General features: G+C 72.2%; 56 protein-coding genes and 1 riboswitch (2 of these 57 running past the window's edge). Of the genes, 33 read left to right on the top strand and 23 right to left on the bottom strand.

Annotated features, from left to right (window positions below; all coding sequences use genetic code 11):
* Together ASD48_RS14440 and ASD48_RS14435 are read right to left on the bottom strand one after the other, a co-directional pair.
* Positions 1–415: the 5' end (the start) of an NADPH:quinone oxidoreductase family protein gene (locus tag ASD48_RS14440; RefSeq protein ID WP_057601983.1), read on the bottom strand. It extends 557 nt beyond the left edge of the window; 415 of the gene's 972 nt are visible here — the first part of the coding sequence; the start codon lies at positions 413–415; its stop codon lies off the left edge, out of view.
* Between the two features lie 189 nt (positions 416–604).
* On the bottom strand, positions 605–1,177 hold the full coding sequence (locus ASD48_RS14435; RefSeq protein ID WP_057601982.1) for an XRE family transcriptional regulator: 573 nt from the start codon (positions 1,175–1,177) through the stop codon (positions 605–607).
* Positions 1,178–1,247: 70 nt separating this feature from the next.
* Here ASD48_RS14435 and ASD48_RS14430 point away from each other — a divergent pair, with 70 nt between their 5' ends.
* From ASD48_RS14430 to ASD48_RS14410, 5 genes are all read left to right on the top strand, one after another.
* Entirely contained in the window at positions 1,248–2,213 is a 966-nt protein-coding gene (locus ASD48_RS14430; protein WP_107104318.1) for an NAD(P)/FAD-dependent oxidoreductase, read from the top strand.
* 143 nt (positions 2,214–2,356) lie between these two features.
* The gene (locus ASD48_RS14425) at positions 2,357–3,895 is read left to right on the top strand and encodes an ATP-dependent DNA ligase (protein WP_057601981.1); all 1,539 of its coding nucleotides are present in this window, start codon (positions 2,357–2,359) and stop codon (positions 3,893–3,895) included.
* Positions 3,892–4,365: an NUDIX domain-containing protein gene (locus ASD48_RS14420; protein WP_057601980.1), complete on the top strand. Its 474-nt coding sequence runs from the start codon at positions 3,892–3,894 to the stop codon at positions 4,363–4,365. Before ASD48_RS14425 ends, ASD48_RS14420 begins: the two co-directional genes overlap by 4 nt.
* A gap of 184 nt (positions 4,366–4,549) precedes the next feature.
* The gene (locus tag ASD48_RS14415; protein WP_057601979.1) at positions 4,550–5,935 is read left to right on the top strand and encodes an NADP-dependent succinic semialdehyde dehydrogenase; all 1,386 of its coding nucleotides are present in this window, start codon (positions 4,550–4,552) and stop codon (positions 5,933–5,935) included.
* A 25-nt stretch (positions 5,936–5,960) separates the two neighbouring features.
* Entirely contained in the window at positions 5,961–6,197 is a 237-nt protein-coding gene (locus ASD48_RS14410; protein ID WP_028807142.1) for a DUF6213 family protein, read from the top strand.
* An 81-nt stretch (positions 6,198–6,278) separates the two neighbouring features.
* Here ASD48_RS14410 and ASD48_RS14405 read toward each other — a convergent pair whose 3' ends face one another.
* Positions 6,279–7,505 carry an acyl-CoA dehydrogenase family protein gene (locus ASD48_RS14405; protein ID WP_057601978.1) on the bottom strand — a complete coding sequence of 409 codons (1,227 nt, stop codon included), beginning with the start codon at positions 7,503–7,505 and terminating at the stop codon, positions 6,279–6,281.
* 177 nt (positions 7,506–7,682) lie between these two features.
* On the opposite strand from ASD48_RS14405, the gene ASD48_RS14400 reads away from it, so the two are divergent.
* Complete coding sequence (locus tag ASD48_RS14400; protein WP_020131608.1) at positions 7,683–8,324, top strand: TetR family transcriptional regulator; 642 nt, start codon at positions 7,683–7,685, stop codon at positions 8,322–8,324.
* Positions 8,325–8,417: 93 nt separating this feature from the next.
* Here the strand turns inward: ASD48_RS14400 and def are convergent, their stop codons facing one another.
* Positions 8,418–8,969 carry a peptide deformylase gene (gene def, locus ASD48_RS14395; protein ID WP_057601977.1) on the bottom strand — a complete coding sequence of 184 codons (552 nt, stop codon included), beginning with the start codon at positions 8,967–8,969 and terminating at the stop codon, positions 8,418–8,420.
* 158 nt (positions 8,970–9,127) lie between these two features.
* On the opposite strand from def, the gene ASD48_RS14390 reads away from it, so the two are divergent.
* The 5 genes from ASD48_RS14390 to ASD48_RS14370 all read left to right on the top strand — a co-directional run bounded on the left by ASD48_RS14390 (position 9,128) and on the right by ASD48_RS14370 (position 13,829).
* Positions 9,128–10,366, top strand: a complete 1,239-nt coding sequence (locus ASD48_RS14390; RefSeq protein WP_057601976.1) for a MurT ligase domain-containing protein — start codon at positions 9,128–9,130, stop codon at positions 10,364–10,366.
* Between the two features lie 17 nt (positions 10,367–10,383).
* Positions 10,384–11,112, top strand: a complete 729-nt coding sequence (locus ASD48_RS14385; protein WP_057601975.1) for a glutamine amidotransferase — start codon at positions 10,384–10,386, stop codon at positions 11,110–11,112.
* A gap of 349 nt (positions 11,113–11,461) precedes the next feature.
* Entirely contained in the window at positions 11,462–12,487 is a 1,026-nt protein-coding gene (locus ASD48_RS14380; RefSeq protein WP_057601974.1) for a 6-phosphofructokinase, read from the top strand.
* Between the two features lie 148 nt (positions 12,488–12,635).
* Positions 12,636–13,586, top strand: a complete 951-nt coding sequence (locus ASD48_RS14375) for a cytochrome c oxidase assembly protein (RefSeq protein WP_057601973.1) — start codon at positions 12,636–12,638, stop codon at positions 13,584–13,586.
* A 60-nt stretch (positions 13,587–13,646) separates the two neighbouring features.
* Positions 13,647–13,829 carry a hypothetical protein gene (locus ASD48_RS14370; protein ID WP_020131614.1) on the top strand — a complete coding sequence of 61 codons (183 nt, stop codon included), beginning with the start codon at positions 13,647–13,649 and terminating at the stop codon, positions 13,827–13,829.
* On the opposite strand, the gene ASD48_RS14365 is transcribed toward ASD48_RS14370, so the two are convergent.
* Genes ASD48_RS14365 through ASD48_RS14350 form a run of 4 tightly spaced genes read right to left on the bottom strand, consistent with a single transcriptional unit; the run spans position 13,798 to position 17,876 of the window.
* Positions 13,798–15,021, bottom strand: coding sequence for a histidine kinase (locus ASD48_RS14365; protein WP_057601972.1), 1,224 nt, complete (start codon positions 15,019–15,021; stop codon positions 13,798–13,800). The two genes, ASD48_RS14370 and ASD48_RS14365, sit on opposite strands and share 32 nt — an antisense overlap.
* Positions 15,018–16,748, bottom strand: a complete 1,731-nt coding sequence (locus tag ASD48_RS14360; protein WP_057601971.1) for a cation acetate symporter — start codon at positions 16,746–16,748, stop codon at positions 15,018–15,020. The genes ASD48_RS14365 and ASD48_RS14360 overlap by 4 nt, the downstream gene beginning before the upstream one ends.
* The gene (locus ASD48_RS14355; protein ID WP_057601970.1) at positions 16,745–17,107 is read right to left on the bottom strand and encodes a hypothetical protein; all 363 of its coding nucleotides are present in this window, start codon (positions 17,105–17,107) and stop codon (positions 16,745–16,747) included. The genes ASD48_RS14360 and ASD48_RS14355 overlap by 4 nt, the downstream gene beginning before the upstream one ends.
* Before the next feature lie 4 nt (positions 17,108–17,111).
* Complete coding sequence (locus tag ASD48_RS14350) at positions 17,112–17,876, bottom strand: LytTR family transcriptional regulator DNA-binding domain-containing protein (RefSeq protein WP_057601969.1); 765 nt, start codon at positions 17,874–17,876, stop codon at positions 17,112–17,114.
* A 78-nt stretch (positions 17,877–17,954) separates the two neighbouring features.
* Between ASD48_RS14350 and ASD48_RS14345 the strand changes: the two genes are divergently transcribed.
* From ASD48_RS14345 to ASD48_RS14325, 5 genes are all read left to right on the top strand, one after another.
* Positions 17,955–18,440 (top strand): Lrp/AsnC family transcriptional regulator, encoded by a 486-nt coding sequence (locus ASD48_RS14345; protein ID WP_057601968.1) that lies wholly within the window; start codon positions 17,955–17,957, stop codon positions 18,438–18,440.
* 163 nt (positions 18,441–18,603) lie between these two features.
* Positions 18,604–19,416 (top strand): dimethylargininase, encoded by an 813-nt coding sequence (gene ddaH, locus ASD48_RS14340; RefSeq protein WP_057601967.1) that lies wholly within the window; start codon positions 18,604–18,606, stop codon positions 19,414–19,416.
* Positions 19,413–20,636, top strand: a complete 1,224-nt coding sequence (gene rocD / locus ASD48_RS14335; protein ID WP_057601966.1) for an ornithine--oxo-acid transaminase — start codon at positions 19,413–19,415, stop codon at positions 20,634–20,636. Before ddaH ends, rocD begins: the two co-directional genes overlap by 4 nt.
* A gap of 151 nt (positions 20,637–20,787) precedes the next feature.
* Positions 20,788–23,253 carry a SpoIIE family protein phosphatase gene (locus ASD48_RS14330; protein WP_057601965.1) on the top strand — a complete coding sequence of 822 codons (2,466 nt, stop codon included), beginning with the start codon at positions 20,788–20,790 and terminating at the stop codon, positions 23,251–23,253.
* A gap of 82 nt (positions 23,254–23,335) precedes the next feature.
* Positions 23,336–24,586, top strand: coding sequence for a SpoIIE family protein phosphatase (locus ASD48_RS14325; RefSeq protein ID WP_057601964.1), 1,251 nt, complete (start codon positions 23,336–23,338; stop codon positions 24,584–24,586).
* Between the two features lie 23 nt (positions 24,587–24,609).
* Here the strand turns inward: ASD48_RS14325 and ASD48_RS14320 are convergent, their stop codons facing one another.
* Positions 24,610–25,827, bottom strand: coding sequence for a hypothetical protein (locus ASD48_RS14320; protein ID WP_057601963.1), 1,218 nt, complete (start codon positions 25,825–25,827; stop codon positions 24,610–24,612).
* A 249-nt stretch (positions 25,828–26,076) separates the two neighbouring features.
* Here ASD48_RS14320 and ASD48_RS14315 point away from each other — a divergent pair, with 249 nt between their 5' ends.
* On the top strand, positions 26,077–26,811 hold the full coding sequence (locus tag ASD48_RS14315) for a lysophospholipid acyltransferase family protein (RefSeq protein ID WP_054240449.1): 735 nt from the start codon (positions 26,077–26,079) through the stop codon (positions 26,809–26,811).
* Between the two features lie 219 nt (positions 26,812–27,030).
* Here the strand turns inward: ASD48_RS14315 and ASD48_RS14310 are convergent, their stop codons facing one another.
* The 8 genes from ASD48_RS14310 to ASD48_RS14275 all read right to left on the bottom strand — a co-directional run bounded on the left by ASD48_RS14310 (position 27,031) and on the right by ASD48_RS14275 (position 34,122).
* On the bottom strand, positions 27,031–28,632 hold the full coding sequence (locus ASD48_RS14310) for an alpha/beta hydrolase (RefSeq protein WP_057601962.1): 1,602 nt from the start codon (positions 28,630–28,632) through the stop codon (positions 27,031–27,033).
* 117 nt (positions 28,633–28,749) lie between these two features.
* Positions 28,750–29,508, bottom strand: a complete 759-nt coding sequence (locus ASD48_RS14305) for an urease accessory protein UreD (RefSeq protein WP_057601961.1) — start codon at positions 29,506–29,508, stop codon at positions 28,750–28,752.
* Between the two features lies 1 nt (position 29,509).
* Entirely contained in the window at positions 29,510–30,187 is a 678-nt protein-coding gene (gene ureG, locus ASD48_RS14300; protein ID WP_057601960.1) for an urease accessory protein UreG, read from the bottom strand.
* 138 nt (positions 30,188–30,325) lie between these two features.
* Positions 30,326–31,000 carry an urease accessory UreF family protein gene (locus ASD48_RS14295; RefSeq protein ID WP_057601959.1) on the bottom strand — a complete coding sequence of 225 codons (675 nt, stop codon included), beginning with the start codon at positions 30,998–31,000 and terminating at the stop codon, positions 30,326–30,328.
* 21 nt (positions 31,001–31,021) lie between these two features.
* Positions 31,022–32,743 (bottom strand): urease subunit alpha, encoded by a 1,722-nt coding sequence (locus ASD48_RS14290; RefSeq protein WP_057601958.1) that lies wholly within the window; start codon positions 32,741–32,743, stop codon positions 31,022–31,024.
* Positions 32,736–33,047, bottom strand: coding sequence for an urease subunit beta (locus tag ASD48_RS14285; protein ID WP_020131633.1), 312 nt, complete (start codon positions 33,045–33,047; stop codon positions 32,736–32,738). Before ASD48_RS14285 ends, ASD48_RS14290 begins: the two co-directional genes overlap by 8 nt.
* A gap of 10 nt (positions 33,048–33,057) precedes the next feature.
* Positions 33,058–33,360, bottom strand: a complete 303-nt coding sequence (locus tag ASD48_RS14280) for an urease subunit gamma (protein WP_028807144.1) — start codon at positions 33,358–33,360, stop codon at positions 33,058–33,060.
* A gap of 132 nt (positions 33,361–33,492) precedes the next feature.
* Positions 33,493–34,122, bottom strand: coding sequence for a TetR/AcrR family transcriptional regulator (locus ASD48_RS14275; RefSeq protein ID WP_057601957.1), 630 nt, complete (start codon positions 34,120–34,122; stop codon positions 33,493–33,495).
* Between the two features lie 280 nt (positions 34,123–34,402).
* Here ASD48_RS14275 and ASD48_RS14270 point away from each other — a divergent pair, with 280 nt between their 5' ends.
* Entirely contained in the window at positions 34,403–35,392 is a 990-nt protein-coding gene (locus ASD48_RS14270) for a hypothetical protein (protein WP_057601956.1), read from the top strand.
* Positions 35,393–35,497: 105 nt separating this feature from the next.
* Here ASD48_RS14270 and ASD48_RS14265 read toward each other — a convergent pair whose 3' ends face one another.
* Positions 35,498–35,776 carry a type II toxin-antitoxin system Phd/YefM family antitoxin gene (locus ASD48_RS14265; protein ID WP_057601955.1) on the bottom strand — a complete coding sequence of 93 codons (279 nt, stop codon included), beginning with the start codon at positions 35,774–35,776 and terminating at the stop codon, positions 35,498–35,500.
* A gap of 90 nt (positions 35,777–35,866) precedes the next feature.
* Here ASD48_RS14265 and ASD48_RS14260 point away from each other — a divergent pair, with 90 nt between their 5' ends.
* The 3 genes from ASD48_RS14260 (at position 35,867) to ASD48_RS14250 (ending at position 37,846) form a co-directional block, all read left to right on the top strand.
* Complete coding sequence (locus ASD48_RS14260) at positions 35,867–36,502, top strand: ATP-dependent Clp protease proteolytic subunit (RefSeq protein ID WP_057601954.1); 636 nt, start codon at positions 35,867–35,869, stop codon at positions 36,500–36,502.
* A gap of 7 nt (positions 36,503–36,509) precedes the next feature.
* The gene (locus tag ASD48_RS14255; RefSeq protein ID WP_057601953.1) at positions 36,510–36,815 is read left to right on the top strand and encodes a hypothetical protein; all 306 of its coding nucleotides are present in this window, start codon (positions 36,510–36,512) and stop codon (positions 36,813–36,815) included.
* A gap of 342 nt (positions 36,816–37,157) precedes the next feature.
* Positions 37,158–37,369, top strand: a riboswitch (cyclic di-AMP (ydaO/yuaA leader).
* Between the two features lie 3 nt (positions 37,370–37,372).
* Positions 37,373–37,846 (top strand): C40 family peptidase, encoded by a 474-nt coding sequence (locus tag ASD48_RS14250; protein ID WP_057601952.1) that lies wholly within the window; start codon positions 37,373–37,375, stop codon positions 37,844–37,846.
* A 63-nt stretch (positions 37,847–37,909) separates the two neighbouring features.
* On the opposite strand, the gene ASD48_RS14245 is transcribed toward ASD48_RS14250, so the two are convergent.
* On the bottom strand, positions 37,910–38,392 hold the full coding sequence (locus ASD48_RS14245) for an ATP-binding protein (RefSeq protein ID WP_057601951.1): 483 nt from the start codon (positions 38,390–38,392) through the stop codon (positions 37,910–37,912).
* A gap of 213 nt (positions 38,393–38,605) precedes the next feature.
* Here ASD48_RS14245 and ASD48_RS14240 point away from each other — a divergent pair, with 213 nt between their 5' ends.
* Together ASD48_RS14240 and ASD48_RS14235 are read left to right on the top strand one after the other, a co-directional pair.
* A complete protein-coding gene (locus ASD48_RS14240) occupies positions 38,606–39,466 on the top strand; it encodes a helix-turn-helix transcriptional regulator (RefSeq protein ID WP_057601950.1) in 861 nt (286 codons plus the stop codon).
* 9 nt (positions 39,467–39,475) lie between these two features.
* Entirely contained in the window at positions 39,476–39,718 is a 243-nt protein-coding gene (locus ASD48_RS14235; RefSeq protein WP_057601949.1) for a DUF397 domain-containing protein, read from the top strand.
* Positions 39,719–39,764: 46 nt separating this feature from the next.
* Here ASD48_RS14235 and ASD48_RS14230 read toward each other — a convergent pair whose 3' ends face one another.
* Positions 39,765–40,892, bottom strand: a complete 1,128-nt coding sequence (locus ASD48_RS14230; protein ID WP_057601948.1) for an 8-amino-7-oxononanoate synthase — start codon at positions 40,890–40,892, stop codon at positions 39,765–39,767.
* A 147-nt stretch (positions 40,893–41,039) separates the two neighbouring features.
* Between ASD48_RS14230 and bioB the strand changes: the two genes are divergently transcribed.
* The 3 genes from bioB to bioD are packed head-to-tail and all read left to right on the top strand — an operon-like array spanning position 41,040 to position 44,306.
* On the top strand, positions 41,040–42,299 hold the full coding sequence (gene bioB / locus ASD48_RS14225; protein ID WP_057601947.1) for a biotin synthase BioB: 1,260 nt from the start codon (positions 41,040–41,042) through the stop codon (positions 42,297–42,299).
* A complete protein-coding gene (locus ASD48_RS14220) occupies positions 42,292–43,581 on the top strand; it encodes an adenosylmethionine--8-amino-7-oxononanoate transaminase (RefSeq protein ID WP_057601946.1) in 1,290 nt (429 codons plus the stop codon). The genes bioB and ASD48_RS14220 overlap by 8 nt, the downstream gene beginning before the upstream one ends.
* 2 nt (positions 43,582–43,583) lie before the next feature.
* Positions 43,584–44,306, top strand: coding sequence for a dethiobiotin synthase (gene bioD, locus ASD48_RS14215; RefSeq protein ID WP_057601945.1), 723 nt, complete (start codon positions 43,584–43,586; stop codon positions 44,304–44,306).
* Here bioD and ASD48_RS14210 read toward each other — a convergent pair.
* Positions 44,303–46,531 carry a helix-turn-helix transcriptional regulator gene (locus tag ASD48_RS14210; protein ID WP_242432589.1) on the bottom strand — a complete coding sequence of 743 codons (2,229 nt, stop codon included), beginning with the start codon at positions 46,529–46,531 and terminating at the stop codon, positions 44,303–44,305. The genes bioD and ASD48_RS14210 overlap by 4 nt on opposite strands.
* 216 nt (positions 46,532–46,747) lie before the next feature.
* Here ASD48_RS14210 and ASD48_RS14205 point away from each other — a divergent pair, with 216 nt between their 5' ends.
* Both ASD48_RS14205 and ASD48_RS14200 read left to right on the top strand, forming a co-directional pair.
* On the top strand, positions 46,748–47,434 hold the full coding sequence (locus ASD48_RS14205) for an alpha/beta fold hydrolase (RefSeq protein WP_057601944.1): 687 nt from the start codon (positions 46,748–46,750) through the stop codon (positions 47,432–47,434).
* A gap of 127 nt (positions 47,435–47,561) precedes the next feature.
* Positions 47,562–48,236: a class I SAM-dependent methyltransferase gene (locus tag ASD48_RS14200; RefSeq protein ID WP_057601943.1), complete on the top strand. Its 675-nt coding sequence runs from the start codon at positions 47,562–47,564 to the stop codon at positions 48,234–48,236.
* On the opposite strand, the gene ASD48_RS14195 is transcribed toward ASD48_RS14200, so the two are convergent.
* On the bottom strand, positions 48,231–48,605 hold the full coding sequence (locus tag ASD48_RS14195) for a hypothetical protein (RefSeq protein ID WP_057601942.1): 375 nt from the start codon (positions 48,603–48,605) through the stop codon (positions 48,231–48,233). The genes ASD48_RS14200 and ASD48_RS14195 overlap by 6 nt on opposite strands.
* Before the next feature lie 4 nt (positions 48,606–48,609).
* Positions 48,610–48,852, bottom strand: a complete 243-nt coding sequence (locus ASD48_RS14190) for a hypothetical protein (protein WP_020131652.1) — start codon at positions 48,850–48,852, stop codon at positions 48,610–48,612.
* Between the two features lie 148 nt (positions 48,853–49,000).
* Here ASD48_RS14190 and ASD48_RS14185 point away from each other — a divergent pair, with 148 nt between their 5' ends.
* The 5 genes from ASD48_RS14185 to ASD48_RS14165 form a co-directional block, all read left to right on the top strand.
* Positions 49,001–49,861 carry an ABC transporter ATP-binding protein gene (locus ASD48_RS14185; protein WP_057601941.1) on the top strand — a complete coding sequence of 287 codons (861 nt, stop codon included), beginning with the start codon at positions 49,001–49,003 and terminating at the stop codon, positions 49,859–49,861.
* A 4-nt stretch (positions 49,862–49,865) separates the two neighbouring features.
* Entirely contained in the window at positions 49,866–52,433 is a 2,568-nt protein-coding gene (locus tag ASD48_RS14180; RefSeq protein ID WP_057601940.1) for an ABC transporter permease, read from the top strand.
* Positions 52,434–52,782: 349 nt separating this feature from the next.
* Positions 52,783–53,208, top strand: a complete 426-nt coding sequence (locus ASD48_RS14175; protein WP_057601939.1) for a GNAT family N-acetyltransferase — start codon at positions 52,783–52,785, stop codon at positions 53,206–53,208.
* A 185-nt stretch (positions 53,209–53,393) separates the two neighbouring features.
* Positions 53,394–54,734, top strand: coding sequence for a hemolysin family protein (locus ASD48_RS14170; protein ID WP_057601938.1), 1,341 nt, complete (start codon positions 53,394–53,396; stop codon positions 54,732–54,734).
* A protein-coding gene (locus ASD48_RS14165; protein WP_057601937.1) for a hemolysin family protein crosses the window boundary here: on the top strand, positions 54,731–55,448 show its 5' portion. It continues 314 nt past the right edge of the window; 718 of the gene's 1,032 nt are visible here — the first part of the coding sequence; its start codon is at positions 54,731–54,733; its stop codon lies beyond the right edge, outside the window. The genes ASD48_RS14170 and ASD48_RS14165 overlap by 4 nt, the downstream gene beginning before the upstream one ends.

Below are 55,448 nucleotides of genomic sequence, written 5' to 3'. Positions count from 1 at the left end.
GGACGAGCAGCGTCTCGCCGGCCTCCAGGTGCGCCCTGCGGTGCAGGCCGAACCAGCCCGTCTGGTAGCCGATGTGCAGCGCGGCGGCCTCGGCGTCGTCGAGCGACTCGGGCGCCGGCAGCAGGGCGGCCGCGTCGGCGACGGCGTACTCGGCGAAGCCGCCGTACGGCAGCGCCGGGTTGGCGATCACGCGGCGGCCGTCCTCGGTCTCGCCGCAGATCTCCACGCCGGGCGTGAACGGCAGCGGGGGCCGCACCTGGTAGTGCCCCCGGACCATCAGCACGTCCGGGAAGTTGATGTTCGCGGCACGCACCCTGAGCAGGACCTGGCCGTCACCGGGCGTGGGCCGCTCCACGTCCTCGAGCCGCATCACCTCGCTCGGCTCGCCGTTCTCGTGCACCTGCCATGCCTGCATGCGGAGCCTCCACGGGACTGCGTCGTCCGACCGGCGTTCCGACCGGTTCGCTTCGCATACTAAGCGGTCGCTTGCCCGGAGGGAACAGACGACGGCCGAAGAGTCGTCCGCGTCACCCCTGCCTCCGTCACGCTGCCTCCGTCACCACCCTGTCTCCGTCACCCGGCCTCCGTCACCACCCCGCCACCGTCACCCCTGCCGAGGCCTCGCCCGCACATGCATCCGCTCACCCTGCGGGCCGAACAGGCTCAGGAACTCGGCCGGCCCCTCCCCCGTCGACCCGAACCAGTGCGGCACGCGCGTGTCGAACTCCGCGGCCTCGCCCGCCGTCATCACCACGTCGTGCTCCGCGAGGACCACCCGCAGCCGCCCGGACATCACGTACAGCCATTCGTAGCCCTCGTGGACGCGCAGCTCGGGCTCCTCCTCGCGCTGGGGCACCAGGACCTTGAAGGCCTGCAGTCCGCCGGGCTGCCGGGACAGCGGCCAGAAGGTCCGCCCGTGCCGCACGATCGGCTCGGCCCGCACCCGCGGATCGCCCACCGGCGGCGCCCCGACCAGCTCGTCCAGCGGCACCTGGTGGGCCTGGGCGATCGGCAGCAGCAGCTCCAGGCTGGGTTTGCGCAGCCCGGACTCCAGCCGCGAGAGCGTGCTGACGGAGATGCCGGTCGCCTCCGACAGCGCCGCGAGCGTCACCTCCCGCTCCTTGCGCAGCCGCCGCAGCCTCGGGCCGACCTCCGCGAGTACCTCGTCCGTCGTCATGCCTCCATCTTGCCGAACCGGCAAATATGTTTGTCAATCCCGCGCGCGCCCGGCGACCGTGGTCGCGGAGGTGGTCACCGTGACCGAGAAGACCGAGCAGTACGAAGTGATCGTCGTCGGCGGGGGCGCCGCCGGTCTGTCCGCCGCGCTCGTCCTGGGCCGGGCCCGGCGCCGCACCCTGGTCGTCGACGCGGGTGAGCCGCGCAACGCGCCCGCCGCCCACATGCAGGGCTATCTGTCGCGGGACGGCATGTCCCCCGCCGAGTTCCTGGCCGTCGGGCGCGAGGAGATCGCCCGGTACGGCGTGGAACTGGTCCGCGACCGGGTGGTGGACGTCACCCGGGGTGACGGCTTCGCCGTACGGCTCGCCGGTGCCGGCGCCGCCGGGGGAGGCCGGACCGTGCGGGCCCGGCAGCTCGTCGTCGCGACCGGCCTGAAGGACGAGCTGCCGCCGGTCCCGGGCGTCGCCGAGCGCTTCGGCCGGGACGTGATCCACTGCCCGTACTGCCACGGCTGGGAGGTCCGCGACCAGGCCTTCGGCGTGCTCGCCGGCACCCCGATGAGCGTCCACCAGGCGCTGATGGTGTCCCAGTGGTCCAAGGACGTGACCCTCTTCCTGCACACGGTCGCCGAGGCGGAGCTGACCGACGAGGACCTGCGCAGGCTGGCCGCGGCCGGCGTGCGGGTCGTCCCCGGCACGGTGGCCGGGCTGGTCGTCGAGGAGGACCGGCTCACCGGGGTCCGGCTCGCGGACGGGCAGGTGCACGACCGTGAGGTGGTGTTCGTGGCCCCCCGCGCGGTGCCGCGAACGGACCTGCTCGCCCGGCTGGGCGCCGAGATGAGCGAGACCCCCTTCGGCACCTACCCGGTGGTCGACGGACGGGGCCTGACGACGGTGCCCGGCCTGTGGGCGGCCGGCAACGCGTCGGGGTTCGCCGAGCAGGTCGTGAACGCGGCCAGCCGCGGCTACCGGGCCGGGGCGGCGATCAACGGGGAGCTGCTGATGGAAGACCTCGACGCGGCGGTCGCCCGCTGAGCGGTCCAGGCGAATCAGGCTGCGGTTCGGCAGCGCCTCCGAGGGGCGCGGGGAACTGCGCGACCAGCCACAACGCGCCCGCAGACGAAGAGCGGCCTGTTCCTCGACGTGTAAATCAGCGGAGCGCGCCGCACCATGGCTGCATGCTGCTGACCCGGCTCGCCGACGTGTCCCGGGAGGTCGCCGCCACCTCGGCGCGCTCCCGCAAGATCGCCCTGCTCGCCGAACTCTTCCGGGACGCGGAGGCGGACGACGTGCCGATCGTCATCCCCTATCTGGCCGGCCGGCTCCCCCAGGGCCGGCTGGGTGTCGGCTGGAAGGTGCTGAGCCGGCCGGTCACCCCGGCCGAAGGCCCGGCGCTCACCGTGCGGGAGGTGGACGCCCGGCTCACCGAGCTCGGCAAGGTGTCGGGCCCCGGCTCACAGGCCGAACGCACCCGCCTGGTCGGCGAGTTGATGGGCGCGGCCACCGCGGACGAACAGCGCTTCCTGCTCGGCCTCATCACCGGCGAGGTCCGGCAGGGCGCGCTGGACGCCGTCGCCGTGGAGGGTCTGGCGCAGGCGACCGGGGCGCCCGCCACGGACGTACGCCGGGCGGTGATGCTGGCCGGGTCGCTGCGGACGGTGGCGCAGGCGCTGCTCGCGGACGGACCGGCGGCGCTGGAGGCGTTCCGCCTCACCGTCGGACGGCCGGTCCAGCCGATGCTCGCGCACACCGCGTCCGCCGTGGCCGAGGCGGTCGGCAAGCTCGGCGTCTGCGCGGTGGAGGAGAAGCTGGACGGGATCCGCGTCCAGGTGCACCGTGACGGCGACGACGTCCGCCTCTACACCCGCACCCTCGACGACATCACCGACCGGCTGCCCGAAGTGACGGACGCGGCGCGGCGGTTGACGGGCTCAAGGTTCATCCTCGACGGCGAGGTCATCGCCTTCGACGGGACCGGCCGCCCTCGCTCCTTCCAGGAGACCGCCGGCCGGGTCGGCTCCCGGGTGGATGTGACGGCGGCGGCCGAGGCGGTCCCCGTCGCACCCGTCTTCTTCGACGCGCTGTCCGTGGACGGCCGGGACCTGCTCGATCTGCCCTTCGCCGAACGGCACGCGGAGCTGGCCCGGCTGGTGCCCGAGCCGATGCGGGTGCGCCGCGCGGTCGTGTCCGGCCCCGAGGAGGTCGAAGCCGCGGAGGAGTTCGCGAGGGAGACCCTGCTGCGCGGTCACGAGGGAGTCGTGGTGAAGGCGCTCGACGCGCCCTACAGCGCGGGCCGGCGCGGCGCCTCCTGGCTGAAGGTCAAGCCCGTGCACACGCTCGACCTGGTGGTGCTGGCCGCCGAGTGGGGCCACGGACGGCGCACCGGCAAGCTCTCCAACCTGCACCTCGGCGCCCGCACCGCGGACGGCGGGTTCGCCATGCTCGGCAAGACCTTCAAGGGCCTGACCGACGCGTTGCTCACCTGGCAGACGGAACGCCTGCGGGAACTGGCCGTCGACGAGAGCGGATACGTGGTGACCGTACGCCCCGAACTCGTCGTGGAGATCGCCTACGACGGCCTTCAGCGCTCCACCCGCTACCCGGCCGGCGTCACGCTCCGCTTCGCCCGCGTCCTGCGCTACCGCGAGGACAAGCGCCCGGAGGAGGCGGACACGGTGGAGACCCTGCTCGCCGCCCACCCGGAGGTGCGCCCTTGACCCCCGCCACGCCGAAGCGCAGCGCGGGCCTGCTGTTGTTCCGGCACACCGACGACGGACCGCAGGTGTTGCTGGGCCATATGGGCGGTCCGTACTTCGCGAAGAAGGACGCCGGGGCGTGGAGCGTCCCCAAGGGCGAGTACGAGCCCGACGAACCGGCCTGGGAGGCCGCCCGCCGCGAGTTCCGGGAGGAGCTGGGCCTGCCGCCGCCCGACGGCGAGGCGATCGACCTCGGTGAGGTCCGGCAGAAGAACGGCAAGATCGTCACCGCGTGGGCGATCGAGGCGGACCTCGACCCGGCGGCGATCGCACCCGGCACGTTCACCATGGAGTGGCCGCCGCGGTCCGGCCTGACCGAGGAGTTCCCGGAGCTGGACCGGGTGGCCTGGTTCGGGCTCGACCGGGCCCGCGAGGTGATCGTCACGGCGCAGGCCGCGTTTCTCGACCGGCTGGCGGAGCACTCGGGCTAGGGCGGGTCCGACCATTCGCGTCGGATCAGCGCGCGGCGTCCGGCCCCGGGCCTCGGCGTCGCACCGGTGCCGGAGCTCCGGGCCGGGCCGATCGGCAAGACCCGCCCCGCGGATGCGCACGCGTTGCGGCCCCGGGTCCGGCGCGGCAAGGTCGAAGCACAGTCAGCTCTTCAGGAGGTCGGTCATGCCCATCGCGACGGTGAACCCGGCGAACGGCGAGACGCTTCGGACGTACGAGGCCATGGGCGAGGAGGAGCTGGAGCGCCGGCTCCAGCTCGCGGAGGCCACCTTCCGTACGTACCGGACGACGACGTACGCCGAACGCGCCCGCCTGCTGAACCGGGCCGCCGACCTCCTCGACGAGGACCAGGCGGAGATCGGCCGGGTGATGACCACCGAGATGGGCAAGCCGGTGAAGCAGGCGCGCGCGGAGGCGGCGAAGTGCGCCAGGGCGATGCGCTGGTACGCCGAACACGCGGCGGAACTGCTCGCCGACGAGGAGCCGTCCGCCGCCGACGTGAAGGACTCCGGCGCCGCGCGCGCCCTGGTCCGCTACCGGCCGCTGGGCCCGGTGCTCGCGGTGATGCCGTGGAACTTCCCGCTGTGGCAGGTGGTCCGGTTCGCCGCGCCGGCGCTGATGGCGGGCAATGTCGGCCTGCTCAAGCACGCCTCGAACGTGCCGCAGACCGCCCTGTACCTGGAGGACCTGTTCCACCGGGCCGGCTTCACCGAGGGCTGCTTCCAGACGCTGCTCATCGGCTCGGGCGCGGTCGACGAGATCCTGCGCGACGACCGGGTGAAGGCGGCGACCCTGACCGGGAGCGAGCCGGCCGGCCGGGCGGTGGCCGCCACCGCCGGGGAGATGGTCAAGAAGACGGTGCTGGAGCTGGGCGGCAGCGACCCGTACGTGGTCATGCCGTCGGCGGACGTCGACCGGGCCGCGCAGGTGGCGGTGACCGCGCGCGTGCAGAACAACGGGCAGTCGTGCATCGCCGCCAAGCGGTTCATCGTTCACACGGACGTGTACGACGCGTTCACCGAGCGGTTCGTGGCGGGCATGGCGGCACTGAGGGTCGGCGACCCGCTGGAGGAGGAGACGGACGTCGGGCCGCTGGCGAGCGAGCGGGGGCGGTCGGACCTGGAGGAGCTGGTGGACGACGCGCGGCGCTCCGGCGCCACCGCGCTGTGCGGGGGCGAGCGGCCGGACGGACCCGGCTGGTACTACCCGCCGACCGTGCTCTCCGGGATCACCCGGGAGATGCGCATCCACCGGGAGGAGGCGTTCGGGCCGGTCGCGACGCTCTACCGGGCGGCGGACCTGGACGAGGCGGTGCTCATCGCCAACGACTCGCCGTTCGGCCTGAGTTCCAACGTGTGGACACGGGACGAGGCGGAGGTGGACCGTTTTGTACGGGATCTGGAGGCCGGTGGCGTGTACGTCAACGGGATGACCGCGTCCCATCCGGGGTTCCCCTTCGGCGGGGTGAAGCGGTCCGGGTACGGCCGTGAGCTGTCCGGGCACGGAATCCGGGAGTTCTGCAACATCACCACGGTTTGGCACGGTGCGTGAGCGCCGCGCGGCTACGATCCCGGATGTGAACCGCGAAGTGACTCTGCCTCTGATCGTCGATGACCGCGGGACCTTGCAGGTGGCCGCGGCCGACGTGAGCAAGCTGCTCCGCACGCTGGGCGGTCGTTGGCTGCATCTCGTCGAGGCCGGGGCGGACGGGCTGGACGAGGACACCGTCGCCGCGTTGACCATCGAGCTCGCGAAGCTGGCCGACCGGATCGATGTGGCGTGCATCGCGCACAGCAGCGGGGGTGCGCCGTAGTCCGTCGCCGCTGATCGCGCAGGCCCCGGGGGGCGTCCCCGGGGCCGTGCCACGTCGTGCCGCGGTGTGCGGGGACCCGTCCTAGCGGATCGGCATCCCCGACAGCGTGCGGGCGATCACCAGGCGCTGGATCTCGCTCGTGCCTTCGAAGATCGTGTAGATGGCCGCGTCGCGGTGCATCCGCTCGACCGGGTACTCCCGGGTGTAGCCGTTGCCGCCGAGAATCTGGATCGCCTGCGCGGTGACCTGCTTGGCCGTCTCGCTGGCGTACAGCTTCGACATCGAGCCCTCGGCGGCGGTGAACGGCTTGCCGTTGATCGCCATCCAGGACGCGCGCCAGACCAGCAACCGCGCGGCGTCGATCTGGGTGCGCATGTCCGCGAGCTGGAAGGCGACGCCCTGGTTGTCGATGATCGGGCGGCCGAACTGCTCACGGGTCTTGGCGTAGTCGAGGGCCACCTCGTACGCGGCGCGGGCCGTGCCGACGGCCATGGCTCCGACCGCCGGCCGGGAGGCCTCGAAGGTCGCCATCGCCGCGTTCTTGACGCGTTCGCCGCCCGACTTCGCCCGCTCGCGGGCCCGCGCCAGCCGCTCGTCCAGCTTCTCCTTGCCGCCGAGGAGGCAGGAGCCGGGGACCCGCACGTTGTCGAGAATCACCTCGGCGGTGTGCGAGGCGCGGATGCCGTGCTTCTTGAACTTCTGGCCCTGGGCGAGGCCCGGGGTGCCCGGCGGGACGATGAAGGAGGCGTGCCCCTTGGAGCCCAGTTCGGTGTCCACGGCCGCGACGACGACATGGACGTTGGCGATGCCACCGTTGGTCGCCCAGGTCTTGGTGCCGTTGAGCACCCACTCGTCCTTGGCCTCGTCGTACACGGCCCGCGTGCGCAGGGAGGCGACATCGGAGCCGGCGTCGGGCTCGGAGGAGCAGAAGGCGGCCACCTTGACGTCGCCGGCGTCGCCGTACATCTGCGGGATCCAGGTGCCGATCTGCTCCTCGGTCCCGTTGGCGAGCACGCCCACGGCGGCGAGGCCGGTGCCGACGATCGACAGGGCGATGCCCGCGTCGCCCCAGAACAGCTCCTCCATGGCCATCGGGATACCGAGGCCGGTGGGGTCGAAGTACTGCTGCGCGTAGAAGTCGAGGGAGTAGATCCCGACCTTGGCGGCCTCCTGGATGACCGGCCAGGGAGTCTCCTCACGCTCGTCCCATTCGGCGGCCGCGGGGCGGATGACGTCGGCCGCGAAGCCGTGCAGCCAGTCCCGGACCTCCTTCTGTTCGTCGTTGAGCTCCATGGTGAACTCGGCCATGTCCCCTCCAGGGCGGAACGTGCGTGTTACTAGCGGTAACGCGAGTCTGTTACCGGTCGGTAGGAAAAGTCAACTCCTGCTGACGGCCCGGGAGCCCCCCGGCCCGTTCGATGTCAGGCTGCCGGTAGGTGTTAGTTTGCGCAGGCGTCACCGAATCAGCACGGGTGGGGAGAGCTCATGGACACCACGCAGCGGACCGAGCAGCAACGGTCCGCCGACCGCCGAAGGCGCGAGCTGCTGGAGGCCGCCGACCGGGTGGTGCTGCGCGACGGCCCGCAGGCCTCGATGAACGCGATCGCGGCGGAGGCGGGCATCACCAAACCGATCCTCTACCGGCACTTCGGCGACAAGGGCGGACTCTACGCCGCGCTCGCCAAACGGCACACGGACGCGCTGCTGGACTCGCTGCGGGCCGCCCTGGACGCGCCCGCCGAGCGGCGCGAACGGGTGGAGGCCACGCTGGACACCTACCTCGCGGCGATCGAGGCCCGGCCCCAGGTCTACCGGTTCCTGATGCATCCGTCGGACGGGTCGCCGGGCGAGCAGGGTTTCGACGTGGGCAAGCACTCGGCGCCGCTGCTCCGGCGGATGGGCGAGGAGCTTGCCCAGGTCATCGAGGACCGGGTGGACCTCGGACCCGGCAGCCAGCAGCTGGCCCGGGTGTGGGGCCACGGGATCGTCGGGATGATGCACGCGGCCGGGGACTGGTGGCTGGGTGAGCGCCCCTGCACCCGTGCCGAGCTGGTGCGGAGTCTGGCCGATCTGCTGTGGGGCCGCCTCGCGGCGGCCGGCGACAAGCTCGGCGGGCCCGGATTCTGACGCCCGCCGCCGGACGCGGATCGCGTGGGGGCGCTCACGCCCCCACGGGCCCGGCCGTCCGCCCACGCCGTGGACGGACACGGCCGCGCGGCCCTAGGCGGGACCGCCCCGGCTCCAGGCGGCCCGTGCGACCTGACGCGCCAGCCTCCTCCTGCGCCACCCCGTCACGCGGTCCGCGTACACCGTGCCGTCCAGGTGGTCCGCCTCGTGCTGCAAGCATCTGGCAAAGAATCCGGTGCCGTGCACGGTGATCGGCTCGCCCGTCATCGTGAACCCCTCGACCACCGCGTGGTCGCGCCGCTCCGTGCCCGCCTCCAGCCCCGGCAGGGACAGACAGCCCTCCGGGCCGCGCAGGACGATGCCGTCGGCCTCCACCAGCCGGGGGTTCACCACATGCCCCAGGTGGCGGACGTCCTCGTCGTCGGGACAGTCGTAGACGAAGACCCTCAGCGGCTCGCCCACCTGGTTCGCGGCGAGGCCCACGCCCTGGGCCGCGTACATCGTGGCGAACATGTCCTCGACCAGGCGGGCGAGTTCGGGGCCGAAGTCGGTGACCTCCTCGCAGCGGGTGTGCAGGACGGGGTCACCGAGCAGGGAGAGGGGCCGGACGCGCCCGTGGGCGCCCGGGATGGAGCCGTGTCGCATGGCGGCAAGGGTACGGTCCTTTCTGACACGCGCATGCCGCTCACGGGCGTGAGGTGGTGCCGGGATTCGGGAGTGCGAATGGATCTCGATAGGCTGACCACCCACCACGTTGCCGTACGGCAGAGGCGCGGCGCGTACGCAAGGAGGATCGAGAACTGATGGCAGGCAACTCGGACCCGCTCACGCCGCGGGCCAAGATCGCCGTGACCGCCGGCAAAGCGGTCGCGGCGGCGTCGCGCGCCGCGGGGCGCGGCAGTGGTTCGGTGATCGGCGGCCGGGTGGCGCTCAAACTCGACCCCGACCTTCTCGCCCGGCTCGCCCAGAACCTGGACGTCATCCTCGTCTCGGCGACCAACGGCAAGACCACCACCACGCGGCTGATCGCCGAGGCACTGCGCGCCGCCGGGCCGGTCGTGTCCAACGCGCTCGGCGCCAACATGCCGGCCGGCATCACCTCGGCCCTGGCGGGCGGCTCCGAGGCCCGCTACGGCGTGATCGAGGTCGACGAGAAGTACCTCGCGGGCGTGGCCCGGGACACCGCCCCCAAGTGCATCGCACTGCTCAACCTCTCCCGCGACCAGCTGGACCGCGCCGCCGAGACCCGCATGCTCGCGGAGAACTGGCGTGAGGGGCTTGCCGGTTCGAAGGCCGTCGTGGTCGCCAACGCCGACGACCCGCTGGTGGTGTGGGCCGCCTCCTCCTCCCCCAACGTGATCTGGGTCGCCGCCGGGCAGATGTGGAAGGACGACGCCTGGTCGTGCCCGTCCTGCGGCGGTGTCATGCAGCGGCCCGGTGACGACTGGTTCTGCGGCGAGTGCGGGTTCCGGCGTCCGACGCCGAGCTGGGCACTGTCCGGGGACCACGTGCTCGACCCGCACGGGTCCGCCTGGCCGATCCACCTCCAGCTGCCGGGGCGCGCCAACAAGGCCAACGCCGCCTCCTCGGCCGCCGTGGCCGCCGTCTTCGGGGTGCCGCCGCAGGTGGCGCTGGAGCGGATGTACCAGGTTCAGGCCGTCGCCGGACGCTACGACGTCGTCCAGTTCCAGGGTCGTGACCTGCGACTGCTGCTCGCGAAGAACCCGGCGGGCTGGCTCGAGACGTTCAGCCTGATCGATCCGCCGCCCACCCCGGTGATCCTCTCGGTGAACGCGCGCGGCGCCGACGGCACCGACACCTCCTGGCTGTGGGACGTCGACTACACGCGGCTGACCGGCCACCCGATCTTCGTCGTCGGTGACCGGAAGCTGGACCTCGCGGTGCGTCTGGAGGTCGCCAACCAGCACTTCCAGGTGTGCGAGAACCTCGACCAGGCCGTGCAGCAGGCACCGCCGGGCCGGATCGAGGTCATCGCGAACTACACCGCGTTCCAGGACCTGCGCCGCCGCGTCGGCAACTGACCACTAAGGACGTTTCCATGAGCGACAACCAACTGCGGCTGGTGTGGATCTACCCGGACCTGCTGAGCACCTACGGCGACCAGGGCAACGCCCTCGTCGTCGAGCGCCGCGCCCGGCAGCGCGGCCTGGACGTGGCGCGTCTCGACGTGCGCAGCGACCAGCCGATCCCGACCTCCGGCGACATCTACCTCATCGGGGGCGGCGAGGACCGGCCGCAGCGACTGGCGGCGGAGCGGCTGCGCCGGGACGGGCACCTGTACCAGGCGGTGCAGAACGGCGCGATCGTCTTCGCGGTGTGTGCCGGGTACCAGATCCTGGGCCACGAGTTCGTCAACGACCTCGGCCAGCGTGAGCCCGGTCTCGGTCTCCTGGACGTGACGACGACGCGCGGCGAGGGCGAGCGGTGTGTCGGTGACGTCCTCGGCGACATCGACCCGCGGCTCGGTCTGCCCCCGCTGACCGGCTTCGAGAACCACCAGGGCGTCACCCATCTCGGCAAGACCGCCCGTCCGCTCGCCCGCGTCTCGCTCGGCAAGGGCAACGGCACCGGCGACGGCACCGAGGGCGCGTACAACGACACCGTGTTCGGCACGTACATGCACGGCCCGGTGCTCGCCCGCAACCCGCTGATCGCGGACCTGCTGCTGAAGCTGGCGCTCGACGTGAACGCGCTGCCGCCGATCGACGACCGCTGGTACGAGGCGCTCCGCAGCGAGCGCATCGCTGCCGCGCAGCAGCCGGCGTAGGAACAGCCGCGCGGGAGCCGGCGGAGGAACAGCTGTCCGGCGGCCCGCGCGGGAGCTGTCGCGCGGCTGCCCTGCGCAGACGGCCGGGGCGCGTGGCCGTCTGCGCAGGCACGGCCGTGCGGCAGCCTGCGCGGACGCCGTAGCAGGGACTCCCTCGTGACCGTCTGTTCACCTGATTTTCGGGGTGTCGTCAGCAGCCCGTCTGACGGTGCATCCGCACAGGTGAGCAGGCACGTCCAGCAGGCGGACGCGTTCTTCGGCCCCGCCCCCTCCTGCCGCTAGGGTGGCGGGGATTCGAGCCGGACAGTGTGGTCCGGACCGGCCCACGTGGAGAAGGTTGTTTCGGGCTATGCGCATTGGTGTCCTCACGTCCGGCGGCGACTGCCCCGGCCTGAACGCCGTCATCCGGTCCGTCGTGCACCGTGCCGTCGCCGACCACGGCGACGAGGTCATCGGCTTCCGGGACGGCTGGAAGGGCCTCCTGGAGTGCGACTACCTCAAGCTCGACCTCGACGCGGTGGGCGGCATCCTCGCCCGCGGCGGCACGATCCTCGGCTCCTCCCGGGTCCAGCCCTCGCATCTGCGGGACGGCGTGGAGCGGGCCCGGGGCCATGTCGCGGAGCTCGGCCTCGACGCGATCATCCCCATCGGGGGTGAGGGCACGCTCAAGGCGGCGAAGCTGATGTACGACAGCGGGCTGCCCATCGTGGGCGTGCCGAAGACCATCGACAACGACATCGCCGTCACCGACGTCACCTTCGGTTTCGACACGGCGGTCGGGGTCGCGACCGAGGCGCTGGACCGGCTGAAGACCACCGCCGAGTCCCACCAGCGGGTGCTCGTCGTCGAGGTCATGGGACGCCACACCGGCTGGATAGCGCTTCAGTCCGGCATGGCGGCCGGCGCCCACGCCATCGTCGTACCGGAACGGCCCTTCGACATCGACGAACTGGCCCGCCGGGTCGGCGAGCGGTTCGAGGCGGGCAAGCGGTTCGCGATCGTCGTCGCGGCCGAGGGCGCGAAGCCGAGGGCCGGCAGCATGGCCTTCGACGAGGGCGCGAAGGACATCTACGGGCACGAGCGGTTCGCCGGGATCGCCCGGCAGCTCTCCATCGAGCTGGAGTCCCGCCTCGGCAAGGAGGCCCGGCCGGTCATCCTGGGGCATGTGCAGCGGGGCGGCACCCCGACCGCGTACGACCGGGTGCTCGCCACGCGGTTCGGCTGGCACGCGGTGGAGGCGGTGCACCGGGGCGAGTTCGGGAAGATGACGGCCCTGCGCGGGACGGACATCGTGATGGCGCCGCTGGCGGACGCGGTCGCGACGCTCAAGACCGTTCCCGAGGACCGGTACGCGGAGGCGGAGACCGTGCTCTAGCCCGTCCGGCCGGGTGCGGGGCCGCCGTCACGGTCCCGCACCCCCGGAACGGGGCCGTTCGCCCCCGGTGACAGAGGTCGCCGGGGGCTTCTCTACTCTTGTGGGCGGCAGGAAACGTACAACCCCCCACGAATCAGGAGCCGGCGGCATGGGACACAGCGGGCACGGCATGACCATGGATCTGCCGCCGTTCACGCTGGGGCGGGGCCTTCAGTGGTCGGCGGACCCGTTCTTCCTCGTCGGCTGTCTGGTGGGGCTGGGGCTCTACGGCTGGGGCGTCCTGCGGCTGCGCAGGCGCGGGGACGCGTGGCCGGTGGGGCGGACCGTGTCGTTCGCCGCCGGGGTGCTGACCATCGGGCTCGTCATGTGCACCAGGCTGAACGACTACGGCATGGTGATGTTCAGCGTGCACATGGTGCAGCACATGGTGATCAGCATGCTGTCGCCGATCCTGATCCTGCTGGGCGCGCCGATGACGCTGGCACTGCGCGCGCTGCCGGCCGCCGGCCGGGGGCGCAAGGGGCCGCGTGAGCTGCTGCTGATGCTGCTGCACAGCCGGTACATGCGGATCGTCACCCATCCCGCGTTCACGATCCCGCTGTTCATCGCGAGCCTGTACGCGCTGTACTTCACGCCGATCTTCGACTTCCTGATGGGCTCCAGGGCGGGGCACCTCGCGATGATGGTGCACTTCCTCGCCGTCGGTGTGGTGTTCTTCTGGCCGATCATCGGCGTCGACCCGGGGCCGAACCGGCCGGGCTATCTGATGCGGATGCTGGAGCTGTTCGCGGGCATGCCGTTCCACGCGTTCTTCGGCATCGCGCTGATGATGGCCTCCCAGCCGATGGTCGAGACGTTCGAGAACCCGCCCGCCTCGCTCGGCATCGACGCGCTCTCCGACCAGAACGCGGCGGGCGGGATCGCCTGGGCCTTCAGCGAGATCCCGTCCGTGCTGGTGCTGATCGCGCTGCTCTTCCAGTGGTACGGCTCCGAGCAGCGGCAGGCCAAGCGCAAGGACCGGGCCGCGGACCGCGACGGCGACCAGGAGCTGGAGGCGTACAACGCCTATCTTGCGTCGCTCAACACACAGGGGCGCTGAACCCGGGGCACCATGGAGGGGACGCGCCCTGCGGAGGGCGGCCCCGAGGAAGGTGTCGCGATGGCAGGTACCACGGACAGTTCCACGAAGACCATGGGGGTGCTCACCGTCGGCGGTCTCGTCGCGGTGACCGCCTACACGGTGGCGCTCGGCAGCAACGGCTGGCTGTGGTTCGGCTGGGTCGTGCTGGGGCTGATCACGCTCGCCATGATCATGACGCGGCCCGGCCCTGGCCACCGCTGAGGCGGGCCGCCGAGTGGACGCCCGGCTGGTACTTCGGCAGCCGGGCGGTGATCTTCATCCCTGCCCCCGGCGCCGTCTCGATGACCAGGCCGTAGTCGTCGCCGTACACCTGGCGGAGCCGGTCGTCCACATTGGACAGCCCGATGCCTCCCGAGGGGCTCACCTCGCCGGCCAGGATGCGGCGCAGCGCGACCGGGTCCATGCCGGCGCCGTCGTCCTCGATGACGACCAGGGCCTCGGCGCCGGCGTCCTGCGCGGTGATCTGGATGTGGCACCGGTCGGCCTTGCCCTCCAGGCCGTGCTTGACGGCGTTCTCCACGAGCGGCTGGAGGCAGAGGAAGGGCAGCGCCACCGGGAGGACCTCGGGGGCTATCTGGAGGGTGACGGCGAGGCGGTCGCCGAAGCGCGCCCGCACCAGCGCCAGGTAGTGGTCGATGGCGTGCAGCTCGTCGGCGAGGGTGGTGAAGTCGCCGTGCCTGCGGAACGAGTAGCGGGTGAAGTCGGCGAACTCCAGGAGCAGCTCGCGGGCGCGTTCGGGGTCGGTGCGCACGAACGACGCGATCACCGCGAGCGAGTTGAAGACGAAGTGCGGGGAGATCTGGGCGCGCAGGGCCTTGATCTCCGCCTCGATCAGTTTCGTACGGGACTGGTCGAGGTCCGCCAGCTCCAGCTGGACGCTCACCCAGCGGGCCACCTCGCCGGCCGCCCGGACCAGGACGGCGGACTCGCGGGGCGCGCAGGCCACCAGGACGCCGTGCACCCGGTCGTCGACGGTGAGCGGGGCGAGGACGGCCCAGCGGACGGGGCAGTCGGCGTGCTCGCAGGTGAGCCCGAAGGCCTCGCCGCGCCCGCTCTCCAGGGGGCCGGCCAGCCGTTCCATGATCTCGGTGCGGTGATGTGACCCCACGCCGTCCCAGACCAGCACCTGCGTCTCGTCGGTCAGGCACAGCGCGTCCGTGCCGAGCAGGGTGCGCAGTCTGCGGGCCGATCTGCGGGCCGTCTCCTCCGTGAGGCCCGCACGGAGCGGGGGCGCGGCGAGCGAGGCGGTGTGCAGGGTCTCGAAGGTGGCGTGCTCGACCGGGGTGCCCAGCCCGCCGAGGTTCTCGGGGCGGGCGGTGCGGCGGCCCAGCCAGAAGCCCGCGGCGAGGAAGGGGAGGATCGCGATGCAGACGCCCGCCAGGAAGCCGCTCATGCCTTCGCCTCCGTCGCCCGCAGCTCTTCCGTGCGCAGTTCCTCGGGCAGGTGGAACCGGGCCAGGATCGCCGCCGTGCCGGCCGGGACCCGTCCCGGGGTGGCCAGGGACACCAGGATCATGGTGAGGAAGCCGAGCGGTACGGACCACAGCGCGGGCCAGGCGAGCAGCGCGTGCAGGCCGCCCGTGCCGGGGAAGCCCGCCATGGTCGCGGCGACGGCGGCGAACGCCGAACCGCCGCCCACCAGCATCCCGGCGGCCGCGCCGGGCGGGGTCAGCCGTCGCCACCAGATGCCGAGGACGAGGAGCGGGCAGAAGGAGGACGCGGACACCGCGAAGGCCAGCCCGACCGCGTCGGCCACAGGCAGCCCGCCCACCAGCAGACTCGCGGCGAGGGGCACGGCCATGGCGAGCCCGGTGCCCAGCCGGAAGTGCCGGACGCCCCGGGCCGGCAGGACGTCCTGGGTGAGCACGCCGGCGACGGCCATCGTCAGCCCGGAGGCGGTGGACAGGAACGCGGCGAAGGCTCCCCCGGCGACCAGCGCGCCCAGCAGGTCGCCGCCGAGGCCGCCGATCACCCGGTCGGGCAGCAGCAGCACGGCCGCGTCGGCGTCGCCGCCGAGGGCCAGCTCGGGGGCGTAGAGACGGCCCAGGGCGCCGTAGACGGGCGGCAGCAGGTAGAAGGCGCCGATCAGGGCGAGGACGGCGACCGTGGTGCGGCGGGCGGCCACTCCGTGCGGGCTGGTGTAGAAGCGGACGACGACGTGCGGCAGGCCCATGGTGCCGAGGAAGGTCGCGAGGATCAGGCCGTAGGTGGCGTACAGGGGGCGTTCCTCGCGGCCGGCGGCGAGGGAGGTGGACATGCCGCCGTTGCTGCCGCGCTCGGCGACGGGGACGGCGGTGCCCTCGGCGAAGGTGAGGCGGGTGCCCCGCTCGATGTGGTGGGTGCCGGCGGGGAGCCGGAGCACGGCGTCCCGGTGCGGGCGGCCGTCGACGCGGCCGTCCACCGTCACGGTCAGGGGGCGGTCCAGTCTGAGGTCGAGGGTGTCGTCGACCCGGACGACCCGCTGGTCGCGGAAGGTGGCCGGTTCCCCGAAGGCGTCGCGTGGTGCGCCGTCGCCCTGCCAGGCGAGCACGAGGAAGAGGGCCGGGACGAGGAGGGCGGTGAGCTTGAGCCAGTACTGGAAGGCCTGCACGAAGGTGATGCTGCGCATGCCGCCCGCGGCGACGATGGCGGTGACGACGACCGCGACGATCAGCCCGCCGAGCGAGTCGGGGGCGCCGGTCAGGACGGTCAGCGTCAGCCCGGCGCCCTGGAGTTGGGGCAGCAGGTAGAGCCATCCGACGCCGACCACGAAGGCGCCCGCGAGCCGCCGGGAGGTCTGCGAGCCGAGGCGGGCCTCGGCGAAGTCGGGCAGGGTGTAGGCGCCGGAGCGGCGCAGCGGGGCCGCGACGAAGAGCAGCAGCACCAGATAGCCGGCGGTGTAACCGACCGGGTACCAGAGCATGTCCGGTCCCTGGACCAGGACCAGCCCCGCGATGCCGAGGAAGGAGGCGGCCGAGAGGTACTCACCGCTGATGGCGGCAGCGTTGAGGCGCGGGCCCACGGTGCGGGAGGCGACGTAGAAGTCGGAGGTGGTGCGGGAGATGCGCAGGCCGAAGGCGCCGACGAGGACGGTCGCGACGACGACGAGCGCGACGGCGGGGACGGCGAAGGCCGAGTTCACCGGTCTTCGACCAGACGTATGAAGTCCCGCTCGTTGCGTTCGGCGCGGCGCACGTACCAGCGGGCGAGCAGCACGAGCGGGGCGTAGAGGCAGAAGCCGAGGACCGCCCATTCGAGGCGGTGGGCGTCGGGCATCGCCGCGAAGAGCAGCGGCAGCGGGCCCACGAGCAGGGTGAGGACGGCGAACACCACGAGTGCGGCCCGCAGTTGGGAGCGCATCAGGGAGCGGACGTAGGTGTGACCGAGGGTGGTCTGCTCGTCGATCTCGGTACGCGGCCGGTAGTAGCCGGAGGCGCGCAGGGTACGACGGGCGGGTCCGGTGACCACGACACGCCGTTCGGCGGGGTCCTGGTGGGGCACGGGGTCAGGGCCTCCTCATCAGCAGGTCCCGCAGCTCTCGGGCGTGGCGTCGGCTGACCTGGAGTTCCTCGCCGCCGACCAGGACGCTCACCGTGCCCGCGTCCAGGCGGAGTTCGCCTATGTGGCGCAGGGCGACGAGATGGCGGCGGTGGATGCGGACGAAGCCGCGGGCCCGCCAGCGCTCCTCCAGCGTGGACAGCGGGATCCGGACCAGGTGGCTGCCGCGGTCGGTGTGCAGCCGGGCGTAGTCGCCGCGGGCCTCGACGTGGGTGATGTCGTCGACGGCGACGAAGCGGGTCACACCGCCGAGTTCGACGGGTATCTGGTCCGGGTCGGGCTCGTGCACGGGGATGCGCGGAGCGGCGCCGCGCCGTTCGGCTGCCCTGAGTTCCACGGCGCGGCGGACCGCCTCGGCGAGCCGTTCCTTGCGGACGGGTTTGAGCACGTAGTCGACGGCCTTGAGGTCGAAGGCCTGGACGGCGAAGTCCTCGTGGGCGGTGACGAACACGACCAGGGGCGGCCGCGCGAAGCCGGTCAGGAGCCGGGCGAGGTCGAGACCGTCGAGGCCGGGCATCTGGATGTCCAGGAAGACCACGTCGATCGCCTCGGGGCCGTCGGGTCCCGACTCCAGGGCACGGTTGATGCGGCGCAGCGCCTCGGTCGCGTCGCCCGCGCCCTCCACGGTGCCGATCCGGGGGTCCGCGGTGAGCAGGTACAGCAGCTCCTCCAGCGAGGGGCGTTCGTCGTCGACGGCGAGGGCGCGCAGCATGAAGGTGGAGTGTAGGGGTGATCGGCGCGGCTGGACATGCACCGGGGTGTGGACGTACGCGCTGGATACAGTGCCCGCATGAACAGCGCGCCCGCCCCATTCGACGAACTCGACCGGAAGATCGTCACCGCTCTGATGGCGAACGCCAGGACGAGCTTCGCCGAGATCGGGACGGCCGTCGGTCTGTCCTCGACGGCCGTCAAACGCCGGGTGGACCGGCTGCGGGACACCGGGGTGATCACGGGGTTCACGGCCACCGTGCAGCCGTCGGCGCTGGGCTGGCGCACGGAGGCGTACGTGGAGGTGTACTGCGAGGGCGCCGCGCCCCCGAGGCGCCTCGCGGAGGTGGCGCGCAACCATCCGGAGATCACCGCCGCGATGACGGTGACGGGTGGGGCGGACGCGCTGCTGCATGTGCGGGCGCGGGATGTGGAGCACTTCGAGAACGTGCTGGAGCGCATCCGGTCCGAGCCCTTCATCCGGAAGACGATCAGCGTGATGGTCCTGTCCCATCTGCTGCCGGACAGCCCCGAGGCGGGCGCGAGCCAGCCCGCTCCCGAATAAACCTGCTAGGGCGCAGCGAACCTGCGTCGACCGGGCGGATCACGCAGCATTCCTGCGTCCACACGCAATGCTTGTTCCTTGTCGGGCGTCCCCGTCAGTTCCTACCTTGGTGTCAACCCCCAGTCGACTCCGCAGGAAAAGGGAAAGGTGGAGGTACCTCACTGTGACCGAGACCCGTGTGCGGCGCCCTCGGCGCTTCCTCGTCTGTGAACCCAGACACTTCGCCGTGCAGTACGCGATCAACCCCTGGATGCGTCCCGACAGCCCCGTCGACGTCGATCTCGCCCAGGAGCAGTGGCAGGGGCTGATCCGTGCCTACCGGACCCACGGCCACACCGTGGACTCCGTGGAGCCGGCCCCCGGTCTCCCGGACATGGTCTTCGCCGCGAACTCGGCGGTCGTGGTGGAGGGCCGCGTCTTCGGCTCCCTGTTCCACGCGCCCGAGCGGCGGCCCGAGTCCGTCCACTACGACACCTGGTTCAAGGCGGCGGGCTACGACGTCCACCGGCCGGAGTCCGTCTGCGAGGGCGAGGGCGACCTGGTCTGGACGGGCCGGTACGTGCTGGCCGGCACCGGCTTCCGGACGACCCGTGAGGCGCACCGGGAGGTGCAGGAGTTCTTCGGCCACCCGGTGATCAGCCTGACCCTGGTGGACCCGCACTTCTACCACCTGGACACGGCACTGTTCGTCCTCGACGACGACAACATCTCGTACTACCCGGAGGCGTTCTCCTCCGGCAGCCGTGAGGTGCTCGCCCGGCTGTATCCGGACGCGGTGCTCGCCACCCGCGACGACGCCATGGTGTTCGGCCTGAACTCGGTCTCCGACGGGCGCCATGTGTTCATCGCGCCCCGGGCCGAGGCCCTCGCCTCCCGTCTCACCGAGCGCGGCTATGTCCCCGTCCCCGTCGACCTCTCGGAGTTCCAGAAGGCCGGCGGCGGCATCAAGTGCTGCACGCAGGAGATCCGTTCATGACCGCACCCGTCGTCCCGACGCGCACCTCCGCCGATCTGATCCGCGCCGAGGAGCCCGTCCTCGCGCACAACTACCATCCGCTGCCCGTGGTCGTCGCGAGCGCCGAGGGCGCCTGGGTGACGGACGTCGAGGGCCGCCGCTACCTCGACATGCTGGCCGGCTACTCGGCCCTCAACTTCGGCCACCGGCACCCGCAGCTGATCGAGGCGGCCCACCGCCAGCTGGACCGTCTCACCCTCACCTCCCGCGCCTTCCACAACGACCGCCTCGCCGAGTTCGCCGAACGGCTCGCGGAGCTGACCGGCCTGGACATGGTCCTGCCGATGAACACGGGCGCGGAGGCGGTCGAGAGCGGCATCAAGGTGGCCCGCAAGTGGGCGTACGAGGTGAAGGGCGTGCCCGCCGACCGGGCGACCATCGTGGTGGCCGCCGACAACTTCCACGGCCGTACGACGACGATCGTGAGCTTCTCGACCGACGAGACGGCGCGGGCGGGCTTCGGACCGTTCACCCCGGGCTTCCGGATCGTGCCGTACAACGACCTGGCCGCGCTGGAGGCGGCCGTCGACGAGACGACGGCGGCGGTGCTGATCGAGCCGATCCAGGGCGAGGCGGGCGTCGTCATCCCCGACGACGGCTATCTGGCCGGAGTCCGGGAGCTGACCCGCCGCAGGAACTGCCTGTTCGTCGCGGACGAGATCCAGTCCGGGCTCGGCCGTACCGGGCGGACGCTCGCCGTGGAGCACGAGGGGGTCGTGCCCGATGTGCTGCTGCTCGGCAAGGCGCTGGGCGGCGGGATCGTGCCGGTGTCGGCGGTGGTGGCCCGGCGTGAGGTCCTGTCGGTGCTGCGGCCGGGCGAGCACGGGTCGACGTTCGGCGGCAATCCGCTGGCCGCCGCGGTGGGCACGGCGGTGGTGGAGCTGCTGGAGACGGGTGAGTTCCAGCGCCGGGCCACCGAGCTGGGCGTGGTCCTGCGGGACGGGCTGACCGGGCTGGTCGGCAAGGGCGTCGTCGGCTTCCGGGCGCGCGGACTGTGGGCGGGCGTCGACATCGACCCGGCCCTGGGCACCGGCCGCGAGGTGAGCGAGCGCCTCATGCGGGAGGGCGTCCTGGTCAAGGACACCCACGGCTCGACCATCCGGCTGGCGCCGCCGCTGACCGTCACCGGCGAGGAACTGGCCTCGGCGCTGGCCACCTTGGAGAGCGTGCTAACGCGCTAGGCCTGAGGAACGCGCCCCGCGAGGGGCGCGGATCCCCGGCCGCGCCGGCGCGCGGCATCCGCCTCCCGGGTGGCTCGGCCGCTGTCGTGCAGGCAGGGTGAAGATTGAGTCAGGAGGTGGTAGACCACTCTCAGCGACAGAGAGGTCGGCCGTGGGCACACACGACGAGGACGACGTTGCCCGCCGGTGGTTCGACGTGGCGGACACCGCCCCCCTGCTGCTCGACGCACGGGGGGTGGTGACGAGCTGGACCAGGGAGGCCGAGCGCCTGCTGGGGTATCCGGCCGCCGAGGCGGTCGGCGAGGACCTGGCCGGGCTGCTCGCCCACGGGGACGCCGGACGGCTGCCGGACGTCATGGACCGGTGTCGCCGGGACGGCGGCTGGGCCGGGCTGCTGTCCGCCCGCCGCCGGGACGGGCGGCCGCTGTACGTCATGGCGCGGATCACCGCGGCCCACGAGTCCGGCGGCGACGCGCGCTGGCTGGTCCTGCTCAACGAGATGGCCGACGCCCCCGGCTGGGACATGAGCCGCGCGGTGCTGGAGCAGATGATCGGCGGCTCCCCGATCGGTATCGCGATGGTCGACGCCGACCTGCGCTTCGTGTGGTCGAACGCGGCCCTGACCCAGTTCGGCGGCGGTCCGCCCGAGAGCCGGCTGGGGCTGCGGCTGGCCGAGGTCCAGCCGGGCCTGGACTCGGAGGCGATAGAGGCACAGATGCGACGGGTGCTGGCAACCGGGGAGCCGGTGCTCGGCTACGAGCTCGTGGGGCAGGTGCGGGCGGCGCCGCACCGCGAGACGGCGCACATGCTGTCGTTCACCCGCCTGGACGACGAGCACGGCGCCCCGATGGGCGTCTACTACACGGTCGTGGACATGACCGAGCGACACCGCGCCCGGCAGCGGCTCGCGCTGCTCGACCGGGCCGGCCGGCGCATCGGGCGCAGCCTGGACATCGCCCGGACCGCTCAGGAACTGGCGGACGTGGCGGTGCCGGGCTTCGCCGACCTCGTCACCGTGGATCTGCTGGAGCCGGTGCTGCGGGGCGCGGAGCCCTCGCCCGGCCAGGCCTGGAACGCCGCGGACGACTCCGTCACCCTGCGCAGGGCGGGACGGCGGACGACCGGCGATCCCGCGGTCGCGACCGGCAGCCGCGAGATCGTGCACCGGGCCGGCTCGCCCGCGGCGCGCTGTCTGACCGGCGGGCGGCCCTGGCGGGTCGTACGGCTCGACCCTCTCGACCCACTCGATCCGCTCACCGAGGAGTGGGTCGCGGGCCTGCCCGCCGGTTCCGAGCCGCCCAGTGCCCTGATCGTGCCGATCAGGGCGCGTGGCGTCATCCTCGGTGTGACCACGTTCCTGCGGCGCCACCGGCACGAGCCCTTCGGCGAGGACGATCTGGCGCTCGCCGAGGATCTCGTCTCCCGGGCGGCCGTCTGCGTGGACAACGCCCGCCGCTACACGCGCGAGCGCGCCGCGGCCCTGGTGCTCCAGCGCAATCTGCTCCCCCGCCGGCTGCCCGAGCAGGACGCGGTCGAGGTGGCCGCCTGCTACCGGCCGGCCGACGAGCTGACCGGTCTCGGCGGCGACTGGTACGACCTGATCCCGCTGTCGGGGGCGCGGGTGGCGCTGGTCGTCGGCGAGGTGCCCGGGCACGGTATCGACGCCGCCGCGGCCATGGGACGGGTACGGACCGCCGTGCGCACCCTGGCCGCCCTCGACCTGCCGCCGGCGGAGATCCTGGCGCACCTCGACGACCTGGTCACCCGCATGGACGACGAGGAGGGCGTGGCGGCCGAGACGGAGCCGCAGGAACCGCGGCCCGACGGTGCCCGGACCGTGGGCGCCGCGTGCGTCTACGTCGTGTACGACCCCGTCGACGGGCGGTGCGTGATGGCCGCGGCGGGGCACCCCGCCCCCGCCGTCGTCCTGCCCGACGGCAGCGTCACGTTCCTCGAGCTGCCGCAGGGTCCGCCGCTCGGCGCGGGCGGGCGGCCGTTCGAGTCCGCCGAGGTGACCCTGCCCGAGGGCAGCACGCTGGCACTGCACACGGACGGTCTGCTGGCCCGGGGCGAGCGGTGGGCGCTGGACACCGACCGGGAACGGCTGCGGCAGGCCCTGGAGCAGTCGGCGGACACGCTCGAGCTGCGTTGCGGGACGGTGATCGACGCCCTGGTCCCGGCCCGCCCGTACGACGACGTGGCCCTGCTGATGGCCCGGACCCGGCGGCTGCCGGCCGAGCGGGTCGCCGACTGGGAGCTGCCCGCCGACCCGGCTGCGGTGGCCGAGGCCCGCAAGACCGCGAGCCGCCGGCTGGCGGAGTGGGGTCTGACGGAGCTGTCGTTCACCACCGAGCTGGTCGTGAGCGAGCTGGTCACCAACGCCATCCGGTACGCCACCGGACCGATCCGGCTGCGGCTGATCCGCGAGCGCACCCTGGTCTGCGAGGTCTTCGACGGCGGAGCCACCGCACCGCATCTGCGCCATCCGCGCGCCACCGACGAGGGCGGTCGCGGGCTGCTGCTGGTCTCGCAGGTCACGCAGCGGTGGGGCACCCGCTTCCTTCCCGAAGGCAAGATCATCTGGGCCGAGCAGTCACTCACGGACCCCGACGCCTGAGCCGCTCCGCGGAGCGGCTCACCCACCCCATTCGTCACATCACATGAGAAAATGACGCAAGACCGGCGGATGGGGCACGGCCATGAACGACACGGCGATCGACTACACGGCGGTGTTCCAGGCGCTGCCGGGCGCGGTGGCGTTGCTGACGCCCGAGCTGGTGTACGCGGACGCCAACAGGGAGTTCCTGCGGGTCTCCGGCCGCAGGCGCGAGCAGTTGATCGGCCGGCACGTCTTCGAGGTCTTCCCCGACAACCCCAACGACGGGGCCGCGAGCGGCATGCGCAACCTGGAGGCCTCGCTGCGGCGCGTGCTCGCCAGCGGCGAACGGGAGGCCATGGCGCTGCAGCGGTACGACGTCGAGTCGACCGAGCGGCCCGGCGAGTGGGACGAGCGCTATTGGAGCCCCGTCAACGCGCCCGTGTACGGGCCGGACGGCAAGGTGGTGCTGATCGTGCACCGGGTCGAGGAGGTCACCGAGCTGATCCGGGCCCGCGGCCGCGGGACGGGCGGGGACGGAGCGCGGGCGAGCAGCCGGGGCCGGGTCCTGGAGGCCGAGCTGTACACCCGCGCCCGCGAGCTCCAGGAACTCAACGAGCGGCTGCGGCTGGCCCATGCCCGTGAGCGCGAGGTGGCCCTCGCCCTTCAGGAGGCGATGCTGCCGGCCGGCCGGCAGGTCGGACACCACCGGGCCGCCGTGCGCTACCGGCCGGCCGTCGGCGCCCTCAACGTGTGCGGGGACTGGTACGACCTGGTGGACCTCGTGGGCGGCAACCGCATCGGCGTGTCGGTCGGCGACGTCGTCGGGCACGGCCTGGAGGCCGCCGGGGTGATGGGCCAGCTGCGCAGCGCGCTCAGCGCGGCCTCCCGGGTCGCCGCCGGCCCGGCCGAGGCGCTGAACGTCCTCGGGCGGTACGCGCATGTCGTGGACGGCGCCGAATCGGCCACCGCGGTCACCACGTTCATCGACTTCGACCACCACATCATCACCTACAGCAGCGCCGGGCATCCCCCGCCCATGCTCGTCCACACCGACGGACGCGTGGAGTTCCTCGACCGGGCCACCGACCCCCCGCTCGACGCCCGGCCCACGCCGCTCCCCCGGCCCCAGGCACGCACCGCCTACGACAGCGGCGCCACGCTCGCCCTGTACACCGACGGACTCGTGGAACGGCGGCGCGAGGACATCGACACGGGCCTCGCCCGCCTGGCCGACGCCCTCGCGCGCCACCGGAAGGCGGACCCGGAGTCCCTCGCCGACGCCGTCCTGCTGGAGTTGCTGCCGCCCGGCGGCGCGACCGACGACACGGCGCTGGTGATCGTGCGGCTGTGAAGGTCCCTCGTCCCTACGCCTCGTCAGTCACAGCGCTCACGCCCATCGGGACGACCACGTCGGCCTGGACGACCACGGCGGCCTCGCCGGAACCGCGATCCGGGAGAGTCACCCGGTTCGTCCGCCGGAGCGGCCGCCGGGCCACCCGGCGGTTCGACGGTCGGAGCGGCCGCGCCCCGGCCGGAGGCCGGCCCACCCGTATCCGGGCCGGAATTCGACGGCGGCGCACTTTCGCTCCCGGGCCCCTTGATGTTGTCGAGCAGAGACCGTCCCTGTCTGTCCACGGCCCGGGTGACCGACTCCTGAAGAATTCCGAAGGCGAATCCCCACGCAATCACCTGCGTCGGCGTGTCGAGCCGTGTCAGCCCCGGGAAGAACTCTCCGCTCATCAGCAGTATTCCCCCCGCCGCCAGGAGAGCGCCCACCGGAAGCCGCAGGATTATCAGCCCGGTCGCCACATGATAGGGTCCCGCCGTTCCCCGGACGTCTTTCAACGAGACAGCACCCGCTACGGCAGCGGCAAGCATGCCGATGAATTCGAGGAAAAACACGTCGGCCGATCCCGCGGAATTACCCAGTGGGCAGACCCTTTCGGATCCTTTGACCTCCCGATCCGCTGGGAAACAGAAAATCTCGGCGACATGATAATTCTGTGCGGCCCACACCCCGAGTGCGACGGCCAGGACCCACATGACACCCGCGGCGCACACCACCATCTGCGTGAAGCTGCGGACCCTGGCCCGCTCCGCCTCCTCCGCCTGATAGGCAGCGTGCAGGGTGATGGCCGCCAGCTCCCGGGTCCCCGGGGCGGGGTCCGCGTCGGCCCCCCGGTACAGCACGGCCTCCAACCGCCGGGGCAGTTCCTCGTCCCGTCCGAGATGGAGCCGGGCATGGGAAAGCGCATAGAACCCCTTGTTGCGGAGCTCCCCCTTCGGGGCGATGCGCAGCAGGGCGACCTCGGCCTCGTGCATATTCGCCAACGCCCGATCCGCCGGAGCTCCTGACATACGCCGACGGATCTTTTTCCCCTCGGGCCCCTGCAGAGCGGTTCGCGCCGCATTCAGGTGCGCCTTGACCTTGGCGACGATCTCCTCGTCCGCGGCAGAGATTCCGCCGGCCTGGACCCGTAATGCCACGAACTTGTTCAGCTGCCCCTGGAGGTGGGCCACATGCGCGCTCATGCGCTGATACCAGGAAGATCCCCTGACGGCCACATCGCCGTCACCGTCGACATTCACCATGTCTCAGTCCTCCTGAAGAGGCCCCTCTATTCCATTTGACACCTTCCGGTAAATATGGGCAACTGCGGAAAAATAGTGGATTCAACCTTTGTCGCGCAATCCTGGGGGAGCCGTGAGCGGTTCCCGGGCAGCTTCGCCCCGTGCTTCCGCACAGTCGTCTCCGGCACCTACACTTACACCCCACGACTTACCGGCTGACCAGCCGGAACACGGCGGTTGGGCAAACCCGCTGGAGTGAGGAGCCACCCTTTGTTCTACTACGTGCTCAAGTACGTCTTGCTGGGCCCCCTGCTGAGACTGGTCTTCCGACCGCGGATCGAAGGCCTCGAGCACGTGCCGGAGTCGGGTCCGGCGATCGTCGCCGGGAACCATCTGTCGTTCTCGGACCACTTCCTGATGCCCGCGATCCTCAAGCGCCGGATCACCTTCCTCGCGAAGGCCGAGTACTTCACCGGTCCCGGCATCAAGGGCCGGCTGACCGCGGCCTTCTTCCGCAGCGCGGGCCAGATCCCGGTCGACCGCTCGGGCAAGGAGGCCGGCCAGGCGGCGATCCGCGAGGGTCTCGGCGTGCTGGGCAAGGACGAACTGCTCGGCATCTATCCGGAGGGCACCCGCTCGCACGACGGCCGCCTGTACAAGGGCAAGGTCGGGGTGGCGGTGATGGCACTCAGGGCTCAGGTCCCCGTCATCCCCTGCGCGATGATCGGCACCTTCGAGGCACAGCCGCCCGGCAAGGTGATCCCGACCCTGCACCCCGTCGTGATCCGCTTCGGCAAGCCTCTCGACTTCTCCCGCTACCTCGGCATGGAGAACGAGAAGGCGGTGCTGCGGGCGATCACCGACGAGATCATGTACGCGATCCTGACGCTGTCCGAGCAGGAGTACGTGGACCAGTACGCGGCCGTCGCGAAGGCGGAGGAGGCCGCGGCGAAGGCGGCCAAGGCCGAGAAGGAGCGCAAATTCCCTCGTCTGCCGTCGCGTTGACGACCCGTCACGAGTTGACGCCTCGTCGCGGTCGCCGGATCGACATCGACTACGAAGCGACGGTCCGTCACGAAGCGATGGCCCGCCGGGAATCGATGGGCCGCCAGGAAGCGATAGGCCGCCACTAAGCGCCGTTCCGCCGGGAAGCGACGGTCCGTCAGGACGACTGAAAGGGCGGCCGGATCACTCCGGCCGCCCTTCGCTGTCGTGCGGGCGGTGCTACGGCTTGGGCGTGGCGTGCGGCGCGCAGGTCACGTCCGCGGTGTCCAGCTTGCCGGTGAGCAGGTAGGCGTCCACCCGGGAGTTGATGCAGGTGTTCACCAGACCGGTCACGCCGTGGGAGCCGGCGTCCTTCTCGGTGATCAGGCGGGAGCCCTTGAAGCGCTTGTGCAGTTCGACGGCACCCTCGTACGGGGTGGCCGCGTCATCCGTGGACTGCACGATGAGCACCTGCGGCAGGCCCTTGTGGGTCTTGACGTCCACCGGGGTCTGCTGCTTGACCGGCCAGTAGGCGCACGGCAGGTTCATCCACGCGTTGGCCCAGGTCATGAACGGGTAGTCCTTGTTGAGCCGCGTGTTGTCGCTGTTCCACTTCCGCCAGCTGGTGGGCCACTTGGCGTCGGTGCACTCCACGGCGGTGTAGACGGCGTTGCCGTTCTCCGAGGAGATGTTGCCGGCCGTGTCGGTCAGGTCCGGGGCGGCCGCGTCGACGAGCGCCTGGGTGTCTCCCGCGAAGTACTTGCTGAAGACGGTGGCGACCGGGACCCACGAGGAGTCGTAGTACGGGGCGCTCTGGAAGAAGGAGATCAGCTCGGCCGGGCCGACGATCCCGCCGATGGGGTTCTTCTTGGCCGTGGCGCGCAGTTCGAGCCACTTGGCCTGGACGGCGGCGCGGGTGGTGCCGAGGTGGAAGGTGGCGTCGTTGGCGGCGACCCAGTCCTGCCAGTCCTTCCAGCGCCCCTCGAAGGCGACGTCCTGGTCGAGGTTGGCCTCGTACCAGATCTTCTCGCGGGAGGGGTTGACCACGCTGTCGACGATCATGCGCCGCAGGTGGCCCGGGAACATGGTGCCGTAGACGGCGCCGATGTAGGTGCCGTAGGAGACGCCCAGGAAGTTGAGCTTCTTCTCGCCCAGGGCGGCGCGGATGACGTCCAGGTCGCGCACGGTGTTCGGGGTGGTCATCTGCGCCAGCACGGCCTTGCCGCTGCGCTCGGCGCACCCGTCCGCGTACTCACGGGCGAGCTTGATCTGGGCGAGCTTGTCGGCCTCGCTGTCCGGGACCGGGTCGGCCTTCGGCGCCTTGACGAACTCCTGCGGGTCGATGCAGGAGATGGGCGCGGAGTGGCCGACCCCGCGCGGGTCGAAGCCCACGAAGTCGTAGGCCTTCGCGACGTTGGTCCAGACGGGGGCCTTGGTGGTGACGCGGCGCGGGAAGCGCAGGCCCGAGCCGCCGGGACCGCCGGGGTTGTAGACGAGCGCGCCCTGGCGCTCCGCGGCGGTGCCCGTGTTGCCGATGCGGTCGACGGCCAGCTTGATCTGCTTGCCGTTCGGCTTGGCGTAGTCGAGCGGCACGGTGACCCAGCCGCACTGGATCGGCTTCTCCAGGCCCCAGTCGGCGGGGCAGTCCTGCCAGTCGATGCCTGCCTTGCCGGCGCGCTCCGCTGCGATCGCGGCACCGCGCGCCTCCGGGTCCTGCCCCGGACGGCCGCTGCTCGCGCTGGCCGTGGGCGCCGCGAAAGCGCCGGCGAGCATCGTCGCGGCGACGAGTACGCCGGCCGAGCCGAGCGCCGTGGTGCGCTTGTTCGGTCGTATGTCCTTCAAGTGGGAACTCCCCTACCTGGTAATGGCGGCAGGGGGATCCTCGCGGCTGTGAGGCACCTGAGAAAAGGTGTCGTTGACCTTCTTTGCCAATCCGATAACCGGAAAGTGATGTACCGCTCACCGGATGTCGACATCGGCGAGCGCCTCGTCCAACGCCCGCCGCAGCAGCAGCGCGTCGGGCGCGACGGCGGTGACGAGAGCCGCCGGCCCGGCCAGTGGCATGACACAGGCGTGCTCGCCGATGTTCCGGGACTTTGTTGGGGCCTCGAGGAACTCCGGCCTTACGACGACCAGTTGACCTACGGCACGATACCCCGCGAGGACGGCGGGCCCGTCCCAGCCGCCGGGCGCGCCGGGCCCGCAGGTCAGTTCCTGGTCGAGGACGGCCCTCCCCGCGACCCGCACGGTGAGCCGGCTGGTCAGCCTGCCCGGCTCCTCCCCGACCCGGCCGAGCACCTGCTCCTCGCGCAGGACGAGCCGGGCGCCTGCGCCGAGCTCGACCCGCGTCGTGACGAACAGATCGCTCCCCTTCGCCGAGATCAACTGCTCCGGCAGCCAGCGCAGTTCACCTCCGTCGGCGACCGTGAGGCGTACGTCGTAGTGGGCCTCGTCCTTCGCCTGCCCGGGCAGGGCGATGGTGGCGGCGGCCGAACCGACGTGCAGCCGGGCACCGCTGCCCACGTCGGCCTCGACGGCGAAACGGTCGCCGCCGAGGGGCCCGCTCATCGCGCCGACGAGCAGGACACGTGCCTCGCCGCCGGTGCCCCGGGTGCGCCGCAGGGCGAGCGGTCCGTCGCTCTCCAGGACGGGCAGGGAGGTCCCCCCGCGTCCGTCGTGCCTCGCCCCGATCCGCGCGGTGGCGTGCACTCCGCTCATCTCACGCCGTCCAGGCGGCGAACTGCGCCCGCACCCACGCGGCGACGTCCCCGACACCGGGCTCGCTCCGCAACGACTGGAAGACGACCGGCAGTTCGGCTCGCTGGGCCTTGGCGTCGGCGGCCATCCGGGCGAGGTCGGAGCCGACGTACGGCGCGAGGTCGGTCTTGTTGACGACGAGCAGGTCGGCGGTGGTGACACCGGGCCCGCCTTTGCGGGGGATGTCGTCCCCGCCCGCGACGTCGATGACGAAGATCTGCGCGTCCACGAGCCCCTTGGAGAAGGTCGCGGTGAGGTTGTCGCCACCGGACTCGACGAGGATCAGGTCCAGCGGCCCGACCTCGTCCTCCAGGTCCTCCACGGCCTCGAGGTTGGCGGAGATGTCGTCCCGGATCGCGGTGTGCGGACAGGCGCCCGTCTCGACGGCCGCGATCCGCTCGGGCGGCAGCACGGCCTCTCGGAGCAGGAACTCGGCGTCCTCGCGCGTGTAGATGTCGTTGGTGACCACGGCGAGGGACAGTTCGTCCCGCAGGGTGCGGCAGAGCGCCGCGACGGTGGCGGTCTTGCCGGACCCGACGGGGCCGCCGAGCCCGATACGCAGGGCACGGCGCGAGCCGTCGGCCCGACGGGCGTCGGCGCCGACGGCGGCGGGACCATGGTGGGAGTGGTCAAGATGCACAACGGCTCCTATTCGCCCGGGCTGGGGGGGGGCAGCCCGTCCGGCGTTTTGAGGACGAGGCCCGTTTCGGGGCCGGACGGGGGTCTGGGGGCAGGGCCCCAGGGTCGGAAAGGGAAGGGGCGGCGGGGGCGGGACACCTCACGAGGCGAACAGCCGCACCGGCCGGCCGGCATGCACCTCCGCCCCGATCTCCAGCAGCGGCGCCGAAGCCGCCGGCAGCGCGTCGGCCCCGGCCGTCGGGACGGCCGACCCCGCCGTCACCGCCCGGTCGACCACCCGGTCCAGCTCCGGCGCCAGCCGGGCCAGCACCGCCGTCGCCTCGAACGGGTCCAGGCTCAGCAGCCGCACCACGGCGGTCGCCGGTCCGCTCACGCTCTCGTAGACCGAGCAGTAAGCGGCGTCCGCCGCCCCGAGCCCGGCCGCCCGCGCGGTCAGTCCCAACACCACCGGCTGATGAGCCCCTTTGGGGAACTGCCGGGCCAGGGAGTCGAGTTCGGTGCTCGGCCAGGCCGCCCGGGCGGCCCGCATCAACTGCCGCCCGAGTCTCCTGGCGGTCAGCCGTAGCGCCGGGGACGGGGTGCGGGCGTCCGCCGCCGCGTCCAGCTCCGCCGGGTCACCCCCGGCCGCGGCGGCGGCCGCCAGCGCCGCGGTCACCAGTCCCGTGGTGTGCAACCTCCCCCGGAGGAAGGCCTCCAGGTTCGTCGCGCCGGTGATCCGTCCCGCTCTGACGGCCTCCTCCGCCCCGCCGGAGTGCGCGTGTCCTCCGGCGGGGAAGCGGCCGTCGGCCAGGACGAGCAGTGCTGCCCTTGTCACATCGATGTCCTCAGAACCGGATCAGAACAGGAAGTAGCGCTGGGCCATGGGCAGTTCGGCGGCCGGGGTCGCCTCGACCAGCTCCCCGTCGATGTGCACGGCGAAACTGTCGGGGTCGACCCGGACGCGCGGCCGGGCGTCGTTCTCCCGCATGTCCGCCTTGGTGACACCGCGCGTGGACTCGATGGCGACGAACCTCTTGCCCAGCTGCAGACGCTCCGGCAGTCCGTCCTCGATCGCGAGCGGCGCCACGAAGTTGAACGAGTTCGACGCGGGTGCCCGGCCGATCGCGCCGTACATCGGACGCGGCAGGATCGGCTGCGGCGTCGGGATCGAGGCGTTGGCGTCGCCCATCTGCGCGTACGCGATCTGCCCGCCCTTGATCACGAGGTGCGGCTTGACGCCGAAGAACGCCGGCTCCCACAGCACCAGGTCGGCGAGCTTGCCGCCCTCGACCGAGCCGATCTCGCGGGCCAGACCCTGGGCGAGCGCGGGGTTGATCGTGTACTTGGCGATGTAGCGGCGCACCCGGTGGTTGTCCGCCCGGCCGTCGCCCGGCAGGGAGCCCCTGCGCCGCTTCATGACGTGCGCCGTCTGCCAGGTCCGCAGGACGACCTCGCCGACCCGTCCCATGGCCTGCGCGTCGGAGGAGATGATCGAGATCGCCCCGAGGTCGTGCAGGACGTCCTCGGCCCCGATCGTCGACGGCCGGATCCGCGACTCGGCGAACGCCAGGTCCTCCGGGACCGCCGGGTTGAGGTGATGGCACACCATCAGCATGTCGAGGTGTTCCTCGGCGGTGTTCACCGTGTACGGCCGCGTCGGGTTCGTGGAGCTCGGCAGCACGTGCGGCTCGGAGACCACGGTCATGATGTCCGGCGCGTGCCCGCCGCCCGCACCCTCGGTGTGGTACGCGTGGATGCCGCGACCGGCGATCGCGGCGAGCGTGTCGCCGACGAACCCGGCCTCGTTGAGGGTGTCCGTGTGGATGGCGACCTGGATGCCCGTCCGGTCGGCGACGGTCAGCGAGGCGTCGATGACGGCCGGCGTCGAGCCCCAGTCCTCGTGCAGCTTCAGGCCGAGCGCGCCGCCCCGGATCTGCGACAGCATCGCGTCCTGCGAGACGGTGTTGCCCTTGCCGAGGAAGCCGATGTTCAGCGGGTACTGCTCCATCGCCTCCAGCATCCGCGCGAGGTGCCACGGGCCGGGCGTCACGGTGGTCGCCTTCGAGCCCTCGGCCGGCCCGGTGCCGCCGCCGACCAGCGTGGTGACCCCGGCGGACAGCGCCTCGTCGGCGATCTGCGGACAGATGAAGTGGACGTGCGCGTCGACCGCGCCGGCGGTGAGGATCCGTCCGTTGCCGGCGATGATCTCGGTCTCCGGGCCGATGACCAGGTCCGGGTGGACCCCGTCCATCGTGTCGGGGTTGCCGGCCTTGCCGATACCGGTGATGCGTCCGTCACGGATGCCGACGTCGGCCTTCACCACACCCCAGTGGTCGACGACGACCGCGCCCGTGATGACGGTGTCGGGCGTGCCGTCTGCGCGCGTAGCGCGGGACTGTCCCATGGACTCCCTGATGACCTTGCCGCCGCCGAAGACCGCCTCCTCACCGGCGAGTCCGGGGCCGCCGCAGCGGTCCTCCTCGATCTCGATCAGCAGGTCGGTGTCGGCGAGCCGGATGCGGTCGCCGGTCGTCGGGCCGAACAGATCGGCATACGCGGCACGGGAGATCTCAGGCATCGAGGGCACCTCCGGTCTCCCCGCGCAGACCGGGCACGACGCGTGCGCCGGCGAGCGGGACGAGTTCGACGTCGACGGGGATCCCGGGCTCGAAGCGCACGGCGGTGCCGGCGGCGACGTTCAGCCGTCGGCCGCGCGCGGCGGCGCGGTCGAACTCCAGGCCGGGGTTGGCCTCGGCGAAGTGGTAGTGGGAGCCGACCTGGACGGGCCGGTCGGCGGCGTTGAGGACGGTGAGCCGGGTGACCTCACGGCCCTCGTTGTAGACGACGGGGTCCGCGGCGAACAGGATCTCTCCGGGAATCATCGAGGCCCCCTCAGACGATCGGGTCGTGGACGGTGACCAGCTTGGTGCCGTCCGGGAAGGTGGCCTCGACCTGGACGTCGTGGATCATCTCGGGGATGCCCTCCATGACGTCGTCGCGGGTGAGCAGCTTGCGGCCGGAGGACATGAGCTCGGCCACCGTGCGGCCGTCCCGCGCGCCTTCGAGGATGTGCGCCGTGATGAGGGCCACGGCCTCGGGATGGTTCAGCCTGAGCCCGCGGGCCCGGCGCTTCTCGGCGACGTCGGCCGCCACGTGGATCAGCAGCCTCTCCTGCTCGTGCGGGGTCAGTTGCACGTCCCACCTCACATCCTCGCTCCGGACCGTGCGGGGCCCGGTTGCCGCGGCCGCCGGGGAAAGACCCTGGTGGCATGGATCGGCAGGCTAGTTGGACCGCATTTCGAGCAAGTTAACCGACCTGTGATCGATTCAGGCCCCCGGCAGCGCGTCCGACACGCTCATCAGCGCGCGCAGCCCGTCACGCAGCACGTCCACCGGGGCGGGCCCGAAAAGCGACTGCTGGGCGAGGAATCCCAGCACCACGGCGATCATCGTGCGCGCCACATGGTCCGGCGGCACATCGGACCGCATCATCCCGGCCTCCTGGTAGGCGACGACGATCCGCCCCCACACCTCGCGCACCCCGCTGTAACCCTCGTTGAGGATCGCCGCCAGCTCGGCGTTGCGGAGCGTCTCCGTCCACACCTGGATCACCAGGCGGGGGAAGGCCGGCCGGCCGTCGACGGTCAGGTACGCCCGGGAGGAGTGGACCCGGACGAAGACCGAGGAGACCAGGATGTCCGGGGGTGGCGGCGGGCTGTGCCGGCCCTCCTCCTCGAAGCTCTCGCGGACCTCGTCGAGCACCTCGCCGACGATCGCGGCGATGAGCTCCTCCTTGCCGCCGAAGTAGCGGTACACCGCCCCGGCGGACAGATCGACCTCCTTCAGCACGTCCTGCATGGACGTGGCGTGGAAGCCGTTGCGGGCGAAGCAGACCGCCGCGCCGTCGAGGATCTGCCGACGGCGGGCGTCGAGGTGCGCCTGAGATACACGGGCCATGGCCCAAACGTAGAACGAACATTCCTTCTTGACAAGAAAACGCTCCGGCGGGACGGTGTGGGTGAGCAACAAAACGAACGATCCTTCTTTTTAGGACTCGGACCGCCGTCGCGGGCGCCGTGCGGCCCCGCGCTCAGTCCGCCTCACCCATGGCCCGTGCCGCCCACAGCCCGCGTCCCGCCCACAACCGCCCGCAACCGCCCGCAACCGCCCGCCGAGCGCGCGTCCGCAGCCCCGCCCATCCGACCCGCCGTCCCGTACGCCTCCAGGGGGAGCCCCCATGTCCGCCACCCGGCGCCTGATCGCCGTCGTCCTGCTCGTCCCGACCCTCGCCGCCGTCGCCCTCTGGGCCTTCGCCTGGCCGGCCGCCCGCACCGCGCCGCGCGACCTGCCGCTCGGCGTGGCCGGTCCGCCCGCCGCGACCGCGCAGCTGGAGAGGCAACTGACCCGGCACGAGGGCGCCTTCGAGATCCACCACTACACCGACGGGACGGCCGCCCGGGACGCCGTCGAGGACCGGACCGTATACGGCGCGGTGGTCGTCACCGCCGAGGGATCCGAACTGCTGACCGCCTCGGCCGCGAGCCCGCTCGTCGCCCAGCTGCTCCAGCAGGCGGTCGCACAGGAGGCGGCGGCCTCGGGCACCCGGGTGAAGACGGTGGACGTGGTGGCGGCTCCGGCGGCCGACCCGCGAGGCTCGGCCCTCGGCGCGAGCGTGCTGCCGCTGGCCCTCGCCGGGATCGCGGCGGGCGCGCTGGTGTCCCTGCTGGGCCTGCGCGGGGTCCGTGCCGTGATCGGGCTGGTCGGCGCCGCCGCCCTCGTCGGGTCGGTGGCGGCGGCGCTGGCGCACAGCTGGCTCGGGGTGCTCACCGGTGACTGGTGGGCGGAGGCCGCGGTGCTCGGACTCTCCACACTCGCGGTGAGCGCGGCGGTGGCGGGCTGCGCCGCGCTGCTCGGGACGCCGGGCATCGGAGCCGTGTCCTTCGTGGTGATGTTCCTCGGCAACCCGTTCTCCGGGGCGGCCTCGGCGCCGCGGATGCTGCCGGAGCCGGTCGGGGTGATCGGTCAGTGGCTGCCGCCGGGCGCCGGTACGACCCTGCTGCGCTCGGTGTCGTTCTTCGACGGAGCGGCGGCGACCGGTCCCGCGCTCACGCTGGCCTGGTGGGCCGCGCTGGGCCTCGGGGCGGTGCAGCTGGGCGCCCTGCTGAAGCCGGGGCCGGCCCGGGCCGAGCCGGCCCCCGAGGCGCGGCGGTCCGCACTCGTCGCCTGACCGTCCCGCCGCCCGGCCCGCCCACACGGCCGTGCACCCCCGGATCCGGGGGTGCACGGCCTTTCGTGTCGTGTGCCTACGGCCGGCGCCTCCCGCCCGCGCTCCCTACGACGGATTCGGGCCCCGGTACTCCGCCGTGACCCCGAACCTGTGCTGTTCGCGGGGAGCGGACGCGACCTCGCGCACGGTGGTGACCGAGCTGATCACCGGCTCCTCCTCGGCCTTGTCCAGTTCGTCGAGTCGCTCCAGGTCAGCGGCGGAGACAAGGGCGACGAGAGGCTTGCCGTGGCGCGTCACGACGACACGTTCACCGCCGTACACCACGCGGTTGATCAGGTCGGCGAGTTCAGCCCTGGCTTGCGTCACCGGAATCTCGTAGGCCATACCCCCATTCTAACGTCACGTACGTCCTGTACATTTTTTACAGAACCCGTCGGACGTAGAAGGCGTCGGACGGAAGAAGGAGGGGTTCCGATGAAGCGACCGTCCGCCCGTCACGTCCTGCCCGAGTTCACCGAGCGCACCAGCTACGGACACCGGACGACGGATCCGTACTCGAAGCTGCTGGAGGAGCGGATCGTCTTCCTGGGGACGCCGGTCGACGACATCTCGGCGAACGACGTGATGGCCCAGTTCATGTACCTCGAACACAAGGACCCGGACCGGGACATCGCGCTGTACATCAACTCCCCCGGCGGCTCCTTCAGCGCGATGACGGCCCTCTACGACACGATCCGGTACGTCACCTGTGACGTGGAGACCACCTGCCTGGGCCAGGCGGGTTCGTCCGCGGCGGTGCTGCTGGCGGCGGGCACGCCGGGCAAGCGCTACGCCCTGCCGGGCGCGCGGATGACGATCCGCCAGCCGTCCCTGCCCGAGCCCGTCCAGGGACAGGCGAGTGACCTGGCGATCCAGGCCGAGGAGCTGGCCCGCGTCCGCGCGAGCCTGGAGGAGATGCTCGTACGGCACACCGGGCGGACGCCGGAGCAGGTGACCGCGGACATCGAGCGGGACAGGTTCCTCACCGCCCAGGAGGCCCTGGAGTACGGCCTGGTGGACGGGATCATCCCCAGCCGCAAGGCCTCGGCCGGCGCGCCCGGCGGGAGGTGAGCGGCCGATGGTGCCCGAGCTGCCGCCGCTGCCCGCGCTGACCCGCGCGGAGGCCGAGCTGATCGACGGTTACCTCGACGTGGTCGACCTGCTCGGCCGGATCAACCCCGCCCATCACGGCGACACCTATCGCGGACTGCGCGCCGCCCAGGCCCTGGTGACCAAGGCGACCGCGCTGCGCGACGCGCTGGCGCGGATGCACCAGCGGGGCGAGAGCGAGCTGCACGCGCCGACGCTCGCGCGGGCGCTGCGCGTCCTGGACGGCGAGCGCCGCACCGGGCGGGTCACGCTGCCCCCGCTCTCCGACAGTTGACCCGCCGGATCCACCTCCGGTCCGGACCCCTCGCGCTCAGGACGTGACGACCGGACCGGAGTTGAAACGGCCCAGAAGAGGTACCCCCGTTCAGCGGAGCGTCTACTGTTCCCCCGACCCCCTTGCGGTTGCGCAAAAGGGCGCTCTTCGGGCGGAATAACGGGCTCCACCGCTGGTGGGAGCCCCTGAGGTGCCTTGACACCTGATCGCCCATCAGGGTGTCCACCCGAACGGGTGAGTGGTGAGTAACCCCACAAATCCCCGGTTCCGTTGGGATTTTCGGACATCGGTGAGCCAAGATCCCTGACTGACGACAAGCCCCCGCCACAAGCGGCGGGGCGGTCCGGGCGGACGCCGAGTCCTGCCGCCGCCCGGATGACCGGTCGACAGGAGTGCATCGGCAGGAGTGGAGGACCCAGGCACGACGGGTCGCCGGAACGGTCACGCCATGGCCGGGCCGAGCAGCCCTTGGGGTGAAGCCGCAGCAGCGGCCGGGCAACTTCGCCAGCCCGAATCCGACAGGTCATCCTTCACAGGCGGCTGACGAAGGGTTGCGCATGACTGCGCTCAATCGTGTCCCGTCGCTCATGGCCCGGGCCGGTACGGCCTCGGCTTTCGCCATCGCCGCCGTCGGCGGCTCGGTCGTGGTCCCGGGGCTCGCCCCCGACGCCGCGGCCGCCACACCGGCGACGAAGGCGCTCCAGATCGCGGCCTCCAAGAAGGGTGCCCCCTACAAGTACGGGGCCACCGGACCGAAGAGGTTCGACTGCTCCGGGCTCACGCTGTACTCGTTCAAGAAGGCGGGCAAGAGCCTGCCCCGGACGGCGTCCCAGCAGTACAACAAGACGAAGCACATCAAGGCGTCGAGCCGTAAGGCAGGCGACCTCGTGTTCTTCCACTCGGGGTCGAACGTCTACCACGTCGGGATCTACGCGGGTAAGGGCAAGATCTGGCACTCGCCTAAGACCGGCGACGTGGTGAAGCTCCAGAAGATCTGGACCAAGAGCGTCTGGTACGGGCGGGTCCGCTAGGGCCTGGGCCTGCCCGGGTCACGGGCCGGTTTCCCGGGGTGGTGGGGGCGTCCTGACGCGCCTTCACCGCCCCGGGAGCTCTCCCTCCGCCGGGGCCGTCAGGGCACCGGCCACCGGCTCCGCCGCCGGGACGGCCCACGGGAGCTCGACGGTGACCGTCTTGCCCCCCTCCCGGGTGGGCCGCACTCTCAGCCTGCCGCCGCACTCCGCGGTCAGCCATCGAATGATCACCATCCCTCGGCCGTTGTCCTGCTGGACGGCGGCCGGCAGTCGTTTCGGGAAGCGCGGGTGGCTGTCGGTGACCCCGACGCGCAGGTGTTCGTCACGGTCGAGGACCAGGTCCACCGTGAAGGTGGGTGACTGCCCGAAGGTGTGCTGTACGGCGTTGGTGGCGAGTTCCGAGACGATCAGCCGGACGGCGTCGGCCATCTCCGCGTCCGCCGGCAGGCCCCATTCCCCGAGAGCGCCGGCCACGAATACGCGAGCCGCGTAGACCGAGGCGGGATCGCTCGGCAGAGTGACGGATGCTTCCAGGTGATCTGCCATGGCGACGTCGACCCTTTCCCACGGGACCGGGAGCCCGACACGGTGCGGATGGTTCGAGTACGGTCCCGGACTGGTGCTTCTCCGCCAGACTGCCATTACCGCGCCGGTCACGGGTGGGATCCACCAAGATATGCATATATCTGTCGCCCGATGCGGTGAACTCTGCGACGGCAGAGCGTATTTGGTCGGCCCGATAGGAGTAAGGAGGAGCCCATGCAGCACGGTCCCGCGGTGCGCCGCCGGAAGCTGGGCGCCGAACTGCGCAATCTGCGCGCCCAGGCGGGTCTCACCAGTGGTGAGGCGGCCCGGCTCGTGGGCTGGCACCAGTCCAAGGTGAGCCGCATCGAGACCGGCATCAGTGGATCGAAACCGGCCGATGTGCGGTTACTTCTCGACGCCTATGGCGTCGAGGATCCGCAACTGCGGGAGCTGATGCTGGCGTTGGCGGGCGACGACGGCAGTGGCGGCCGGGACCACTGGTGGCACGCCTACCGCGGGGTGCTGCCGCCCACCTACCGGGACTTCATCAGTCTGGAGTCACAGGCGAGCGCGATGCGCACCCTGGAGACGACAGTGGTACCGGGGCTGCTGCAGACGCCCGAGTACGCGCGGGCGGTGACCAGGGCATCCGTGGACGGCGGCGCCGAGGACCAGCTCGACACCCTGGTGGAGGTGCGGCTGGCCCGCCAGGACGTGCTGCGTGCGCAGCCGCCGCTGGAACTGTGCGCGGTGCTCGACGAGGCGGTGCTGCGACGGGAGGTGGGCGGGCCCGAGGTGATGGCGCGACAGCTCGGCCGGCTCGTGGAAGCCGCCCGATTGCCCCAAGTTCGGCTCCAGGTGCTGCCGTTCGCCGCCGGAGCGCATATCGGGGTAACCGGCCCTTTCGTTATCTTCTCATTTTCGCGCACTTCTGATCTGGATGTTGTCGTTCTCGACCACTTGACGAGTAGCCTCTATCTCGAACGGAAAGAAGACCTCCAGGCCTACACCGAGGCCTTCAACGCCCTTCGGGCGCACGCCCTTTCGCCCGGGGACTCATCGGATTACATCGCCGCGATAGCCGACGGCGCGTAAGGAGGCACCATGTCCGCACCACCGCGGAACGTACCTTCCAGTACCGATCCCGACCGTCTCCCCGATGTGCGATGGCTGCGCAGCAGCTACAGCACGGGAGCGAACAACTGTGTGGAGACGGCCCGGCCGACCTCCGGCCCCTGGGCCGGTCTGCTCGCCGTCCGCGACTCCAAGGACCCGGCCGGACCCGCTCTGCTCTTCTCCCCCGAGAGCTGGTCGGGCTTCACGGCCGTCTTTTCACGGGTCCGCTGACCGCACCGCAGTAGTCAGAGGCGGTCCACGGCCGTGTCACGCCGACTCATGGTCGTGTTTCGCCGATCACCCGTACAGCGCGTTCCAGCTCGGCCCCGGAGAGGTCCGCACGCGCGGTCAGCCTGAGGCGTGAGATGCCGTCGGGCACGGAGGGAGGACGGAAGCAGCCCACGGCCAGGCCTGCCGACCGGCAGTCCGCCGCCCAGCGCAGCGCCCCCTCCGGGGACGGCGCACGCACGGAGACGACCGCGGCGTCCGGACGCACCGCCGCCAGACCCGCGGCCGTCAGGCGCGCGTGCAGCTCGCCCGCCACCGCACGCGCGCGTGCCGCGCGCTGCGGCTCCCGGCGCAGCAGCCTGAGGGCGGCCAGCGCCGCCCCCGCCGCCGCCGGGGCGAGGCCCGTGTCGAAGATGAAGGTCCGGGCCGCGTTCACCAGATGCTCGATCACCCGCGCGGGACCCAGCACCGCGCCGCCCTGGCTGCCCAGCGACTTGGACAGCGTGACCGTGACGACGACGTCGTCGGCACCCGCCAGACCGGACGCGTACGGAGCGCCCCGGCCGCCGTCCCCCAGTACACCGAGCCCATGGGCGTCGTCGACGACCAGTCCGGCGCCGTGCTCCCGGCAGGCGGCCGCCAGCGCGGCCAGCGGGGCGGCGTCGCCGTCGACCGAGAAGACCGTGTCGGAGACGGCCACGGCCGGGCCGTCGTGTGTGCCGAGCGCCTTGCGCACCGCGTCCGGATCGGCGTGCCCCACGACCTGCGTGGTGCCGCGGGCCAGCCGGCAGCCGTCGATGAGCGAGGCGTGGTTGCCCGCGTCGGAGACGATGAGCGACCCGTGCGGGGCCAGCGCGGTGACCGCGGCCAGGTTGGCGGCGTATCCGGAGGAGAAGACGAGGGCGGCCTCGAAGCCGCAGTGCTCGGCGAGCTCCCGCTCCAGCTCGCCGTGCAGCTCGGTGGTGCCCGTGACGAGCCGGGAACCGGTGGCACCGCCGCCCCAGGTCCTGGCGGCCGCCGCGGCCCCCTCCGTGACCTCGGGATGGCGGGCCAGGCCCAGGTAGTCGTTGCTCGCCAGGTCCAGGAGCGGCGAGTCGGCGGGGCGGGGCCGCAGTGTCCGTACGAGTCCGGCCCGGCGCCGCAGCTCCGCCTGCTCGTCGATCCAGCCGAACGCCATGGGTCCTCCGGGCTTTTGTAGGTAGCGGACAGACACTAGCGGCCCGACCGCCCACCCACGGTGTGGCAATACCCACACGTCGAACCCGGTGTGTTGTGCGATCCCTACCTTGGCCCGGAGCGGGTGCGTAGGACAGGATCGGCTCTCATGGACCTGCTGAACACGCTGGTGGACAAGGGGCTTCGGCGCGAGCTGCCGACCCGCGAGGAAGCGTTGGCCGTGCTGGCCACTTCCGACGACGACGTGCTGGACGTGGTGGCCGCGGCCGGCCGGGTGCGCCGGCAGTGGTTCGGGCGACGGGTGAAACTCAACTACCTCGTCAACCTCAAGTCGGGGCTGTGCCCCGAGGACTGCTCCTACTGCTCCCAGCGACTCGGCTCCACGGCCGGGATCCTGAAGTACACCTGGCTCAAGCCGGAAGAGGCCTCGCAGGCGGCGGCGGCCGGGCTGGCGGGCGGCGCCAAGCGGGTCTGCCTGGTGGCGTCCGGGCGTGGTCCGACGGACCGTGACGTCGACCGGGTCGCCGGCACCATCAAGGCGATCAAGGACCAGAACGAGGGCGTCGAGGTCTGCGCCTGTCTCGGCCTGCTCTCCGACGGCCAGGCCGAACGGCTGCGCGAGGCGGGCGCCGACGCCTACAACCACAACCTGAACACGTCCGAGAGCACGTACGGGGAGATCACGACCACGCACACGTACGCCGACCGGGTGGACACGGTGCAGAAGGCGCACGCGGCGGGTCTGTCCGCGTGCTCGGGTCTGATCGCCGGCATGGGCGAGTCCGACGAGGACCTGGTGGACGTCGTCTTCTCGCTGCGCGAGCTGGACCCGGACTCGGTTCCGGTGAACTTCCTCATCCCGGTCGAGGGCACCCCGCTCGCCAAGGAGTGGAACCTCACCCCGCAGCGCTGTCTGCGCATCCTGGCGATGGTGCGGTTCGTCTGCCCGGACGTCGAGGTGCGCATCGCGGGCGGCCGCGAGGTCCATCTGCGCAGCATGCAGCCGCTCGCCCTGCACCTGGCCAACTCCATCTTCCTGGGCGACTACCTCACGACCGAGGGCCAGGCCGGCAAGGCCGACCTGGAGATGATCGCGGACGCCGGCTTCGAGGTGGAGGGCGCGGGACAGGTCACCCTGCCCGAGCACCGGGCGACGGCGGCCGGGGGCTGCGGGTCCCACGAGGGCGGTGGCTGCGGCTCGCACTCGGGCGGCGGGTGCGGCTCGCACGAGGACGCCGGGTGCGGCTCGCAGGCGGGCGGCGGTGTGTGCGGCTCCGCGCCGGCGTCGGCCGCGGCCGCTGAGCCGACCCCGGCCGTGGCCCCGGCCGCGGCGGTCGGCGAGGCCCGTACGGACCTGGTCGCCGTGCGCCGACGGGGCGCCGGTACCGATCTCGCGCCCAATGCCTGAGCGGCCCCGGCTGGGGGTGCCCGAGCTGCTGGAGCTGGACCGGCGGCACGTGTGGCATCCGTACGGTCCCATGCCCGGCCGGGCCGAACCGCTCGTCGTGGAGTCGGCAAGCGGGGTACGGCTGCGGCCCGCGGACGGCTCGGATGACCTGGTCGACGGCATGGCGTCCTGGTGGTCGGCGATCCACGGCTACAACCACCCGGTGCTCAACGAGGCCGTGCGCGAGCAGCTGGGCCGGATGAGTCATGTGATGTTCGGCGGTCTCACCCACGAGCCCGCCGTACGTCTGGCGAAGCACCTTGTCGACATGTCGCCCGAGGGTCTGGAGCATGTCTTCCTCGCCGACTCCGGTTCGGTGTCGGTCGAGGTCTCGGTGAAGATGTGCCTCCAGTACTGGCGCTCGCTGGGCCGCCCGGCCAAGCGACGCCTGCTGACCTGGCGCGGCGGATATCACGGCGACACCTGGCAGCCGATGTCCGTGTGCGATCCCGAGGGCGGGATGCACGACCTGTGGACCGGGGTGCTGCCCCGGCAGGTCTTCGTGGGCCCGCCGCCGGTGGAGTTCGAGGAGGCGTACGCCGAACTGCTGCGCGAGACGATCGAGCGGCACGCCGACGAACTGGCCGCGGTCATCGTGGAGCCGGTGGTGCAGGGCGCGGGCGGGATGCGGTTCCACTCCCCCGGCTATCTGCGGGTGCTGCGCGAGGCGTGCGACGCGCACGACGTGCTGCTGGTGTTCGACGAGATCGCGACCGGGTTCGGGCGCACGGGCGCGCTGTTCGCCGCGGAGCACGCCGCGGTGAGTCCGGATGTGATGTGCGTCGGCAAGGCGTTGACCGGCGGTTATCTGACGATGGCGGCGACGCTGTGCACGTCCCGGGTGGCCGACGGGATCTCGCGGGGCGAGGTGCCGGTGCTGGCCCACGGGCCGACGTTCATGGGCAACCCGCTCGCCGCGGCCGTCGCCTGTGCCTCGATCGAGCTGCTGCTCGGGCAGGACTGGCTCGCCGAGGTCAAACGGATCGAGTCGGGGCTGCGGGACGGACTCGCCGCGGCGGCGGAGGTCCCGGGCGTCCGGGACGTCCGGGTCCTCGGCGCGATCGGCGTCGTCCAGCTCGACCACGCGGTGGACATGACGGCCGCCACCCGGGCCGCGGTGCGCGAGGGCGTCTGGCTGCGGCCGTTCCGCGATCTGATCTACACGATGCCGCCGTACGTCACCGGTGACGCGGACGTGGCACGGATCGCGCGCGCGGTGTGTGCCGCGGCGCGGGAGGGATGAACATGCCGATCCTGGTGATCACGGGGACGGGCACGGAGGTCGGCAAGACCGTCACGACGGCCGCGGTCGCCGCGTCGGCGCTCGCGGCGGGGCGGACGGTGGCCGTCCTCAAGGCCGCCCAGACCGGCGTACGAGCGGACGAGCGCGGGGACGCCGACGAGGTGGCCCGGCTCGCGGGCGCGGTGACGACCGCCGAAGTGGCCCGCTATCCCGAGCCGTTGGCTCCGGGGACGGCAGCGCGCAGGGCGGGTCTGGCGGCGGTGCGGCCGCAGGACGTGGCGGAGGCCGCGCAGAAACTGGCCGCCGGGCACGACCTGGTGCTCGTCGAGGGGGCGGGCGGACTGCTCGTACGGTTCGACGAGGCGGGCGGGACGCTGGCCGACGTGGCGCAGCTGCTGCGGGCGCCGGTGCTGGTCGTGGCCTCGGCGGGCCTCGGCACGCTGAACACGACGGAACTGACGGCTCGTGAACTGCGGGCGAGGGGCGTGGAGTTGCTGGGTGTCGTGATCGGCAGCTGGCCCGACTCCCCCGATCTGGCCTCGCGTTGCAATGTCGCGGATCTGCCGGAGGTGGCCGGGGCCCCGCTGCTGGGGGCCCTGCCGTCGGGAGCCGGTGCTCTCGCACCCGTCGATTTCCGTGCCGTGGCGCCCGGTTGGCTGGCGCCTCGGCTGGACGGGACCTGGGAGGCGGAGGCCTTCCGGAAGCGGACCGGTTCCGGGGTCTAGCCCCCGTCCGCGTCCGCGAGCAGCCGGACGAGTTCGATGCGGGAGCGGATGCCGAGGCGGGTGAAGACGCCTCGCAGATGGTGGTCGATGGTGCGGGGGCTGAGGGCGAGGCGGCCCGCGATCTCGCGGTTCGTGGCACCGTCGGCCGCCATCCGGGCGACCAGGAGCTGCTGGGCGGTCAGGTGGACCGTCGGGCGGCGGTCGCCGCGGGCGGGGGTCGCGGGGGCGCCCAGCGCGCGCAGTTCGGCGCGGGCGCTCTCGGCGCAGTGCGGGGCGTCGAAGGACTCGAACGCCTCCATCGCGCTGTGCAGCCGGTCGCGGGCTTCGGTGCGGCGGCGCAATCTGCGCAGCGCGCTGCCGAACAGCAGTTCGGTACGAGCCCGTTCGAAGGCCCGGGCGCCTTCGGCGTGCAGCCGGAGGGCCGTGCGGTAGTACTCGACGGCGTCGGCGCCCGGCGTGAGCAGGGCCCGGCAGCGGGCACTGAGCGCCAGGTCGTCGACGCTGCCGACGGCGCGGGCCCAGCGGTCGTAGTCGGCGTGCGCGGCGCGTGCCACGCGGGTCTCGCCGGTGCGGACGGCGGCCTCGACATAGTGCGGGGTGGCCAGGTGGCGGATGGCCCGGTGGCCGTGGCCCGGCCCCGAGGCCGCGAGGGCGCGCAGCCGGGCCGCAGCGGCGGCGAAGCGGCCGGAGCCGAGGTCGAGGAAGGCGAGTGCCCACTGCGCCAGGGCCGCGGGCAGGCCCAGTGAGTGGGCGAGAGCGTGGGCGCGGGCGGCCGCGGCCCGCTCCCGGCACAGGTCCTCGTCGCCGGTGAGCGCGGCGAACATCGCGAGGGCGGCCTGGAGATGACAGGCGCCGTTGTCCTGTCCGGTGGCGTACGCCTGCCGCAGGGCGTCCAGCGCGGCGGCCTCGGCGGCGCGCGGGCGTCCGGTCCAGAAGTCGGCGTAGGCGCGGAACTCCATGGCCTGGGAGACGGCGGCGGTGACGCCCCGGGCGCGGGCCGCGGCGGCCGCCCGGACCGTGGCGGTGGCGGCGCGGGTGTGATCGCCGAGCATCAGGGCGGCGATCCCCGCGTGCAGGAGGAGGGTGGGGTCACCGCCCGGACCGCACCGTCCGGCGGTGGCCTCCAGCAGGTTGCGCGCGTCCTCGTACCGTCCGTCGACGGCCGCGGCGATCCCGCCGAGCACACCCGGCGGGTCGATGCCCGACTGGCCTGCGACAAGGGCCGCTTCACGACATCGACGCAGATCGCCGGTGTAGACGGCGGCCTCGGCGGCTCGGGCCAGGAGGTGGGCGACGGGGGCGGCGGGAGCTGGGCCCGCCACCTCGCCGGACTCGTGCGAGGCGACTGGCTCCCGCGAGACGACTGGCTCCCGCGAGACGACCGAAGAGGTGACGGGGGAGGCAGTGGAGCCGTCCCGTCCCGGGGGCGGGGCACCGGGCGCGGGCCGCGCCCCGGCCGCCCGTGCCGCCCCGTCCAGCAGCGCGTCGAACGCCTCCCCCGCGTGCCCGGTCCGCAGGGCGAGGATGCCGCTGAGGGCGTCGGCGTCGGTGCGGGCGGCGAGGGCGCGGGACCGGTCGCCGTCACCGCGGTGCCAGGCGTCGATCGCCGCGTGGGCGAGGAGCCGGGACCGTGCGCCCGGGTCCGCGCAGAGCGCGGCGGCGCGCTCGGCGAGGGCTCCCGAGAGCGCCGGGTCTCCTGCGGCGCGCGCCTGGGCGGCGGCGGCCGCGAGTTCCGCGGCGAGCCGCGCGCTGGGTCCGAGGGCGCCCGCGCCCCGGTGCCAGGACCGCCGGGGCGTCTCCGCCGCGCCGTGCAGGACGCGGGCGAGCAGCCGGTGGGCGTCGCGCCGGTCGGCCGGGGCGGCCGTCTCGTACGCGGCGATCCTGGTCCAGGCGTCGCGGAAGCCGACCCCGCCGGCGGTGGCGTAGGCGATCCCGGCCGCCTCCGCCGCGTCCAGCGGCCGGGTGTCGAGGCGGGCGGCGGCGACGGCGCGCAGGAAGGCGTGGGTGGCCACCGGGTACTGGTCGGCGGCCGCCAGCAGGAGGACCAGCCGGGTGCCGTCGGGCAGCGCGCGGATCTCGCGGCGGTGGGCGCGCAGCGTCTCGGGAGCGAGGTCGGCGGGTTCGGCCGGCAGCGGGTCGAGGCCGGCCGCCTGCCGTTCGGTCAGCCGCGCGACGAGTTCGGCGGCGGCGCGCGGGTCGCCGTATACGAGGCGGAGCACGCGCACGCGGACGCCTTCGGACAGCGCCGGTGCCGGGCGCGGGCCCGCGCCCGGCGCCGCCGGAGGCGAAGTGCGTTCCTCGGACGGGGGGTTCACTCGTGTCACCACACAAGTGACGTTACTGGCGGGTTACTTGAACCGTAAAGACTGGCGATTTCACCGATGCGGCGCGCGTAGACCCGCCGGACACTCCTGGCAACCCCACACGTTTCAGGAGGCATCATGCAGCGCCACAAGCGTCGCATCGCCGCGGCTTTCTCGGCCGTGGTCTCTTCGCTCCTTTTGTCACTCTCGTTCTCCGCCCCCACAGCCCACGCCGCGACCCACAACCCGATCGTCTTCGTGCACGGCATCAGCAGTTCCTCCAGCAGCTGGGACGACTGGGTCGCGGACTTCAAGGCCGACGGCTACACGGCCGCCGAGCTGGACGCCTGGACCTACAGCTGGTCCCAGTCGAACGCGACGACCGCCTCCCAACTGGCCACCGAGATCAAGAACGTGCTGGCGAGAACCGGTGCCTCCAAGGTCGACGTCGTCATCCACTCCATGGGCGCGCTCAGCTCCCGCTACTACCTCAAGAACCTCGGCGGCACCGCGTACGTGGACGACTTCGTCTCCGTCGCGGGCACCAACCACGGGACGTCGGTCGCCTCGTGGTGCAGCTGGCTCTACACCTCCTGCGCCGAGATGGTCACCGGCAGTTCGTTCCTCACCTCGCTCAACTCCGGTGACGAGACCCCGGGCAGCGTGAACTACGCGACCTACTGGTCGAACTGCGACTCGGCCATCGACCCGGACTCCTCGGCGCTGCTGAGCGGGGCCACCAACGTCGGCGTCGGATGCATCTCGCACACGGACATCAACAACGACCCCGGGGTGTACGAGCAGGTGCGCGCCTTCGTCCAGTAGACCGTCCAGTAGACCGCGGACCAGCGAGCAGCCGGACCGTCGGACGAGCGAGCAGCGCGACAGCGTGGGTGCGGCGGGCCTGCACGGGGGAGAATCCCGGTAGGCCCGTCCTGCCCGGGAGGTCGCCATGCCCCTACGCTCCACCGGCTCCGGCAAACTGTCCGGTGACGCCGTCCACCACCCGTTGTTCGCCCGGTTCTACGCCCGGCTCGGCACGGCCGCCGAGACCCGCGGTCTGGCCCCCGTCCGCGACCAGCTGCTCACGGGGCTGTCCGGCCGGATCGTCGAGATCGGCGCGGGCAACGGACTGAACTTCGCGCACTACCCGGCCGCCGTCTCGGAGGTCGTCGCGATCGAGCCGGAGCGCCATCTGCGCACGCTGGCGCTGGAGGCCGCCCGGCGCGCGGAGGTGCCGGTGGATGTCGTGCCGGCCGTGGCCGAGGCGCTGCCGGTGAAGAGCGAGGCCTTCGACGGGGCGGTGCTCTCGCTCGTGCTGTGCAGTGTGCGGGACGTGCCCCGCGTGCTCGGGGAGATGCGGCGGGTGCTGCGGCCCGGCGGCGAACTCAGGTTCTTCGAGCACGGCCCCGGCGGTGGTCCGGCGATGCGGTTCACCCAGCGCGCGCTGGACCGCACGGTGTGGCCGACCCTGGCCGGCGGCTGTCACCTCACCCGGGACACCCTCGACGCCCTGCGCGAGGCAGGGTTCGAGGTCGGCCCGTACCGTCGGCTGACCGTGCCGGAGAAGGGCCCTCGCTCCCCCGCCTCGTACTGCGTTCTCGGCAGGGCCCGGCGACCCTCATAGGCTCCACCGGCGCAGTTCCCGCGCGATGTCGGACACCGACGCCTCCCCCGTCTTGACCAGCCGGGCCAGGTCGCGGACCTGTTCGGGCGAGGTCGCGACCTTCAGACCGCTGGCGACGAGATAGGCGTACGCGACGGCGCAGGCGAACAGGGCGTTGGAGCGCTCCAGCGCGGGGACGTGGATGAGGAGCTGGAGCATCGCGGCGGCGCGGGCCGGCGCGTCGTCGTAGACGGGGACGTCGAATATCTCGGCCTGGTGGCGCGCCACGGCGGCCACCAGCGCCCCCCAGTCGGTGACCTGGGGGTCCCCCGGGGTCTTCTGTTCGGCGAGCATGAGCAGCCAGGCGAGATCGATGCGGAGGTCGCTCAAGGGATCAGCGGCGACCTTCGCGCGTGCCGCCCTCGCGGTCGGCGCCGAACTCCTCCGCGAACACGGCCTCGTACTGCTTCATGAAGTCGCTGGCGGCCTCGACGAACGTGTGGCCGACTTCGCCGGCGTCCTGTCTGACCAGCTCTTCTATGTAGCGGTTGACGCTCATGCCACGGGCCGTGGCGCGCTCACGGGCGGCGCGGGCCGTGCCCTCGTCGACGCGCACGTTCAGCTGGGTCTTCGCCATACCTCGACGCTAGCGCCGCGATGCTAGCAACGGCAAGGGCGGCCGGGAGGTGAAAAGGGATACCGGGTGTGCGCCGGGTCACACTACGCTCGGCCGGGCACGAACTTCACCACACGATCGGCACGTCCACACGAGCGAGGAGACAGCCTTGTCCACACCTGCTGCGGAGCACGCCCCCGGTCTGGCCTCGGCCGGCGGGATCGCGGCCCGCGCCCGCGGTCTGACCAAGGCGTACGGCTCCGGCGAGACCACCGTGCTCGCCCTGGACTCGGTGGACGTGGACATCGCGCGCGGCCGCTTCACCGCCGTCATGGGGCCGTCCGGTTCCGGCAAGTCCACCCTGATGCACTGCCTGGCGGGCCTCGACACGGTGTCGGCCGGTCAGGTGTGGATCGGCGACACCGAGATCACGGGGCTGAAGGACCGGGAGCTGACCCGGCTGCGACGGGACCGGATCGGGTTCATGTTCCAGTCGTTCAACCTGATCCCGACGCTCAACGCGGCCGAGAACATCACCCTGCCCATGGACATCGCGGGACAGAAGCCCGACCAGAAGTGGCTGGACCAGGTGATCGACACGCTCGGCCTGCGGGACCGGCTGAAGCACCGGCCGTCGCAGCTGTCCGGCGGCCAGCAGCAGCGCGTGGCCTGCGCGCGGGCGCTCGCCTCCCGCCCCGAGCTGATCTTCGCCGACGAGCCGACCGGCAACCTGGACTCGCGCGCCGGGCTCGAGGTCCTCGCGTTCCTGCGGGAGGCCGTCGACCAGCTGGGGCAGACCGTGGTCATGGTCACCCACGACCCGGGTGCCGCCGCCCACTCCGACCTGGTGCTCTTCCTCGCGGACGGGCGGATCGTGGACGAGATGGAGCGGCCGACGGCGGACGCGGTGCTGGAGCGCATGAAGCGCTTCGACCTGGTCCGCGCCCAGTCCGACGGCGAGAGCGGCGCCGGCATCCCGGCAACGGACGCCCACGGCACCGCCCCCGGCACCGACGACAAGGAGAAGTGATCCGGTGCTGAAAGCCACCCTCAGAAGCTTCCTCGCGCACAAGGGGCGGCTGCTGCTGTCCGCGCTCGCCGTCGTCCTGTCGGTGGCGTTCGTCGCGGGCAGCCTCATCTTCTCCGACACGGTCACGCGCACCTTCGACCGGCTCTTCGCGTCCACCTCGGCGGATGTGACGGTCGAGCCCAGCGACGACCTGAACGCGTCCGTGCCGACCGGCGCGGTGCAGACCGTGCCCGCCTCCCTCGCCGGGAAGGTGGCCCGTGTCGACGGGGTCGCGTCGACCCACGCGGACGTGAGCGTGGAGAACATCACGGTCGTGGACGGCGAGAACAGGTCCGTGGGACCGACCACGGGCGCGCCGACCATCGCCACCGACTGGTACGTCACCGACCGCAGCCCGGTGAAGCTGACCTCCGGCCACGCCCCGCAGGGCGCGGCCGAGGCCATGCTCGACGCCGACACCGCGGACAAGAAGCACGTGAAGATCGGCGACACCCTCACCGTGATGGCCCAGCCGGGCTCGTTCAAGGTGAAGATCGTCGGCATCGCCACCTTCACCACCACCAACCCGGGCGCGGCCCTGGTCTTCCTCGACCCCGCAACGGCCGCCACACAGCTCCTGGGGTCGCCGGACAAGGCCACGAGCATCTCCGTCGACGCGGCGCAGGGGGTGAGCGACCCGGTCCTCGAGCGGCGCGTCAGCGCCGCCGTCGGTGCCGGGCCGTACGACGTGAAGACCGCCGACGAGCAGGCGAAGTCCTCGGCGGAGGCGCTGGGCGGGTTCCTCGACGTGATCAAGTACGTGATGCTCGGCTTCGCCGGGATCGCCGTCCTGGTCGGGGTCTTCCTGATCGTCAACACGTTCTCGATGCTGATCGCCCAGCGCACGCGCGAGCTGGGCCTGCTGCGTACCCTGGGCGCCGACCGCCGTCAGGTGCGCCGCTCGGTGCTCACCGAGGCGGTGCTGCTCGGCGTCGTGGGCTCCACGGTCGGTCTCGCCGCCGGCATCGGTCTGGCGGCCGGGCTGATCAAGCTCATGAGTGCGTTCGGCATGAACCTCAAGACCACGGAGATGGTCGTCGGCTGGGCGACCCCGGTGTCGGCGTACGTCGTCGGCGTCGGCGTCACCTTCGTGGCGGCCTACCTCCCGGCCCGTCGCGCCGCGACCGTGTCGCCGATGGCCGCCCTCGCGGACGCGGACATCGCCGGGGTGGGGCGGCCGCTGAAGGTGCGCGCGGTGGTGGGCGCCGTCGTCGGCGCGCTGGGCGTGGCGGCCCTCGCCGGCTGTGTGAGCTCCTCGAAGACGGCCTCCGCGGCATCCCTGCTGGGCCTGGGTGTCGTGCTCACGCTCATCGCCACCGTGATCGCGGGACCGCTGCTGGTCCGCCCCGTGATCCGCGTGCTCGGCGGCGCCTTCCCCGCGCTGTTCGGCTCGGTCGGCCGGATGAGCCAGCGCAACGCCCTGCGCAACCCGCGCCGCACCGGCGCCACGGCGGCCGCCCTGATGGTGGGTCTCGCCCTGGTGGGCGGGATGTCGGTGGCGAGCGCGTCGATGTCCAAGTCCTTCGACGAGCAGATCGACAAGACGCTGGGCGCCGACTTCGTCGTCCAGAACGCCAACTTCACGCCGTTCTCCCAGGAGGTCACGGACGCGGTGCGCGACACCGACGGCGTGGGCCTCGTCGTACGGCAGCGGTTCGCGCCGCTCGCCGTACGGCTGCCCGACGGCAAGCGCGTCGAGACCACCGCATCCGGTTACGACGAACAGGTCGACGACGTCGCGCACATCACCTACGCGCAGGGCGACACGGCGGCGGCGCTGGCCGACGGCGCCATCGGCATGGACGTCGACTTCGCCCGGGACCACGGCGTACGGCTGGGCAGTGTGCTGCCGGTGGAGTTCCCCGGGAAGCGGACCACGTCGCTGAAGGTCGGCGCGCTCACCGACCAGGACGGCGGCGACGGGTTCGGCATGCAGGGCGGACTGTTCCTCGGGATCGCCGCCGTCGAGAAGTACGTGCCCGGCGGGCAGGACTCGGCGCTGTACGTGAACGCGGCCTCCGGCACGAGCGGCGACCAGCTGCGGCCCCGCCTGGAGAAGACGCTCGACGCGTATCCGCAGGTACAGGCGCGTGACCAGGCCGACTACAAGAAGCTGGTGCACGACCAGATCGCCGTGCTGCTCTACCTGGTGTACGCCCTGCTCGGGCTCGCGATCGTCATCGCGGTGCTCGGCGTGGTCAACACCCTGGCGCTGTCGGTGGTGGAGCGGACCCGGGAGATCGGACTGCTGCGCGCCATCGGGCTCGGCCGACGGCAGTTGCGCCGGATGATCCGGCTGGAGTCGGTCGTGATCGCGGTCTTCGGCGCGGTGCTGGGCCTGGCGCTCGGGCTGGTGTGGGGCGTGTGCATACAGCAGGTCCTGGAGTTGCAGGGCATGAAGGCCCTCGCCGTCCCGTGGGGCACGATCGTCGCGGTCGTGGTGGGCTCCGCGGTCGTCGGCGTCGTGGCGGCTCTGCTGCCCGCGCTGCGCGCCTCGCGGATGAACGTCCTGGCCGCGATCGCGCACGAGTGACACGAAGGCGATCAGGGGCGCGATCACGGGCGCGAACACCTCCGGGGGTTCCCGCTCGTGATCGCCGGGGCGGGTGCGCCGAGTGGCGGCCCGGGGCCGGGCCTGCGGCCGTCGGCCGGTACGGGGCCGGGCCGACCGCCGTCGGCCGGTCCGAGGCCGGGCACACGGCCGTCGGGGTACGGCCTACGACCCTCCGGGGAGCGGCCGACCGTCGTCCGGAGACCGGCCGCCTGTCCTGCGGGTACCGGCCGCTGCCCTCCGGGACCGCTTGCCGTCAGCCGGCCGTCGACGGCGTCCGCATGCTGGAAATCCGCGTTCCGGCCGGTTTCCCGCGTGGTGGGATCGGTCCATGACTGATCTGCGGATACGGGCAGCCGGCCCCGAGGACCTGGACACCGTGCTCGCCTTCTGGAAGACCTCCGCCGAGGGCACGAGCATCAGCGACGACCGGAGCGGGGTGGAGCGGCTGGTCGCGCGCGATCCGGGGGCACTGATCCTCGCCGAGCGGGGCGGTGAACTGGCCGGGACGGTGATCGCCGGGTTCGACGGGTGGCGGTGCCACCTGTACCGGCTGGCCGTGCACCCGGACCGGCGCCGCCAGGGCATCGGCTCGGCGCTGCTGGCCGCCGCGGAGGAGCGGTTCGTACGGCTGGGCGGGCGCCGCGGGGACGCGATGGTGCTCACCCGCAACGAAACCGCGCATCATGCCTGGCGCGCTGCGGGGTACGCGCCCGAGGAGAAGTGGCGGCGCTGGGTGAAGCCGCTCACCGACTGACCGGAGCCCGAAAGGGTTCTTTTGCTGATCCTTTACTATTGGGGGACTGTGCGGACGATCCGCGCGGTCCCCCGATGACTTCATGAAAGGTGTGAGCGTCCGCCCATGGGCGAGCCTCCCAGTACCCCCACGCGACATCGCGCGTCCCTCCCCGCCCTGTCCGATCATGGGACGGAGGTGACCCGATGACGGAAGTCCTGCTCCTCCTGGTGGCGATCCTGCTGTCGCTCGCGTGCGGCGCCTTCGTCGCCGCCGAGTTCTCGCTGACCACGGTCGAGCGCAGCGAACTCGAACGGGCGGTGGAACGCGGCGAGCGCGGCGCCCCCGGAGCACTGAAGGCCGTACGGAACCTCACCTTCCAGCTCTCCGGCGCCCAGCTCGGCATCACGGTCACCAACCTGGTGGTCGGCATGCTCGCCGAACCGTCGATCGCCAAACTGATCGCCGGGCCGCTGGAGTCGCTCGGCCTGTCGAGCTCCACATCGAGCTCCGTCGCGCTGGTGCTGGGCACGGCCCTGTCGACCGTGTTCCTGATGGTCGTCGGCGAACTCGTGCCCAAGAACTGGGCGATCTCCTCCCCGCTGGCCGTCGCCAAGCGCGTGGGCAACGCGCAGCGCTGGTTCAGCGCCGCCTTCCGGCCCTTCATCACCCATCTCAACAACACCGCGAACCGCATCGTGCGCCGCTTCGGTGTGGAGCCCACCGAGGAACTCGCCGCCGCGCGCGGCCCCCAGGAGCTCGCGGCCCTGGCCCGGCACTCCGCCAAGGAGGGCGCCCTGGAGGCGGACACCGCGGAGCTGTTCGTGCGCACGCTGAACCTGGCCGATCTGACCGCGGAGAACGTGATGACCCCGCGCGTCCAGGTCATCGCCCTCGAAGCGGCGGCGACCTGCGAGGACGTGGCGAACGCGACCCGGGCGACGGGCCTGTCCCGGTTCCCGGTGTACCGCGGCAGCCTCGACTCGGTGGTGGGCACCGCGCACATCAAGGACGTACTGGCGATCCCGGCGGAGCGCCGGCCGCGCGTACCCGTCTCGGAGCTCATGCGTGAGCCGCTCCTCGTGCCCGAGTCGCTGACCGTCGACCGGCTGCTGGACCGGCTGTCCGGCAAGCGGACGATGGCCGTGGTCATCGACGAGTACGGCGGCACGGCGGGCGTGGCCACGCTGGAGGACATCGTCGAGGAGGTCGTCGGCGAGGTCCGCGACGAACACGACCCGCACGAGACGTCCGACCTGGCCGCCGCGGGCAAGGACGACGAGGGCCGCACGCTCTACTCGGCCGACGGCGCCGCCCGCACCGACCAGCTCGCGCGCGTGGGCCTGCACACCCCCGAGGGGCCGTACGAGACACTCGCCGGTCTGCTCGCCACCGAGCTGGGCCGGATACCGGCGGTCGGCGACACCGTGGAGGTCGCGGGCTGGCGCATGGACGTGGTGGACGCCTCGGGCCGGCGGGCCGCGCGCGTGCTGCTGCACGCGCCGCTCGCCCCGTCCGAGGGTTCTGAACAGGAGGCCGGGAAGTGATCGCCGTCCAGTTGCTGATCGCACTGGCGACCCTCGTCGTCAACGCGTTCTTCGTCGGCGCCGAGTTCGCGCTGATCTCCGTACGCCGCTCCCAGATCGAGCAGTACCTCGAAGGCGGCGCGAAGGGCGCGCAGGGCGACCGGCGCGCCAGGAGCGTGCTGTGGGGCCTCCAGCACGTGTCCGCCCTGATGGCGGCCGCGCAGCTCGGCATCACCCTGTGCACGCTGATCCTCGGTGTGGTCGCCGAACCCGCCATCGCGCACCTGCTGGAACCGGCGTTCCACGCGGTGGGCGTGCCCGAGGGCGCGGGACACGCGGTGTCCTTCGTGATCGCGCTGGCGGCGGCGACCTATCTGCACATGCTGCTCGGCGAGATGGTGCCGAAGAACATCGCGCTCGCGGAGCCGGTGCGCAGCGCGCTGCTGCTGGGGCCGCCGCTGGTCACGCTGGCCCGGGCGCTGCGCCCGGTGATCTTCGCGATCAACGCCTTCGCGAACGGCCTGCTGAAGCTGCTGCGGATCGAGACCAAGGACGAGGTCGCCGCGGCCTTCTCGGACGCCCAGCTCGCCCAGATCGTCAAGGACGCCGGTGAGGCGGGTCTCATCGACGACCGCGCCCTGGAGCGGCTGCACGACGCGCTGGAACTGGGCCGCCGCCCGGTGCGTGATGTCGTCATGCCGCTGGAGCGGGTCGTCTACGCGCGCGTGGGCGTCA

This window comes from Streptomyces sp. Root1310 (assembly GCF_001426425.1).
Lineage (GTDB): Bacteria > Actinomycetota > Actinomycetes > Streptomycetales > Streptomycetaceae > Streptomyces.
The sequence above is the reverse complement of the archived record's forward strand: the minus strand, read 5'-3'. Positions and strand labels throughout refer to the sequence as shown.

What these genes read in the sequence shown, in the direction of transcription:
- ASD48_RS14435 (WP_057601982.1), bottom strand. Translation starts at nt 1,177, where the DNA reads ATGACGACGGACGAGGTACTCGCGGAGGTCGGCCCGAGGCTGCGGCGG.
- ASD48_RS14425 (WP_057601981.1), top strand. Translation starts at nt 2,357, where the DNA reads ATGCTGCTGACCCGGCTCGCCGACGTGTCCCGGGAGGTCGCCGCCACC.
- ASD48_RS14415 (WP_057601979.1), top strand. Translation starts at nt 4,550, where the DNA reads ATGCCCATCGCGACGGTGAACCCGGCGAACGGCGAGACGCTTCGGACG.
- ASD48_RS14405 (WP_057601978.1), bottom strand. Translation starts at nt 7,505, where the DNA reads ATGGCCGAGTTCACCATGGAGCTCAACGACGAACAGAAGGAGGTCCGG.
- ASD48_RS14400 (WP_020131608.1), top strand. Translation starts at nt 7,683, where the DNA reads ATGGACACCACGCAGCGGACCGAGCAGCAACGGTCCGCCGACCGCCGA.
- def (WP_057601977.1), bottom strand. Translation starts at nt 8,969, where the DNA reads ATGCGACACGGCTCCATCCCGGGCGCCCACGGGCGCGTCCGGCCCCTC.
- ASD48_RS14390 (WP_057601976.1), top strand. Translation starts at nt 9,128, where the DNA reads ATGGCAGGCAACTCGGACCCGCTCACGCCGCGGGCCAAGATCGCCGTG.
- ASD48_RS14385 (WP_057601975.1), top strand. Translation starts at nt 10,384, where the DNA reads ATGAGCGACAACCAACTGCGGCTGGTGTGGATCTACCCGGACCTGCTG.
- ASD48_RS14380 (WP_057601974.1), top strand. Translation starts at nt 11,462, where the DNA reads ATGCGCATTGGTGTCCTCACGTCCGGCGGCGACTGCCCCGGCCTGAAC.
- ASD48_RS14375 (WP_057601973.1), top strand. Translation starts at nt 12,636, where the DNA reads ATGGGACACAGCGGGCACGGCATGACCATGGATCTGCCGCCGTTCACG.
- ASD48_RS14370 (WP_020131614.1), top strand. Translation starts at nt 13,647, where the DNA reads ATGGCAGGTACCACGGACAGTTCCACGAAGACCATGGGGGTGCTCACC.
- ASD48_RS14365 (WP_057601972.1), bottom strand. Translation starts at nt 15,021, where the DNA reads ATGAGCGGCTTCCTGGCGGGCGTCTGCATCGCGATCCTCCCCTTCCTC.
- ASD48_RS14350 (WP_057601969.1), bottom strand. Translation starts at nt 17,876, where the DNA reads ATGCTGCGCGCCCTCGCCGTCGACGACGAACGCCCCTCGCTGGAGGAG.
- ASD48_RS14345 (WP_057601968.1), top strand. Translation starts at nt 17,955, where the DNA reads ATGAACAGCGCGCCCGCCCCATTCGACGAACTCGACCGGAAGATCGTC.
- rocD (WP_057601966.1), top strand. Translation starts at nt 19,413, where the DNA reads ATGACCGCACCCGTCGTCCCGACGCGCACCTCCGCCGATCTGATCCGC.
- ASD48_RS14325 (WP_057601964.1), top strand. Translation starts at nt 23,336, where the DNA reads ATGAACGACACGGCGATCGACTACACGGCGGTGTTCCAGGCGCTGCCG.
- ASD48_RS14320 (WP_057601963.1), bottom strand. Translation starts at nt 25,827, where the DNA reads ATGGTGAATGTCGACGGTGACGGCGATGTGGCCGTCAGGGGATCTTCC.
- ASD48_RS14305 (WP_057601961.1), bottom strand. Translation starts at nt 29,508, where the DNA reads ATGAGCGGAGTGCACGCCACCGCGCGGATCGGGGCGAGGCACGACGGA.
- ASD48_RS14290 (WP_057601958.1), bottom strand. Translation starts at nt 32,743, where the DNA reads ATGCCTGAGATCTCCCGTGCCGCGTATGCCGATCTGTTCGGCCCGACG.
- ASD48_RS14285 (WP_020131633.1), bottom strand. Translation starts at nt 33,047, where the DNA reads ATGATTCCCGGAGAGATCCTGTTCGCCGCGGACCCCGTCGTCTACAAC.
- ASD48_RS14275 (WP_057601957.1), bottom strand. Translation starts at nt 34,122, where the DNA reads ATGGCCCGTGTATCTCAGGCGCACCTCGACGCCCGCCGTCGGCAGATC.
- ASD48_RS14270 (WP_057601956.1), top strand. Translation starts at nt 34,403, where the DNA reads ATGTCCGCCACCCGGCGCCTGATCGCCGTCGTCCTGCTCGTCCCGACC.
- ASD48_RS14265 (WP_057601955.1), bottom strand. Translation starts at nt 35,776, where the DNA reads ATGGCCTACGAGATTCCGGTGACGCAAGCCAGGGCTGAACTCGCCGAC.
- ASD48_RS14260 (WP_057601954.1), top strand. Translation starts at nt 35,867, where the DNA reads ATGAAGCGACCGTCCGCCCGTCACGTCCTGCCCGAGTTCACCGAGCGC.
- ASD48_RS14255 (WP_057601953.1), top strand. Translation starts at nt 36,510, where the DNA reads ATGGTGCCCGAGCTGCCGCCGCTGCCCGCGCTGACCCGCGCGGAGGCC.
- ASD48_RS14250 (WP_057601952.1), top strand. Translation starts at nt 37,373, where the DNA reads ATGACTGCGCTCAATCGTGTCCCGTCGCTCATGGCCCGGGCCGGTACG.
- ASD48_RS14245 (WP_057601951.1), bottom strand. Translation starts at nt 38,392, where the DNA reads ATGGCAGATCACCTGGAAGCATCCGTCACTCTGCCGAGCGATCCCGCC.
- ASD48_RS14240 (WP_057601950.1), top strand. Translation starts at nt 38,606, where the DNA reads ATGCAGCACGGTCCCGCGGTGCGCCGCCGGAAGCTGGGCGCCGAACTG.
- ASD48_RS14235 (WP_057601949.1), top strand. Translation starts at nt 39,476, where the DNA reads ATGTCCGCACCACCGCGGAACGTACCTTCCAGTACCGATCCCGACCGT.
- ASD48_RS14230 (WP_057601948.1), bottom strand. Translation starts at nt 40,892, where the DNA reads ATGGCGTTCGGCTGGATCGACGAGCAGGCGGAGCTGCGGCGCCGGGCC.
- bioB (WP_057601947.1), top strand. Translation starts at nt 41,040, where the DNA reads ATGGACCTGCTGAACACGCTGGTGGACAAGGGGCTTCGGCGCGAGCTG.
- ASD48_RS14220 (WP_057601946.1), top strand. Translation starts at nt 42,292, where the DNA reads ATGCCTGAGCGGCCCCGGCTGGGGGTGCCCGAGCTGCTGGAGCTGGAC.
- bioD (WP_057601945.1), top strand. Translation starts at nt 43,584, where the DNA reads ATGCCGATCCTGGTGATCACGGGGACGGGCACGGAGGTCGGCAAGACC.
- ASD48_RS14205 (WP_057601944.1), top strand. Translation starts at nt 46,748, where the DNA reads ATGCAGCGCCACAAGCGTCGCATCGCCGCGGCTTTCTCGGCCGTGGTC.
- ASD48_RS14200 (WP_057601943.1), top strand. Translation starts at nt 47,562, where the DNA reads ATGCCCCTACGCTCCACCGGCTCCGGCAAACTGTCCGGTGACGCCGTC.
- ASD48_RS14190 (WP_020131652.1), bottom strand. Translation starts at nt 48,852, where the DNA reads ATGGCGAAGACCCAGCTGAACGTGCGCGTCGACGAGGGCACGGCCCGC.
- ASD48_RS14175 (WP_057601939.1), top strand. Translation starts at nt 52,783, where the DNA reads ATGACTGATCTGCGGATACGGGCAGCCGGCCCCGAGGACCTGGACACC.
- ASD48_RS14170 (WP_057601938.1), top strand. Translation starts at nt 53,394, where the DNA reads ATGACGGAAGTCCTGCTCCTCCTGGTGGCGATCCTGCTGTCGCTCGCG.